The organism is Pelomonas sp. Root1444, assembly GCF_001426885.1.
Classification (GTDB): Bacteria; Pseudomonadota; Gammaproteobacteria; order Burkholderiales; family Burkholderiaceae_C; genus Pelomonas.
This window is the reverse complement of sequence record NZ_LMFP01000028.1, coordinates 148,106-205,776: the sequence shown is the minus strand read 5'-3', so window position 1 is coordinate 205,776 and position 57,671 is coordinate 148,106. Positions and strand designations below refer to the sequence as shown.

36 protein-coding genes (1 of these 36 cut by a window edge) are annotated in these 57,671 nt (G+C 69.2%); 22 read left to right on the top strand and 14 right to left on the bottom strand.

All coding sequences use genetic code 11. The features are described from left to right. On the top strand, positions 1-591 hold the 3' end of the coding sequence (locus ASD35_RS18745) for an efflux RND transporter periplasmic adaptor subunit (protein WP_056876488.1). It extends 903 nt beyond the left edge of the window; the window shows 591 of its 1,494 coding nt (coding positions 904-1,494); its start codon lies off the left edge, out of view; its stop codon occupies positions 589-591. Further along, positions 588-3,725, top strand: a complete 3,138-nt coding sequence (locus ASD35_RS18740; protein ID WP_056876487.1) for an efflux RND transporter permease subunit — start codon at positions 588-590, stop codon at positions 3,723-3,725. The genes ASD35_RS18745 and ASD35_RS18740 overlap by 4 nt, the downstream gene beginning before the upstream one ends. 77 nt (positions 3,726-3,802) lie before the next feature. Here ASD35_RS18740 and ASD35_RS18735 read toward each other — a convergent pair whose 3' ends face one another. The 7 genes from ASD35_RS18735 to ASD35_RS18705 all read right to left on the bottom strand — a co-directional run bounded on the left by ASD35_RS18735 (position 3,803) and on the right by ASD35_RS18705 (position 22,286). Continuing rightward, complete coding sequence (locus ASD35_RS18735; RefSeq protein WP_056876486.1) at positions 3,803-5,710, bottom strand: hypothetical protein; 1,908 nt, start codon at positions 5,708-5,710, stop codon at positions 3,803-3,805. A gap of 16 nt (positions 5,711-5,726) precedes the next feature. After that, positions 5,727-10,604 carry a hypothetical protein gene (locus tag ASD35_RS18730; protein WP_056876485.1) on the bottom strand — a complete coding sequence of 1,626 codons (4,878 nt, stop codon included), beginning with the start codon at positions 10,602-10,604 and terminating at the stop codon, positions 5,727-5,729. Positions 10,605-10,614: 10 nt separating this feature from the next. Then, positions 10,615-14,019: a hypothetical protein gene (locus tag ASD35_RS18725; RefSeq protein ID WP_056876484.1), complete on the bottom strand. Its 3,405-nt coding sequence runs from the start codon at positions 14,017-14,019 to the stop codon at positions 10,615-10,617. A gap of 15 nt (positions 14,020-14,034) precedes the next feature. After that, positions 14,035-17,289: a DUF6603 domain-containing protein gene (locus ASD35_RS18720; RefSeq protein ID WP_056876483.1), complete on the bottom strand. Its 3,255-nt coding sequence runs from the start codon at positions 17,287-17,289 to the stop codon at positions 14,035-14,037. Positions 17,290-17,929: 640 nt separating this feature from the next. Then, entirely contained in the window at positions 17,930-20,350 is a 2,421-nt protein-coding gene (locus ASD35_RS18715) for an FtsX-like permease family protein (protein WP_056876482.1), read from the bottom strand. Between the two features lie 11 nt (positions 20,351-20,361). Further along, a complete protein-coding gene (locus tag ASD35_RS18710) occupies positions 20,362-21,039 on the bottom strand; it encodes an ABC transporter ATP-binding protein (protein WP_056876481.1) in 678 nt (225 codons plus the stop codon). Between the two features lie 11 nt (positions 21,040-21,050). After that, positions 21,051-22,286, bottom strand: a complete 1,236-nt coding sequence (locus ASD35_RS18705; protein ID WP_056876480.1) for an efflux RND transporter periplasmic adaptor subunit — start codon at positions 22,284-22,286, stop codon at positions 21,051-21,053. Between ASD35_RS18705 and ASD35_RS18700 the strand changes: the two genes are divergently transcribed. From ASD35_RS18700 to ASD35_RS18635, 14 genes are all read left to right on the top strand, one after another. Next, entirely contained in the window at positions 22,285-23,673 is a 1,389-nt protein-coding gene (locus ASD35_RS18700; protein WP_200956074.1) for a sigma-54 dependent transcriptional regulator, read from the top strand. The genes ASD35_RS18705 and ASD35_RS18700 overlap by 2 nt on opposite strands. Next, on the top strand, positions 23,663-24,814 hold the full coding sequence (locus tag ASD35_RS18695; RefSeq protein ID WP_056876479.1) for a PAS domain-containing sensor histidine kinase: 1,152 nt from the start codon (positions 23,663-23,665) through the stop codon (positions 24,812-24,814). The genes ASD35_RS18700 and ASD35_RS18695 overlap by 11 nt, the downstream gene beginning before the upstream one ends. A 282-nt stretch (positions 24,815-25,096) precedes the next feature. Continuing rightward, a complete protein-coding gene (locus ASD35_RS18690; RefSeq protein ID WP_056876478.1) occupies positions 25,097-26,227 on the top strand; it encodes a glycoside hydrolase family 43 protein in 1,131 nt (376 codons plus the stop codon). Beyond that, positions 26,224-27,792: an alpha-N-arabinofuranosidase gene (locus tag ASD35_RS18685; protein WP_056876477.1), complete on the top strand. Its 1,569-nt coding sequence runs from the start codon at positions 26,224-26,226 to the stop codon at positions 27,790-27,792. Before ASD35_RS18690 ends, ASD35_RS18685 begins: the two co-directional genes overlap by 4 nt. A 97-nt stretch (positions 27,793-27,889) precedes the next feature. Continuing rightward, positions 27,890-28,948 (top strand): LacI family DNA-binding transcriptional regulator, encoded by a 1,059-nt coding sequence (locus tag ASD35_RS18680; protein WP_056876476.1) that lies wholly within the window; start codon positions 27,890-27,892, stop codon positions 28,946-28,948. Positions 28,949-29,643: 695 nt separating this feature from the next. Continuing rightward, the gene (locus ASD35_RS18675) at positions 29,644-32,547 is read left to right on the top strand and encodes a TonB-dependent receptor (protein WP_056876475.1); all 2,904 of its coding nucleotides are present in this window, start codon (positions 29,644-29,646) and stop codon (positions 32,545-32,547) included. Next, the gene (locus tag ASD35_RS18670) at positions 32,510-33,691 is read left to right on the top strand and encodes a hypothetical protein (RefSeq protein WP_157275664.1); all 1,182 of its coding nucleotides are present in this window, start codon (positions 32,510-32,512) and stop codon (positions 33,689-33,691) included. Before ASD35_RS18675 ends, ASD35_RS18670 begins: the two co-directional genes overlap by 38 nt. Beyond that, on the top strand, positions 33,688-34,902 hold the full coding sequence (locus tag ASD35_RS18665; RefSeq protein ID WP_056876473.1) for an AGE family epimerase/isomerase: 1,215 nt from the start codon (positions 33,688-33,690) through the stop codon (positions 34,900-34,902). The genes ASD35_RS18670 and ASD35_RS18665 overlap by 4 nt, the downstream gene beginning before the upstream one ends. Further along, positions 34,899-35,828, top strand: a complete 930-nt coding sequence (locus ASD35_RS18660; RefSeq protein WP_056876472.1) for a carbohydrate kinase — start codon at positions 34,899-34,901, stop codon at positions 35,826-35,828. Before ASD35_RS18665 ends, ASD35_RS18660 begins: the two co-directional genes overlap by 4 nt. 9 nt (positions 35,829-35,837) lie before the next feature. Continuing rightward, positions 35,838-37,727 carry a glycoside hydrolase family 97 protein gene (locus ASD35_RS18655; protein WP_056876471.1) on the top strand — a complete coding sequence of 630 codons (1,890 nt, stop codon included), beginning with the start codon at positions 35,838-35,840 and terminating at the stop codon, positions 37,725-37,727. A gap of 34 nt (positions 37,728-37,761) precedes the next feature. Beyond that, on the top strand, positions 37,762-39,027 hold the full coding sequence (locus tag ASD35_RS18650; protein ID WP_056876470.1) for an oligosaccharide MFS transporter: 1,266 nt from the start codon (positions 37,762-37,764) through the stop codon (positions 39,025-39,027). Positions 39,028-39,035: 8 nt separating this feature from the next. After that, complete coding sequence (locus tag ASD35_RS18645; RefSeq protein WP_056876469.1) at positions 39,036-40,238, top strand: glycoside hydrolase family 88 protein; 1,203 nt, start codon at positions 39,036-39,038, stop codon at positions 40,236-40,238. Positions 40,239-40,240: 2 nt separating this feature from the next. Further along, positions 40,241-41,893, top strand: coding sequence for a glycoside hydrolase 43 family protein (locus tag ASD35_RS18640; RefSeq protein ID WP_056876468.1), 1,653 nt, complete (start codon positions 40,241-40,243; stop codon positions 41,891-41,893). Between the two features lie 22 nt (positions 41,894-41,915). Further along, positions 41,916-43,370 carry a glycoside hydrolase gene (locus ASD35_RS18635; RefSeq protein ID WP_157275663.1) on the top strand — a complete coding sequence of 485 codons (1,455 nt, stop codon included), beginning with the start codon at positions 41,916-41,918 and terminating at the stop codon, positions 43,368-43,370. A gap of 405 nt (positions 43,371-43,775) precedes the next feature. Here ASD35_RS18635 and ASD35_RS18630 read toward each other — a convergent pair whose 3' ends face one another. After that, complete coding sequence (locus tag ASD35_RS18630) at positions 43,776-44,744, bottom strand: hypothetical protein (RefSeq protein ID WP_157275662.1); 969 nt, start codon at positions 44,742-44,744, stop codon at positions 43,776-43,778. Between ASD35_RS18630 and ASD35_RS28165 the strand changes: the two genes are divergently transcribed. The 6 genes from ASD35_RS28165 (at position 44,634) to ASD35_RS18605 (ending at position 51,331) form a co-directional block, all read left to right on the top strand. Next, the gene (locus ASD35_RS28165) at positions 44,634-45,236 is read left to right on the top strand and encodes a transposase domain-containing protein (protein WP_235538438.1); all 603 of its coding nucleotides are present in this window, start codon (positions 44,634-44,636) and stop codon (positions 45,234-45,236) included. The two genes, ASD35_RS18630 and ASD35_RS28165, sit on opposite strands and share 111 nt — an antisense overlap. Further along, positions 45,130-45,486: a hypothetical protein gene (locus tag ASD35_RS27665; RefSeq protein ID WP_056876465.1), complete on the top strand. Its 357-nt coding sequence runs from the start codon at positions 45,130-45,132 to the stop codon at positions 45,484-45,486. Before ASD35_RS28165 ends, ASD35_RS27665 begins: the two co-directional genes overlap by 107 nt. 256 nt (positions 45,487-45,742) lie before the next feature. Then, positions 45,743-46,486 carry an ABC transporter ATP-binding protein gene (locus ASD35_RS18620; RefSeq protein ID WP_056876464.1) on the top strand — a complete coding sequence of 248 codons (744 nt, stop codon included), beginning with the start codon at positions 45,743-45,745 and terminating at the stop codon, positions 46,484-46,486. Beyond that, complete coding sequence (locus ASD35_RS18615; RefSeq protein ID WP_056876463.1) at positions 46,486-47,913, top strand: DUF3526 domain-containing protein; 1,428 nt, start codon at positions 46,486-46,488, stop codon at positions 47,911-47,913. The genes ASD35_RS18620 and ASD35_RS18615 overlap by 1 nt, the downstream gene beginning before the upstream one ends. Next, the gene (locus ASD35_RS18610) at positions 47,910-49,274 is read left to right on the top strand and encodes a DUF3526 domain-containing protein (protein ID WP_056876462.1); all 1,365 of its coding nucleotides are present in this window, start codon (positions 47,910-47,912) and stop codon (positions 49,272-49,274) included. The genes ASD35_RS18615 and ASD35_RS18610 overlap by 4 nt, the downstream gene beginning before the upstream one ends. 23 nt (positions 49,275-49,297) lie before the next feature. Continuing rightward, complete coding sequence (locus tag ASD35_RS18605) at positions 49,298-51,331, top strand: TonB-dependent receptor (RefSeq protein ID WP_056876461.1); 2,034 nt, start codon at positions 49,298-49,300, stop codon at positions 51,329-51,331. A 36-nt stretch (positions 51,332-51,367) separates the two neighbouring features. Here ASD35_RS18605 and ASD35_RS18600 read toward each other — a convergent pair whose 3' ends face one another. The 6 genes from ASD35_RS18600 to ASD35_RS18575 all read right to left on the bottom strand — a co-directional run bounded on the left by ASD35_RS18600 (position 51,368) and on the right by ASD35_RS18575 (position 57,283). After that, positions 51,368-52,045, bottom strand: a complete 678-nt coding sequence (locus tag ASD35_RS18600) for an aldolase (protein WP_056876460.1) — start codon at positions 52,043-52,045, stop codon at positions 51,368-51,370. After that, entirely contained in the window at positions 52,042-53,313 is a 1,272-nt protein-coding gene (gene otnK, locus ASD35_RS18595) for a 3-oxo-tetronate kinase (protein WP_056876459.1), read from the bottom strand. The genes ASD35_RS18600 and otnK overlap by 4 nt, the downstream gene beginning before the upstream one ends. Before the next feature lie 17 nt (positions 53,314-53,330). Further along, positions 53,331-53,993: an aspartate/glutamate racemase family protein gene (locus ASD35_RS18590; RefSeq protein ID WP_056876458.1), complete on the bottom strand. Its 663-nt coding sequence runs from the start codon at positions 53,991-53,993 to the stop codon at positions 53,331-53,333. A 6-nt stretch (positions 53,994-53,999) separates the two neighbouring features. Continuing rightward, positions 54,000-55,157 carry an MFS transporter gene (locus ASD35_RS18585; RefSeq protein WP_056876457.1) on the bottom strand — a complete coding sequence of 386 codons (1,158 nt, stop codon included), beginning with the start codon at positions 55,155-55,157 and terminating at the stop codon, positions 54,000-54,002. 10 nt (positions 55,158-55,167) lie between these two features. Next, a complete protein-coding gene (locus tag ASD35_RS18580; RefSeq protein ID WP_056876456.1) occupies positions 55,168-56,493 on the bottom strand; it encodes an FAD-binding oxidoreductase in 1,326 nt (441 codons plus the stop codon). A 484-nt stretch (positions 56,494-56,977) separates the two neighbouring features. After that, positions 56,978-57,283 carry a hypothetical protein gene (locus tag ASD35_RS18575; protein ID WP_056876455.1) on the bottom strand — a complete coding sequence of 102 codons (306 nt, stop codon included), beginning with the start codon at positions 57,281-57,283 and terminating at the stop codon, positions 56,978-56,980. Between the last annotated feature and the right edge of the window lie 388 nt (positions 57,284-57,671).

Genomic DNA, 57,671 nt, shown 5'->3' with positions numbered 1-57,671 from the left:
CAGGCGCGATTCGAGGTCGACAACAAGGGCGGCAGGCTGATCCCGGGCATGCTGCTTCGCCTTCAGGTTGCCGGTGCCACCGCCTCCCGCCTGGTCGTGCCGGCCGAAGCCGTCATTCGCACCGGCTCCCGCGCGGTCGCCGTCGTCCGCAAGGGCAACGGTGCTTTCGAGCCGCGCGAGGTGAAGCTGGGCGCTGACCTGGGCGAGCAACTGGAGGTCGTCGGGGGCCTCGCTGAAGGCGACGAGGTGGTGACGAGCGGCCAGTTCCTGGTGGACTCCGAAGCGCGCCTGCGCTCCGTGCTCGGCAGCATGGCGGCCGCACAGCCGGCTTCCGCGCCCACATTGGCTGCAACCCCTTCGGTGACCTACTCGGCCCAAGGCCGGGTGGACGGCGTTGATGCCGACAGCCTGACGCTGTCGCACGGCCCGGTCGCCGAACTGAAGTGGCCGGCGATGACGATGCCCTTCAACAAGCCCAGCCCCACGGCATTTGCGGACACGAAGGTCGGCGACGTGGTGCGCTTCGAGTTCAGGAAGAAGGGCGAGGCCTACGAGCTCGTGTCGGTCCATCCAATGGGAGCTGCCAAGTGATTGCCGCACTCATCCGCTGGTCGGTCGCCAACCGCTTCCTGGTCCTCATCGCAACGGCGTCGCTGGTGGGCGCGGCGCTGTTCTCGGTCGCCAACACACCGGTGGACGCGCTCCCTGACCTCTCGGACACGCAGGTGATTGTGCGCACGACCTATGCGGGCCAGCCCCCCCAGGTGGTGGAGGACCTGGTGACCTATCCGCTGACGACCACGATGCTCAGAGTGCCTGGCGCGAAGACGGTGCGCGGCTACTCGTTCTTCGGCGACTCTTTCGTCTACATCCTCTTCGACGACAAGACCGACCCGTACTGGGCGCGGTCCCGCGTCGTCGAGTACCTGAACCAGGTGCAGGGCAGGCTGCCGGCCGGTGCGACGGCGGCACTGGGGCCGGATGCCACGGGCGTCGGCTGGGTCTATGAGTACGCGCTCGTCGACAGGACCGGCCAAACCGACATCGGCCAGCTGCGGGCGCTCAACGATTGGTTCTTGAAGTTCGAGTTGAAGACAGTGCAGGACGTTGCCGAGGTCGCCAGCATCGGCGGCATGGTCCGGCAGTACCAAGTCGTCCTGGACCCGGACAGGATGCGGCAGCTGGGCGTCACCCAGACGATGGTGACGCAGGCGCTGCGCAAGGCAAACCAGTCGTCGGGCGGCTCGGTCGTGGAGATGGCCGAGGCCGAATACATGGTGCGCTCGCGCGGATTCCTGAAGTCGCTCGACGACTTTCGCGGCATCCCTGTCAGCGTGTCCGGCGCCACGCCGGTCCTGCTGCGGGATGTCGCCTTCGTGCAGGTCGGCCCGGAAATGCGGCGCGGCATCGCGGAGCTGGACGGGGAGGGCGAAGTGGCGGGTGGCGTGGTCGTGATGCGCTCGGGCAAGAACGCACGCACGACCATCGAGGGCGTCAAGGCCAAGCTGGCGCAGCTCAAGCCCAGCCTGCCCCAAGGCGTGGAGGTGGTGGAGACCTACGACCGGTCCAAGCTCATCGACCGCTCCATCGACAACCTGAAGCTGAAGTTGACGGAGGAGTTCATCGCCGTGGCGGCGGTATGCGCCATCTTCCTGTTCCATCTGCGCTCGGCACTCGTCGCGGTGGTCTCGCTGCCCATCGCCGTTGGCATCGCCTTCATCGCGATGCGGTGGCAGGGGCTGAATGCCAACATCCTCAGCCTGGCTGGCATCGCCCTGGCGTGTGGTGCCGCGCTGGACGGCGTGGTCGTGCTGCTGGAGGCCGCGCACAAGCACATCGAGGCTTTCGAGCATGCGCACGGGCGTCGGCCTGACGTCGCCGAACGGTGGGCGTTGGTGACAGACGCCTCGGTGGAGGTCGGGCCGGCGCTCTTCTTCTCGCTGCTGGTCATCACGCTGTCGTTCCTGCCGGTGTTCACGCTGGAAGCGCAGGAGGGCCGGCTGTTCTCGCCGCTGGCTTTCACCAAGACCTACACGATGGCCGCCGCCGCAGCGCTGAGCGTGACCCTGGTGCCCGTGCTGATGGGCCTGCTGGTGCGTGGCCGCATCCCGCGCGAGACGTCCAACCCCCTCAACCGGTTCCTCATGTACAGCTACCGGCCCGCGCTGGAGGCCGTGCTGCGCTTTCCCAGGGCGACGCTGGCGATCGCCGGGGTCGTCCTGGCGCTGACGGTCATCCCGCTGACGCGGGTGGGCGGCGAGTTCATGCCGCCCCTGGACGAAGGAGACCTGCTGTACATGCCGTCGGCGCTGCCGGGCCTGTCGGTGTCCAAGGCGACCGAGTTGCTGCAGCAGACCGACCGCCTCATCAAGACGGTGCCGGAGGTCGAGCGGGTCTTCGGCAAGGCCGGCCGCGCGGACAGCGCCACCGACCCCGCGCCGCTGGAAATGTTCGAGACCACCATCCAGTTCAAGCCGCGCGAGCAATGGCGCCCGGGCATGACGCCGGACAGGCTGGTCGAGGAACTGGACCGCGCCGTCAAGGTGCCGGGGCTGTCCAACATCTGGGTGCCGCCCATCCGCAATCGCATCGACATGCTGGCCACCGGCATCAAGAGCCCTGTCGGCATCAAGGTCGCCGGCAGCGACCTGGCGATCATCGACAAGCTCGCGGCGCACATCGAGTCGGTGGTCAAGGAGGTGCCCGGCGTGTCCTCGGCGCTGGCCGAGCGTTTGACGGGCGGTCGATACATCGACGTCGACATCGACCGGGCTGCGGCTGCCCGCTACGGCATGTCCGTGGCCGACGTGCAGGCCATCGTGGCCACGGCCATCGGCGGCGAGAACGTCGGCGAGGTGGTCAGCGGCCGCGAGCGCTTCCCCATCAACGTCCGCTACCCACGCGAAGCCCGCGATTCGCTGGCGCGGCTGCGCACGCTGCCGTTCGTGACGGACAAGGGCGCGCAGCTGCTGCTGCAGGACGTGGCGCAGGTCCGCATCGAGGACGGCCCGCCGATGCTGCGCAGCGAGAACGCGCGCCTGTCCGGCTGGGTGTATGTCGACGTGCGCGGCCGCGACCTGCGCTCGGTGGTGCGCGACATGCAGTCGGCCGTCGCCAGGCAGGTGGCGGTGCCGGCCGGCTATGCCATCTCCTGGTCAGGGCAGTTCGAATACCTGGCACGCGCCACCGAACGCATGAAGGTCGTGGTGCCGGCGACGCTGGCGGTCATCTTCATGCTGCTGTATCTGCTGTTCCGCAACGCGACCGACGCCGCGCTGGTGATGGCCGCCGTGCCGTTTTCGCTGGTGGGGGGCTTCTGGCTCGTCTGGCTGCTGGGGCATTCGGTGTCGGTGGCGACGGCCGTGGGCTTCATCGCGCTGGCCGGGGTGGCGGCCGAGTTCGGCGTGGTGATGCTGGTCTACCTGGAAAACGCGCTCAAGCGCCGTCTGGCAGCCGGCGAGCCGGACAACGAGCAGACCTTGCTGGCGGCCATCCGGGAAGGCGCCGTGCTCAGAGTTCGTCCGAAGGCCATGACCGTGGCCATCGTGCTCGCGGGGCTCATCCCGATGATGTGGGGCCACGGCACAGGCTCCGAAATCATGGCGCGCATTGCCGCGCCCATGGTCGGCGGCATGGTGACCGCGCCGCTGCTGTCCATGTTGGTGGTGCCGGCCGCTTGGTATTTGCTGCGCCGGCGCAGGGCTCGCGGGGAAGCCGCGGACTGAGGGCGCGGACTGAGGGCGCGGACTGAGGGCGCGGACTGAGGGCGCGGCCTCGCAGTTCGTGTCACATCCCTGGCGGGTCAGCGCAGCGTCTCGCGCTTGATCGCCACGTCGTAGCGCAGCGCGCTGCGCGCCTCGCCGCGGCCGGCGGTCTTGCTGCGGCCTATCCACAGCCAGCTGCGCCCGTCGCTGGAGCGGGCGTACTGGAACTTGCGCTTGAGCGTGGCACCGATGCGCGGCACTTCCTCTTCCTCCAGCAGCAGCGGGTCACCGGCCAGCGGTGCGGTGGGGTCGCTGCGCAGCAGCCAGCCGCGCGGATGGAATGTGGCGGCGACGAGGTTCTCGTCGAGGTCGGCCACGTCGATGAAGTTCGGCTGGGCGCGCAGGTGGGCGAGGAAGGCGGCGTACTCGGGCGAGTCCTCGCCGACGACATCGACGCCGGCCTGCGGATAAAAGCGCTTGAAGCCCGCGCGCGCCAGGCGGATGGAGAGCGGGTCGGCGAGGTTGAGCACCGGGTCGCGCACGGGCAGCAGCGGCGTCCAGTTGGCGGGCACCGGCGTCTGCAGCCGGTAGACGAGGGTGGCGTCGCTGGCCGCGGCGCCGCTGAAGTCGATGCGCTGCTGGAAGGCCAGCGCCTGCGCCTCCTGTGTGCGGTCCAGCGGCTCGCCGGCGGCGCCCTGCACCGTGCGCTCGATGGCCCAGGCGATGTTGGCCATCTCGTCGCGCGCCAGCAGCGTGTGCTCCAGCACGGCGCCTTCCTGCACGCCGTCCAGCGTGTCGGGCAGGAAGAGCGTGTGGTCGATGCGGCTGCCCGGCCCGGCCGAGAGCGCGTAGAGCGTCCACTGCGTGCCGTCGGGGTTGCGCATGGCCTGCGGCGACGAGGCCACGCCGAAGCTGTCGCGCACGTCGAAGCGCGTCACGCGGTGCAGCCAGCCCACCGGCAGCCGCACCGGCACGAGGAACCAGTCGTTGCCGTAGGTGAGGGCGAACTCGGTGACGCACAGGCGCAGCACGTCGGTCACGCCGGCCTCGGCGCCGGCGAAGTTGACGTTGCCGTCCTCGAACTCCCAGTAGCGCTCGGCCGGCATGCCGGGGTAGGTGACCGGTGCGGGCAGGCGAGAGGCGACGGCGAAAGTCTGCTTGATGGGAACCGGCGGCTCGGCCTGTTCGCCGGGGCGGGCGACGAAGTCATCCCAGTCGACGCGGCCGTCGGTGTATTCGTCGGCCTCCAGCCGCGTGGCGCCGGCGCGCAGCGCGAAGGCGTACTCGAGGCGGTTGCGTTGCCAGCTGGCGCCGTCGCCTTCCACGACGAAGGCGTCCAGCCAGCGCAGCCAGCGGGTCAGCACCGCGCGGGCGGCGTCGGCCTCGGCGCCGGCCAGCGGCAGTTCGGGTGGCAAGGCGGCGAGGGAGCCATCGGCATCTCGCAATGGCTGCAGCGCGGCGGCGAGCGCAGCGCCGTCCACGCTGCGGCCGCTGCCCAGCAGCGCCGCCCAGCGGGCGCCAGCGCGGTCGGCGTCGGCATCGGCGGGGGCCTGCAGCGCCAGCGGCCAGTTCGACAGCAGCGCCACACGCAGCGCGGGTGCCGCCATGCGCAGCGCATGCTGGCCGGCCTCGGCACGCAGGCGCGGGTGGGTGCGCCAGACGGCTTCGGCCTCGACGCGCGTCTCGATGGGCGGGCCGCCATCGGCGAGCGGCTGCCAGGCCGTGTCCGGGCTGGCGCCGGGCCGGAAGGCGTCGACCCGCGTGCCGTCGACCGCAAACGACAGGTCGATCGGCGTGCCGGCGTCCTCGCCCTCGAACTCGTTGAACTGCCTTTGCCGCGCCAGCAGCCACAGCGGGTCGGCCACGGGCGCCTGCAGGCCCGCCCGCAGGCCGACGGTGGTGGGTTGCGTCTCCAGCCGCGTGACGCCGGTGATGGACGGCTTCTTCGGCCGCGCCACCACGGAGGCGTGCAGCGAGGCCGACTGGGTGTAGATCTCTTTGCGCATGGCGGCTCTCAGCCTCTTAGATCTTGCCGAGCACGGCGGTGAATGGGGTGCCGGCCGACTGCGAGATCGCCTGCTTCATCGCCTTGCGCCGCAGTTCGAGCAGCCGCACGCTGGGCAGCTCGTCGGTGTAGTCGGCTGGCAGGTGGTTCGCCGGCAGCAGGGCGCCCAGGCCGCTGCCCAGGTCGCGCGGGCGCACGGCGCGCAGCCGGGCGAGGTCGAAGGCCTCGTGCACGCAGTCCAGCACGTCGTCGAAGGTCCAGGCGTCCTGCCGGGCCTGCGGCGGCAGGGCCAGCAGCACGCTCTGCGGGGGGCGGGCGCCAGGGGCGTCGTGATGGAAGGCGATGGCCGCCGTCTGGTACGGGTCGGGCACGAACTCGGGCCAGTCGTCGCAGACGAAGGCGGCCAGCGGCGCCTGCGCGTCCGGCGCGGCGAGCCCGGGCGCGTGCAGCACCAGCGCGAGCTTGGGCGCCACACGGTGGATGTTGCGAAGCCGTGGCGCGCCGGGCTGCTGCAGCCAGGCGTGCAGTTCCTCGGGCGTGGCCTTCGGGTCAAACGGTGCGTCGTCGGCCTCGCGCCAGGCCTCCGGGAGGGCGGCCCACACGCTGTCGCCCGCCAGCGGGAACTGCAGCACCGGCAGGTCACCCTCGCCCAGCGGCGCGACGAGTGCCTCGTGCGCGGACAGCGCGGCGGCCAGCCGATCCACGCCCTCGCGCACGCGCGCCGCCTGGGCCAGCCAGCCGTGTACGCGCCAGGCGTCGCCGGCGGTCAGCGTGGCCTGGGCGGCGAGCGCAGTGCCGAACTCGGGCGCATAGGCGCCGAGGGTGAAGCGCGGCAGCACCGGGAAGTCCTTGCCGTGGATGCGCTGGATGCGCTTGACGGCATGCTGGGCGAGCTGCTGCGGCGTGGGCGCGGCCTGGCCGTCGAGCAGCGGCGGCGGCGCGGCGGCCTCGTCGGCGATGGCGTCGAGCTGCAGCTTCAGCGCCGCCTTGGCCGCCGTGCCGCGGGCCTCGCGCTGCGCGGGGTCGGCGCCGGGTGCGTCGATGGCGTGCACCTGGGCCGGCCAGGCGGCCGGCGCCAGCAGGTCGTCGGCGATGCCGTCGAGCCGGGCCAGCAGCGTGTCGGCATCGTCGCTGGCCAGCAGCGCGTCGCGCGCCGTCGTGAAGGCCGCGACGACCGCATCGGCGCGGGCGACGATCTCCGCCACGTCCACGCCGGGGTAGGCGCCCTGGCCGGGTGCGTCGGCCTGCTCCAGCATGTCGTCGGGCACGACGAGGTCGTGCCGGTTCGCGGCGCGCAGCTTGTCGACCAAGGCCTTCAGCGTCGTGCAGAAGGCCTCGAACGGCGCGAAACCGAGCGCGCCGGCGGTCTCGGGCAGCACCTCGATGGCGCTGATGCTGGCGGTGTCGTCCAACGCGTTGAAGAGGGCCGCCGCGATGGCGCCGCGCAGGCCGGTATCGGCCGGTGCCGCGCCGGCCACCGGCGTGGCGCGCGGCGACGCCTCGCCGCTGGTCATCAGCACCAGCGACAGTGCCGAGCGCGCGAGCGTGGCGGCGCCGACCGTCGGTTGCTCCGCGTCGATGACGAGGTTGCCGGCCACGTCGCGGCGGTGGATGCGCGCGGTGAAGACGTAGCGCGCCGGGTCGCCCAGCCGGGCGGCGAGCCAGCGGTCCAGCGCCGGTTCGGCGGCTGATCGGCGGTCCTGCGGCCAGGCGCTCTCGCCCTCGGGGCAGACGGCCACGACGCGTTGCGTGTAGCTGGCACCGCCGCGCGGCGTGCGGCCCACCTCGGTCTCCACGGGCAGGGCCTGCTTGTCGGCCACCGCCATGGCCGCCGCGGCGCGGGCCGGGTTGCCCTGGGCGATCTGGTAGGCGCCTTCGGCCATCAGCAGATCCGCGACGCTGTCGGCCAGGTCGGCGGCGTCCGCAAGCGCGTCGGACAGGCGCGTCTTGTCGCCGTCGGAAAGGACGGCGCCGGCCGAGGTGAGGTTTTTCAGCTGGTCATCCAGCGCCTTGAACACGGCCACGGCGCCGCTGCCTTCGGCCCACGCCGCCAGCAGCGCGCTGCCGTCGACCACATCGCGCGCGCCGATCGACTCCTGTGCCTCGCCCGACACCGCGGCGTTGCCCGCGTGCCAGGGCCACACCAGCCGCAGCGGCCAGATGAGCCGGCCCAGGCCGGCGTCGCGCAGCGCACGCTCGATGCGGTAGCCGTAAAGCGCGGCGAGCGGCTGGTCGCGCGCCAGGCCTTCGAGCAGGCCTTCGGCGCGCTGGGTGCGGCGCGAGTCCAGCGCGATGTCGAAGGCGCCGGAATCCGCGTTGGACAGGAAGCCGCTGCGCAGCAACGCCGCGCCCGCGGCCTGGGCCTGCGAGGGGCAGAGCAGGTAGCCGTCACTGTCGGGCCGGGTGTCGGGCGACAGGTCCTCGACGAAGGCATAGGCGCCGAGGTGCAGGCCGCGCGGCTGGCGCTTGCGCATTTCGTCGAGCCGGCGGTTGGCGCGGGCCAGCAGCCAGGCGTCCAGCCGGTAGGAGAAGACGTCCAGCGTCGAGCGGAAGGCGATGTTGAGCTCGCCCACGGTGCGGCCGGCCAGCCAGTCCAGCCCGAGCTTGACGATGCCCAGGTTGCGGGTGGGCCGCAGCATCGTGTCGACCTTGTCGAACAGCTCGCGTGCCACGGCGGAGCCCTTGGCCGACGCCAGCACCGGCAGCTGCGTCGCGGTGACGTGGGCGACGTGCGCGCCGAGCGTGTCAGGCCCGGTCAGGCCGCGCACCTGCAGGCCCATCAGCTCGCGGTGGGTGTGGATGGTGAAGAAGGTTTCGTTGCTGGGCAGCGCCTCGACGTGCGGCATCGACGTCAGCGCGGTGGAGATCACGGCGCGCACGGTGAGGGTGTCGGCCAGCAGGTCATCGGCGGCGTCGCCCTGCTCCTTCTGCACGGAGTAGGCGGCCAGCGCCTGCAGCAGCGCAGGGCCGTCCTGCGCGTCGGTCAACGTCTTCTCCGCCAGGGACGGGTGCTGCACGGCCGCGGTGGCGAGCCGCGCGAGGTAGTTCTCGCTGGCGGTGAAGAGGGTGCCGGCCGGGGCCTCCTTGGCGGGCTGCTGCGGGTCGGCCTTCACCCACGGCACGCCGGCCAGCGTGCCGGCGGCGTAGGGCGGGTCGGGCAGGAAGTCGTTGCAGACGCCGGCATGCACCTGCCCCACCTCCCACGGCCCGAGGGCCTTCAGCACGCTCCCGACGACGAGGTCGCGCGCGCCTGCAAAGGCGCCGCTGATGGGCGAGGGCTTCAGGCAGACGTTGACATCCTTGTCGCGGTACTGCGCCGTCTGCGACCACGGCGCGCTTTGCAGCAGCTCCTGCGCGTCCTTGAGGTCGCCCGCCAGCAGGCGCGGCACCTTGGCCACCGCCAGCTCCCACATTGGCCGCAGCACGGCGGTGACCTTGTCGACCGCCGTCTCGGCCTTCGACTCGCCATCGCGCTCGTAGCGCCGGCCGACGATGGGCAGCAGGCCGATGGGTTGCTGGCGCACGCGCAGCACCGGCAGCGCGCCGGTGGGGCGCACGTAGCTGGCGGCGTAGCGGCGCAGGTCGTAGACCGTGCCGGGCGTGAGCAGCGGGTCGCCGTCGTCATCGCGCGGGTTCCACATCTGCAGCAGGTGGTCGCCGAAGGTGCCGCGCCACAGCACGTTGAGCATGTGCAGCGCCGTGCGTTGCTCGGCGAGGTGGGCGTTGGCGATGTCCTCGGCCGGCAGCGCGCCGGGCGCGAGGCCGAAGGCCCAGTGCAGCAGGTCGAGCGCGTCGGTGCCTGCTTCGGGTGCGGGCGGCTCGGCGCCGGCGCGCACGGCCTCGGTGTTGTTGGTGGGCGTGCCCAGCGGCACGAAGCCCAGGCCGGTGGCGTCGCGGTGCGCGGCCAGCAGGCTGGCAAGGTCGTCGGCCGCGTCGTCAGGCGCCTTGGTCCATTCGAAGCCGACGACGACCAGTCGCTCCAGCGTGCCGCGCGCCAGGTCGAAGCGGCCGGTCACGTCGCCCTGCCGCACGACGAGCGCCATGCCGTTGGCCAGTGCGGCCTCGAAGTCGATCATCCAGGCGCGCTCGCCGGCCAGCAGCTTCTCGGGCTGGTCGGTGGCCTGCCAGTCGGGCGTGAGCACGAGCTCGTCGGGCACCGTGTTGCCCCAGGCGCGGAACACCTCGCGCCGGCCGGCGGCATAGCCGATGGCGCAGAAGCGCTCGGGCAGCAGCACGGCGCGGGTGGTTCGGGCGCGGGCGTCGACCGTCTCGGTGGACGGGAACTCCGGCTCGGCCATCTGGCCCGCGGGCGGCATCGGGTTGATGGGCGTGAGGGTGCGCACCAGCCAGCGCGCGCGGCCGCGGCCGTGGGCGGTGGTGAGGTCGCGCAGCAGGCGCTCGGCCTCGGGTTCGTCGTGTGCGAACCGGGCCCGCCAGATCGCCTGCGCAGTGGCGAGTTCGGGGGCGGTGGGCGTGGGCTCGTGCTCGATGGTGTGCAGGTCGTCGGGGTAGATGCGCACGCCCAGCACGCGCTCGCCGCCTCGGTCGAGGTAGCGGGTCTCCAGGCGCAGCGGCAGCAGCGCGATGGGGCGGTCGCCGTCCAGGCTCTGCACCAGCTGCGACGGGTCGCGCTGGGCACGTATGCGTTCGGCCAGGTCGTCGAAGGCGCGGCGCGCGCCGGCGGCGCGTTCGATGAGGGACAGGCGGGCCCGCTGGGCCTCCAGCACGCGGCGCTTCAGGGCCGCGGCATCGCCGCCGCCGCTGCGCTCGGCGCGTTGCAGCGCTTGCTCGGCCTGCGTGATGTCGCGGTCCAGCCGGCGCCGCTCGGCGGCCAGCCCGGCGAGGTTCTCGCGGGCGGCGCGGAAGGGCGCGAGGTCGATGTCGATGCGGGGCATGAATGTCCTCTCAGGGCGCGACCAGCTTGGAGCCGTGCCAATAGCCGCGGAAGGGGCGCTGCATCGCGGCCTGGGCGACCAGCGCCGCATGCGGCGATGCCGGCCAGCCGTTCGCCGCGGATTGGGCGAGGAGCTGCGTCTGCGTCAAGTGAGCCCCACCGGCCACCTGCAGGTCGGCCCAGTCCACGTCCTGCCAGCCCGCGCCCGCCTGGCCGCCGCCCACGCGCTCGTCGAAGCCGAAGCGAGGCTCGGTCATGTGCTCCTCGACGATGAAGAAATACTTGTTCAGTTCGGTGGGCGCGATGCGAAAGCCCACGTAGTCGATGTCGGCGAGCAACTGGCCGCGGATGACGGGGACGCGCAGGTTCTCGCCCGCCACCATGCCACCGGCGCCGCCGGGCTTGGTCTCGTCGCCGGTCTGCCGGTAGGCGTAGATGGTCAGGTTGCGGTAGCGCTTGATCAGCTGGCCGCGGAACAGCAGCACCACCATGGCGGTGGACAGCGGCTGCTCGCCGAGCGGCACTGCATTCCAGCGGTGGATGGGCTCGATGTCGACCTCGTCGTCCAGCCGCTGCCAGAAGTGCTGGAAGGGTGTGCCGCGCTGGTCGGTGGGCAGGCCGCGCCACAGCATCTCGCGCCCCATCTCGTGGTTGGCGCCGAGCATCAGCGCCTCGACGAAGCGGGGGTTGGTCTGCACGGCCATGATGAAGTCGTCCGGCAGCAGGCCCACCCCGGGCAGGAAGACGTCGGGCGCCAGCACCTCCAGCTTGCGCGACAGCGGGAAGGGCAGGCGCGGGTAGGCCATCACGCGGTCGAAGGTGCGCGGGATCACGTAGCGCAGGCGCTCGACGAGGGCGTGATCCAGGCTGTCGGCGACGAAGACGTTGGCGAAGGCACCGCCGGCGAAGGCGACGGACTGTGCGCCCAGGCTCAGGCTGCTGGCCAGGCGCTCGGGCACGGTGCGGTCGGCGTCCAAGCGCTGGCGCGCGGCCCGGGCCTGGGTGGCGAGGGCGAAGTCCACCGGCTGCGGCGTCAGCGCGGCATCGGGCGTGGGGAAGAGCGTCTTCTCATAGGTCTTGAAGGCGGCCGAGTAGCGGGTGAGGGTGGCGACGTCCTTGATGGCCGGCGGCAGCGTGATGGTGTGCAGGCCCGGTTCGCGGGCGGGCGGCACCTGCGTGAACTGGCCGCCCTTGCTCGCGCCGATCTGCACGTCGCCGTCGCCGCGCCCCAGCGTGCCGCGGGGGAGCGTGGCGAACACGGCCTGGTTGCCGTAGAGCTTGAGCGGCTGCAGCGGCACGGTGGCCACGCGCGTCAACGCAACGGTGGCCGCGGCGGCCGCGCGCTGCGGGCGGCTGCCAGGATGCACCAGCAGCGCCGCGCCGGCCGCCTTGATGGCGCCGCTTCGGGCGTCGATGCGCAGCGCCTGGCTGGTGATGGCGCCGTCCTTCACGGCCAGCAGCACGCCCTCGGTGCCGCGCCGGGTGGCGTGGGTGATGGCGCTAACGATGTCGCCGGTGACCGGGGTTTTCGACGTGGCCAGCAGCTCCTCGATGCGGGCCATGTGCGTCTCGGTGACCAGGCCCTCGCGCCAGGCGGCTTGCGTGCCGCGTGGTTTCTTCTTCAAGCCGGCGGCATGGGCGCGCGCGGCGACATTGGCGGCCTGCAGCGCCTTGAGCTGGTGGCCGCTCATGTGCACGTCCAGCCCGAGGTGGGGCTTCATGTCGACGAGTTCGTCCAGCACCCCGGGCAGGGGAACGGCGTCGAACGACTCGCTGCCGAGGATGCCGTCGGGCACGAACTGGCTGAGGTCGATGGCTGCGACGTGCTTGGTCGCATTGGCGAAGCGCTCGACGATGCCGCGCATCTGCACGGCCACGGGCGCTGGCGCCTGGGCGCGCTGCTTCCAGTGCGCCTTGGCAAAGGTGGCGCGGCGCGGGCTGGCCAGCCGCCGCATGGCGCCGTCGAACAGCTCGTGCGGCAACGTCGCGGCCTCGATGCGGCCCCACAGCGAGGCCGCTGGCGCCACGGCCGTGCGCGCCCGGGCCGGCGCGATGAGGGCGAGCAGGCGGTCCGGTGGCAGCTTGGCAAGGTGCCGCGTCTCGATGCGCTTGAAGACGTCACGGGCCAGCCGTGCCATCGAGAAGGCCCGCTCGGCGGCCAGGATGTCGCCGAGCTGCTCCCAGGCCGCCTGCATGAATTCCTCCTGGTGGCAGCGCACAACCTCGGCGCCCCAGCCGGCGGCCAGGCGGTAGCGGGGCTGCAGCGACAGGCCCTCCAGCCAGTGCGTGGACACCCTGGCCGGCTGCGCGACGTGGCGCCTGACGTGGTGTTCACCGTAGAGCGGCGGCGCCAGCGTGGGCTCGTCGGCCGCGGGTTCGGCACCGCTGGCGCTGCGTTCGGCGCCGCTGTTGAGCATGGCGGCGAGCTTGGCGGCCGGCAGCGTTGCGGGTGGCTTGGGTTCGAAGCCGATGGAGACCATCGCGCCTTCGAAGGTGGTGGTGGACGGCGTACTCCCTTCGAACAGCAGGCGGTCGCCGTCGACCAGCGTCTCGCGCTGCCCGATGGCCTTGAGCGTCGCCGCGAAGCCGGCCCCGAGCTGCTGGGGCGTGCGCAGGCGGCGGGCCAGTGTCTCGATGTCGCCGACGGGGCCGGTGGAGAAGGTCCAGTGGAAGTAGACCGGCAGCTCGGTGTCCTGCGGGTTCTGGGTCGACCACGCCGGGCCCAGCGTGTCGCCGTTGACCGGCTGGCCGAGGCCGCGCCGGCAGCCGCCGTCGGTGGCGGGCACGACGCAGGCGAGATAGTCGCGCCGGGGGAGCAGGCGGCGCGGGCAGATGAGCCTCGAGACGTTCAGCGCCGGCTGGTTGGCCAGCTCGGTGGGCAGGCTGGCGGCGGCGCTGTCGGACACGGCCTGCACATGTGCCCACAAAGCGGATTCGCGCAGGTCGGGCAGCTCGCTGGCCACCTGCTCGGCGCTCAGCGTGATGGACGGCAGCGGCGCGCCGGGCTTGAGGGTGGGCAGCAGCTCATTGACGCGCTCCACGACGATGAGCGCCAGCCACGGCCGCAGGCGCTGTGCGGCGTCGGGCGCGGCGGGCGTGAGCAGCCAGGGGAAGTCCGGCGGGTCGAAGTCGATGGCGGCGAGGTAGTTGGGCTCGAAGTCGGTGGCGCCGGCCTTGGGCTCGGTGCGCACGACGAGGCGGTGGTCGATGCCGACGATGTCCGCCGGGCCGTACAGGCGCAGCGGCACGTTGCCGGACACGGCGGTGGCCACGGCGCCGTCGCGTTTGGCCTGCAGCGTGAGGCCGACGCTGATGCGTGGCGCCACGGCCAGCGGGGCCTGCGGCGCGTCGGCGTTGGCATGGGCGCTCGCCAGGCCGCGGCGGGCGAAGGGCATGAAGCGGTAGGGGATGGGCATGGGTGCCTTCCGTGGTCAGGCGTTCAGCTCGGCCAGCTCGGCGACCTGGGCCAGCCCGGCGACCGGCAGGCCCTGCGCCGCCTGCGTCGCCCGCCACACGCTGGTGTGCACGCCCGCGGCCGCGTTGAGTCCGAGCGTGGCCTTGTCGGTCACGGCCACGGGCGGCGGGTTGACCTTGAAGGCGGTCGCGTCCCCTGGCCGCGCCAGCGCCTTGTCGCGCCGCACGGAGCGGCCCGCGGCGCCTTGCTCCAGCACGCGCACGTAGGCGACGGTGCTGAAGAGGCGGTCTACGCGCAGCCGCGCGCCGCGCGGCGCGCCGAGGTCGGCCTCTTCGTAGAGCAGCGGCGCGTCGACGACGGTGCCGGTGGTGAACCTGTCGGCGCCCATCTCGTAGCCGGCGGTGAAGCGCTCGAACGAAGGCTTGGCGAGCTTGTCGTCCTCCGACATCTCCAGGAACTGCGCGGTGGCGAAATGGTCCTGCACCGCGTGCCCGCCGGGCAGCCCGGCGGGCTGCTCACCCTGGCTGACGACAAGGGCGCCGCCGAAGAACTCGTTGGCGCCTTCGATGCGGCTGCCGCTGGCCTTGTCCAGCCGCAGTTCGAAGGGCACGCGCTTCTGGCGGAAGGTCAGCGTGCCCAGCGGGTGGGCCAGCACGTCGACGCCCGGCTGGATCGACGCCAGCGTGACCAGCCCATCGCCGCCGGCCGGCAGCTGGGCTGTCCAGTTGGCGGTGTCGGCAATGTCGCGGGCCAGTTCGTCGGCGATGCGCACGGTGACGGCGGGCGTGGCCACGTCGGTGCCGAAGCTTTCGTCGATGTTGAGCGAGAAGTCGGGCAGCGGCCACGGCGTCTTGACCTTGGCGCGCCCGGCGATGCGCCAGCGGCCCGGGCCGGCGAGCTGGCCGTCCAGGTGCACGGAGGCGAAGTCCAGCCCGAACACTTCCACGGCCAGGTAGGCGTGGATGTCCAGCTCGAAATAGAACTTCGGAGCCAGGTAGCAGATGGCGTCGAAGCCGATGCCACCCTCGATGCTGGCGATGCCGACGTCGGCCCAGGCCCGCAGCGCGGCACCCGCCTGTACGGTGGCCGAGGTGATGGCGAAGTAGCCTTGCAGCGAGATGCCGACGATGCCGATGTCGAAGCTCGCGCCCACGCGGTCGAAGGGCGCGGGCACGTCGGCGGGGATGTCCTTGAAGCGCGGGTGAAAGCCGCCGGCGCTGATGAGGAAGGTGGGCTGGTCGCCGAACGCGGCGCGGAAGGCGAACTGGCCGGTGATGGTGATGAAGGCAACGCGCGAGTGGATGAGCTTGGCGTCGAAGGCGATGCGCAGCGGGTCGAACACGACGCTGCCGACGAAGTCCAGCCGCAGGTAAAGCAGCGCCGCATCAGCCGACAGCAGCGGCGGCAGCGCGACGATGCCCTGGCCCAGCAGCGTGAACTGGTTGGCCTCCACCAGCAGGCCCAGCCGCACGGTGACGAGGCTGGGCGTGCCCCAGCCCAGCTCCAGCATCGGGCCGATGACGAAGCCGCCTGCCTTGACCGGGAACAGCGTGCGCAGCGTCTGGATGAGCTGCGGCGCGTTGGCCACGGGGTTGTCAGGGAAGAGCACGGCGTCGAGCTGGCCGGCGCCCAGCGCCTGGGACAGTGCCGTCGGGCTGGCCGTGTGCTGCACGCCGATCAGGCCGCCCACGCCGGTGAGCGTGAACCCGAAGGAGAGCTGGATGGGCGGGAACTCGCCGAAGATCAGCAGCAGCAGCGAGAAACCGGCCTCGCTCTTGGTGTTGAGCAGCGCGATCGCCTTGACGTCGACGGCCAGCAGCTTGAGTTCCAGCACGCCGGCAAAGCCGTGCTCGTCCACGCCGAGGTAGCCGCCACCCTTGACGATGCCGGCGTCCAGCACGAGGCCGATGCCGCTGGGCGGCTTGAAGGCGATGGCCAGCGGCGTGCCACCGTCGAGGTCGAGCTTGAGCTTGAAACCGAGCCGGTCCACCGACGCCGCGAAGGGGCCGAGCGTGACGCCGAAGCTGGCCGATACCTCGATGCCCAGCTTCGTGAACTTGCCGCCCTCCGGTACCAGGCCCAGGTGGATGAGCTGCAGCTCGAAGGGGCCCGTGGGCAGCGTGGGCACGGGCAAGCTGGCCGACAGCCCGGTGCCGTTGACCAGCCGCAGTGCGCCGGCGGCGTCGGCCTCGGCGACGATGTCCATGCCGACCGTGATGCCGTCCCCAAGGATGAGCTTCAGGAAGCTGTCGCCCGGCGTGATCGTGGCCTCTGTGCCTTTGGCGAAGAAGCGCAGCGCGGGCTGGCCGTTCTTCAGCAGCAGCGCCATGCCCAGCTCGCGCACCTTCAGCGTCACGCCGGCCTGCGCGCTGCCGAGGGTGATGGCGTTGCCGCTGCGCTTGAGTTCCAGCTCCAGCGTGTAGCCCGCGTCGCTGACCTGCACCGGCCCCGGTGGCAGCACCGGCAGCACGGCCTCCACGCCGCCGGTGGCGCGGAGGGCGAACTCGATGTTCGTGCCCCCGAGCGCCTGCGAGCGCGCGAGGTTCAGGGCCAACACGGCCTTGACGGCGCTGGGCGGGCCGGCGTCGAACGCCAGCGTGCCGTTGAGCCCAGGCGGGCCGGGCAGGGTGATGACGGGCATGCCGGCAAAGGCCGGCAGCGCCTGCTGCACGAAACCGCCTGCGTTGGACGGCGCCGTGAACGAGCGGTCCAGCATGCTGCCGAGGACGAGGGCGACGAGGCCCAGTGCTGTCTGCAGGTCCCGGATGTCGGCGGCACTTGCGGCACCGAGGACCTGTGCGAGTTGGTCCGCCTCGTGGCCTGCGGCGGGCGCGGCATCGGCATCGCCACTGAGCAGCAGCAGCATCTTGGCGATGGAGAAGGCGCTGGGATAGCGCGCGTTGGGCTGGGCGCCCACGATGCGGTCGACCTGCTCCATGACCGGCCGCACGACCGCCAGCGCCGCCGCCGGGTTGCCGCCGCCCTCCAGCGCGTCCAGCGCCTGTTTCACATGGCCCAGCGCCACCAGCACCTCGCCGACGACGGTGCAGGCCAGCGCGAGCGAGGCACTGGCGGCGCCGTTGTCGCGGAAGTCCTCGACCTGTGGATTGGCTGGCAGTGCCGCAGCGTTCAGCACGCCGAGCAGCTCCCAGATGACCCGCTCGACCGCCGGCCGTTGCGCCTCAGGGATGGCGGACGCGGCGAGCGCCTGAGCCACGGATTCGCGGTACCAGGCCCAGGCCTGCAGGAAGACCCTGTCGGGAGCTGTCATGACCGCTGCCTTCGCAAGATGCGGGAGGTCGCGACAGTAGGGGGCGGGACGGGGCGCGTATATCCAGACTGTTAGGGGGCCTGCATGCCGTCGGCCGCCGCCTTAGCTTGCGCGGCGCCTGATTTCAAGACAACGATGCACAGCGCGACCGGCCGGGCTTGAGGGATTGGCGGTACCGGGCCGATCCAAGCGCGCTGCGTCGCTGGAGCGCTGAGCCACGCTTCGACGCCTCTATCCTTCGGGCGATGTGGGTTCAAAACCGTTCTAAGCCGATGACGCTCTGGCTGATCATCTTCGTCATGCATGCGGCTGTCCTTACGCTGCTGAACCGTGTGCCCAAACGATTGGCGTCTTCAGAACGGCCATGGGCCGAATTGCGCCTCATCCCTGAACAGTCGGCCACGCGTGGCAACGAGCCCGTTCCTTTGCTCGCGCCGTCCGTGCAGCGGCCAGCCGTTCAACCGCTTCGGCTCGCCCCCCAGGCTTCCTCGTCGGCGGCCGTCCCTCCTTCCTCGCAAGAGGATTCAGTTGCAGCACCCTCAGGCTTGCCAGCCGAAGCAGCGCCGGAAGAGCCTCGGATGCATGAAAACGAGGCCCCGCTCAACTTGAGCCTGGACGCACTGGGCGCGTCCCACACAGCTCAGTCATGACGCAACCCCCAGCTCGGCGCGGCGCGACTGGCGCGCAGCGACTGGCCGAGCACCGTCAGCACCGCGATGCCCATGGCAAGCACCGTCGCGCCAACGAAGTAGAGCGGCGAGAGTTCGATCCGGTCGTCGAAGCCGGCCAGCCACTTGCGCATCGCCACGAAGGCCAGTGGCCATGCGAGCAGGTTGGCGATGAGCACGGGCCGCAGGAACTGGCCAACGAGCAGCCTCGCGATATCGGCGGATGAGGCACCCAGCGTCTTGCGGATGCCGATCTCCTTCACCCGCCGCTGGGTGTTGAACGAGGCGAGGCCCCACAGCCCGACGCAGCCGATCAGGACCGCCAGCGCCGCGCCGATGCCGAACAGGCGGGTGGCGCGATCATCGGCTTCGTAGAACTGCGCCAGCCGCCGGTCCGCGGTCGCGGCCACGAACGGCACCTGCGGCACGAGCCGCAGCCAGACTTGCCGCGCGGCGGCCAATGTCGCCTGCGGATCGCCGGTGAACCGGATCGCGGCGACGGGCTTTGCGGGACCCTCGCGGTAGTACTGGTAGCTGGTCGTGTCGTCGGGTGCCCGCGGTGAGAAGAACCGCAACTGCTCGATGACACCGATGATCGTGCGCGGCATCGCGCCGCCCACGGTCTTGCCGACCGCCTGCTGTGCCGACGCGAAGCCGAGCCGTTTCGCCGTCTCCAGGTTGATGACGATGTTGCGGCCGAGCTTCCACTTCTGCCAATCGCTGGCGTCGTCCGCAGCATGCGCGTCGTCGAACAGCCGGCCCGCGAGCAGGCGTGGCGCGTAGGTCTCGAAGTACCCCGGCCCGACGCTGATCACGCGGATCGTGACGCCCGGCGCCGGGTGGCCCGGCATGTCGATGGCATCGAGCGCGGCATTGCCATCGACGCCCGCGCCCACGTTCGCGCTGCCGACGGCGCGGACCCCGGGCAACTCGCGGAATGCTGCAAGGATCGCGCGGGCCTGCGGTGGGCTGATGCCGATCTCCGCAAGGGAGGGCACCATCAGCAGACCCTCGCGCTGGAAGCCGAGATCGGCGTTGCGCATGTGATGGGTCTGTGCGACGAGCACCGCCGTGCCGATGACGAAGGCGGTCGAGAGCGCGAACTGCAAGACGACCAGCGCCTCGCGGACGCGGGCGCCGGCGCGGCCGCCGCCCGGTGCTCGCGCCGACGCGAGCACCGCCGCCGCGGGAAACCGTGACAGGAGCAAGGCCGGATAGAAACCGGCCGCCAGCGCGATCGGCACCGTGGCCGCCGTCAGCGCCGGCACGACCAGCGAGTAGGGCAGGGTGAGCGACAGCCCGCCGGCGGCATTGACCCACGGCAGGCTCAGTTCCGCGAGGATCAGGCCAGCCAGCGCAGCAACGGCCACCGTCAGCAGTGCTTCACTCAGGAACTGGCCGACCAGTGCACGCCGGTCCGCACCCAGCACCTTGCGCATCGCCACTTCACGCGCGCGCACCCCGGCCCGGGCGGTGGCGAGGTTGACGTAGTTGACGATCGCGATCAGCAGGGCGATCAGCCCGACGATGCCCAGTGCCACCACCGTCGTCTTGCGGCCCGCGCTTTCCGACCCCTGCGGCTGCAGGTGCATGTCGGACAAGGGCAGCAACGGCAAGGACAGGAACCGTGACGGCTGCGGCCCCATGCTGGTGGCACGGCGATCGATCATCGCCGGCAGCGTTTGCGCCAGCGCCAGCCGCTGCGCCGCCGTGTCGAAGCGCAGGAAGGTGGAGACCGAGGCCGTGCCCCACATGTACCACTGCCATTGGCCGGCAGGCGCGCCCTTGGGCAAGGGGATGAGGATAGACAGCCGCAGTTCGCTGTTGGCCGGCAGATCCTCGAAAACACCGGCGATGCGGTACATGGCAGGCCAGTCGATGGAGACGGTCAGCGGCTGACCGACCGGATCCGTGCTGCCGAAATACATGCGCGCCGTCGAGCGGCTGATGAGCGCGCTGGTCGGATCGGTGAGCGCGCTGCCGCTGCCCTTGAGCATCGGCAGGGCGAACACGTCGAAGAACGATGGATCCACCTGCGCCACGTCCTCCTTGATGGCTTCGGCGCCCCGCTGCACGCTGCCGCCATCCTTGCCGCCGCGGATGCGCGTGCCCAGAACGCCCGGGTGGTCCTCACGCAGTTGCTCCAGCAAGCCGCCCATGGTCATCGAGTAAGCGCCGCTGAACGGGCTGCCGGGCAGGTCGATGCGCGTCTGCACGAGGTAGATCTGTTCATGGCCAGGCAGCCACTTCTCGTAGCTGGTTTCGAATCGCACATAGAGCGACAGCACCAGGAACACCGCGATGCCCACGGCCAGCCCGCCGATGTTGAGCGCGGCGTGGAGCTTGTGGCGGGTCAGCGAACGGTAGAGCGACAACAGCGCGAAGCGGTTCATCGGCGCGGTCCTCAGATGGATCGGGCGGCGGAGGCCACGATGCGGCCGTCGAGCATGTCGATGCGGCGCTTCGCCATGTCGGCGTGGCTGGGCGAATGCGTGACCATGACGAGCGTGGCGCCCTCCGCGTTCAAGCCCGCGAGGATGTTCATCACCTGCTCGCCGTTGGCGGTGTCCAGGTTGCCGGTCGGCTCGTCGGCGAGGATCAACTTCGGATTGCCGACGATCGCGCGGGCGATCGCAGCGCGCTGCTGCTGCCCCCCGGACAGTTGGTGTGGAAAGTGGCGCGCGCGGTGGGCGATGCCGACCTTGTCGACCGCCGCCGCCACGCGCGCGCGCCGGTCGCCGGCATCGGCCCGGTAGGCCAGGCCGAGCGCGACATTCTCCTCGATCGTCAGCTCGTCGATGAGGTTGAAGCTTTGGAAGATGAAGCCCAGCGTCGCGGCGCGGAACTTCGCCAGTTCCTTCTCGTCGAGCATGGCGAGGTCGCGATCGCCGAACAGGTAGCGGCCGGCGGTCGGGCGGTCGACCGTGCCCAGCGTGTTGAGCAGCGTCGATTTGCCGCAGCCCGAGGGCCCCATGATGGCGACGAACTCGCCGGCTTCGACGTGGAGATCGATGTCGTGGAGCGCGGTCGTCTCCACCTCGTCGGAGACGTAGCGGCGCTGGATTTTCTCGAGACGGATCATGGCGTGGGCCTTCAGCGGATGTTGAGAACGTCGCCCTTCATGGACGCGGTGTGGGAGGTGACGATGCGGTCGCCCGGTTGGAGGCCGGACAGGATCTCGACCTGCTCCGGATTGCGGCGGCCGGTTTTCACGGCGCGCCGGCGGGCGTGTTCCCCATCGGCGTCGATGACGAAGGCCGACGTGCCGCCTCCGGCGGCCAGCCAGGCACCGACCGGCGCGACCAGGGCCGGCGCGGTGCTGCCGAGCGTGACGCGGATGTCGAGCGTCTGGCCGCGATGCAGGTCGGCGGGCGGCATGCCGTCGACCGCCAGTTCGACACGGAAGCGGCCGTCTTTCACCGCGGGCAGCACCTTCGAGACGGTCAGCGAGAGGCTCTCCGCGCTTGCCCGCTGGCCGACGGCAATGCGGCCGAGGAAGTATTCGTCGACGTCGGCGGTCAGCTTCCACGAGCCCTCGCTGTCCACCTGCCCCGCCGGGTCGCCCGGGCGCAGCGTCTGGCCGGGTTGGATCGTGAAGTTGATCAGCCGCCCGGCGCGAGGCGCGCGGATGGTCAACGTGTCCAGCCCGGCTCGCACCGCGGCCAGGTTGCGCTCCAGCCGCCCGTGCGTGTCATCCAGCCTGGCGCCCTGGGTGGCGGTGATGCGCGCCTCGTGTTCGTTGCCTTCACGCAGCTGGTTGAGCCGCCTCTGCTGGTAGGTCACTTCCTCCGCATAGCTCTTCACCCCCGCCGCGGAGACAAATCCGTCCTCGTGCAGTTGCTGACGGATCGACAGCTCCCGCCGCGCCTTCAGGAGGTCATAGGTGGCCTGCGCGATCTGGCCGGCACGATCCAGCCGGTTGCGTGCGATGCCCAAGCTCTCGCCCGCGACGTGGCCCAACTGGCTGGCGATCTGAGCCTCGCGCGTGAGCACGTCGAGCTGCAGGGCCGGGTTGGAAAGGGTGGCCAGCGCCTGCCCTTCAGCGACCATCGCGCCGTCCTGCACCAGCAGCTTCTCGACGTGCCCGCCGCTCAGCACGCCCACGAGTGTCGTCACCCTCGGGGCGACCGTGGCACGCACCGGCAGGTAGTCGGCGAAGGGCGCCCGGTCCACCACGCCGCTTTCGATGTCTGCAGTGGCGATGTCCGTCGACCCGCTCGCGGGCAGGAAGCGCCAGACCCATGCCGCCGTCAGCACCAGCGCCAGCACCATCAGCGTGGCGCGGCTGCGCCACCACGGGGTCGCGGCACGTTCGACGCGGCTGTCCATGCGCACCCCGGTGCTGGGTGCCGCTGGAGGCATGTTTGCGTGCACGAGCCGTTCGGTCATCATGCAGACAGTGTGGTTGCAGAAGGTCCGAAGGACTAAAAACGTGATGGCGCAACAACTTAGCGACGATCCACCGCAAGCCCTGCGTCCGGCGGTGGACACACTGTCCGGAAGTGGACGGTCGGGAAGGCTGTCAATCCTGCTGGTGGATGACAACCCGGCCGTCGCGGAGGCGATGGAGATCGCATTCCGCATGGCCGGGCATCGACTGGACACGGCGGCGGGGCCGGAGGCGGCGTACTCGCGCCTGGTCGCCGCCCGCTACGACGCGGTGCTGCTCGACATGAACTTCGCCGCGGGCCGGTCGGACGGTGGGGAGGGCTTGGCATGCCTGGAACGGATCGCCGCCGACGACCCGGCGGCGTGCGTGGTCGTCATCACCGCGCACAGCGGCATCCGCATTGCAGTGGCGGCCATGCAGGCCGGCGCACGGGACTTTGTGATGAAGCCTTGGCGCAATGCCGAACTGGTCGCCAAGGTCGAAGCCGCGGTCGGCCGCGCTCGCCCGACGGTGGCGGTGCCCGCCGCTGCGTCACAGGAGCCGGCACGGCTGCTCGGCGAAAGCGCGGCGATGCAGCGGCTGCGCGAACTCGTGCGCCGCTTCGGTCCGACCGGCGCGGGCGTCATCGTCACCGGGCCGGCGGGCAGCGGCCGCACGCTGACCGCACTGGCGCTCCACGCCCACTCCGCCGGCGCCGCAACGCCTCCGCTGCGCATCGACCTCCGCGACGACGCCGCCTGGGACCGGCTCGACGGGGCGGCAGGTACCGTCCTGTTGCGCCATCCCGACCAACTGGATGCAGTGGCCCAAGCGCGCTTGCTCGAGCGCCTGCCCCTTGCGGTCCGATGCATCGCAATCGCTGACAGCGTGGCGCCGCTGACGCCTGCGCTGCAGCGCCGTGTGGCAACGGTCGAGGTCGCCGTACCGCCGCTGGCCGCACGCGGCGAAGACGCCGTCTTGCTCGCCCGGCACTTCGCCCGCGTCGCCGCCCAGCGGTTCGCACGCCCCGGCGCGAGGCTGACGGAAGCGGCCGAGACAGCGGTGCAAGCGGGCGCATGGCCCGACCAGGTGCGGGGTCTCGCGCTGGCGATCGAGCGCGCCGTGCTCCTGACCGAAGGCGGCACGATCACCGCCGCGGCACTCGCGCCTCCCGTGCCCGCACCGGTCACCGAAACGCCATCTGGCGGATTCGGCCTGATCGACGCCGAACGCGCGGTCATCGCGGCGGCATTGCGCGAGCATCGCCACAACGTCACCCATGCCGCCGCTGCGCTTGGCTTGAGCCGCGGCGCGCTGTACCGCCGCATGACACGCCATGGGCTCTAGGCGCGGCCTGCGCGCGGTCGTCCATGCGATCGGGCTTGTCGCATGCGGCGTCGCAGCGGGCACCGCAGTGCACCAGGGGTACTGGGGGCTGCTCGCGGGCGCTGTGCTGGTCGCGGTACGGCTGGGTGCACTGAACTGGTGGCAGGCCGCAAGGCCGCACTCGACACCCGAGCCGGTTGCGGCAGCGTCGGACGCCGTTACGTCGCGCCTGCTGCTGGACGCCGCCCCGACACCGATGCTGGCGATCGACGGAGGTAGCGCCCGCGCGCTCAACCGCGCCGCGCGTCGGTTGTTCGCCACCGACGACCGCATCCTGCCCGTGCCGCCGGAACTGTCGGACCGCGGTGCCCGTCATCTGCGACACCACGCGCGTGGCTGGCGCATCGATCGCGTCATGCTGGGCGACGGCATGGTCGTCGCGCTGATCGACATCGAGCAGGAAGAGCGCGCGGCGGAGGCACGCGCGAGTGCCGAGCTGATCCAGGTCCTCGGCCACGAACTGCTCAACGGCCTGGCGCCGATCGCATCCTTGGCCGAGAGCGGGCTTGCGGCGGTCGGGCAGGCCAGCGTCGACCGGACGCTGCTGCGGGACATCCTCGCCACGCTGGCGCGCCGCGCGGAAGGGCTGCAGCGCTTCGCCGAGGCCTATCGCACGCTGGCCCGGCTGCCCGATCCGCTGCTGCTCCCGGCGGCGGTGCGGCCGATGCTGAACGATCTGGCGCGGCTGTTCGCCAGCCGTTGGCCGGATGTCGGTCTGACCGTCGAGGCCGCGGACGACGTGCGTTGGCCGATGGATCGCGACCAGGTCAGCCAGGCGTTGTGGGCCCTGCTTCAAAACGCCGCAGAGGCGGTGCTGGGCCGCAACGACGGCCACGTGACGCTGACGGCTCGCATGGCCGATGCCGGCCTCACCATGGAGATCAGCGACAACGGCCCGGGCATCCCACCCGAAGCCGCCGCGCGCATCTTTCGCCCGTTCCACACCACCAAGCCCGAGGGCACGGGCATTGGACTCAGCCTCGCCCGCCAGATCGCACAGGCCCATGGCGGCACGCTGACGCTCGGCAGCGGCGCCGCTCTCACGACGTTCCGGCTGGTGCTTCCCGGGACCGACAGCGGACACACTCAACCGGCGGGTTGAGCAACCGGACGTCCGCGGCCGCAGCCACCTTTAAATTTGCATATATCAACGTCCAACTTTCATACGTGCTTCCGGTCCTGACGGGGTAGCCTGTCGACAGTTTTCGAGCTCCGGGCTTGAATCGGTGACATGGTGGGCGGTCTGGCTTCCCCTTACGGCTCCGGACGGATAACCCGGCAAGCCAGATCGCGCAGAAGTCGCTTTTTTTTCTATTGATATGGCACCGATACCATATTCACGACGGTTGGTTTGTTCAGGCCGTCAAATCATTAAAAGGAAATCATGAGGCGGTTGCTCCAGTCCCTTTTAGCGTTGCCACTGCTGGCAGCTGCCGCCTTGTGTGCCCAGGCGCAGGTGCCGCCACTGGAGGTCGCTCATCCGGCCAAGGTGCTGAGCCTCATCGACAAGCTGCCGGCGCGGCCCGAACGGGCGTCGGTGGAGGGGAAGCCTCTGACCGCCTACCTGCTCGTCTACTTCAAGGACGAGACGCACGATATCTACTTCGCCACCTCGGGCGATGGCTACACCTTCACCGACGTGAACGGCGGCCAGCCGGTCTTCCTGGGTCGGGTGCTGGCCGAGCAGAAGGGCGTGCGCGACCCGCACCTGATGCGCGGGCCGGATGGCGCCTTCTACATGGCGATGACGGACCTGCACATCTTCGCCAAGCCCGCGGGCCTGCGCGAGACCGAGTGGGAACGGCCCGGCGAGGACTACGGCTGGGGCAACAACCGCAATCTCATCTTCATGAAGTCCTGGGACCTGCTGCACTGGACGCACCACCGCGTGCCGGTGGCCCAGCTGTTCCCGCAGGGCGGCGACCTCGGCGTCGTCTGGGCACCCGAAACCATCTGGGACGCCAAGGCGGGCAAGCCGATGGTCTATTACACGACCCGCGTGAAGAAGGGCGCCGACCACCTCGTCTACGCCTATGCCGACGCCGATTTCACGACGCTGACCACGCCGCCCGAGCCGCTGTTCACCTACCCGGTGAAGGGCAAGAGTGCCATCGACGGCGACATCACGCGCATCGGCGACCGCTTCCACATGTTCTACGTCGCGCATGACACGCCGGGCCACCTGCGCCAGGCGGTGTCGGACCGCATCAACGGCGGCTACGTCTTCAACCCGCAGAAGATCGACCCCGAGACCGTGGGCACCGAAGCACCCAACCTGTGGCGCCGCCACGGCAGCGACACCTGGGTGCTGATGTACGACGTGTTCGGCGCCAAGCCGCGCAACAACATGGGTTTCTCGGAGACCACGGACTTCGTGAACTTCAAGAACCTGGGCCGTTTCAACGAGCCGGGTTCGCCGATGAAGGCGACCAACTTCGTCGGCGCAAAGCATGGCGCCGTCATCGCCATCGCGCCGGAAGAGGCGCAGCGGTTGCAAACCTACTTCGCCCCATGAAAGCGCTCCTCGCCTGCCTGCTGTCGCTGGGCGCTGCCTTCGCCCAGGCGGACGGCAGCTGTCTGGACGCGCGCTCGCCCGGCCCCGTCATCCACAAGGAGGTCTACGGCCAATTCGTGGAGCACCTGGGCCGCGGCGTCTACGAGGGCATCTGGGTGGGGCCGCAATCACCCATTCCCAACACGCGCGGCATCCGCAATGACGTCGTCGCCGCGCTGCGCCGGATCAAGGTTCCCGTCGTGCGCTGGCCGGGCGGCTGCTTCGCTGACGACTACCACTGGCGCCATGGCGTCGGCCCGCAGCGCCAGCCCAGCATCAATTCCAGCTGGAGCAACGCCATCGAGCCCAACACCTTCGGCACGCACGAGTTCATGGACTTCATCGAGCAGATCGGTACCCAGCCTTATGTCGGCGTGAACATGGGCTCGGGCAGCGTCGAGGAAGCGCAGGGCTGGATGCAATACATGACGGCGCCGGCCACCACGGCGCCCGGCGCCGAGCGCGCACGCAACGGCCGCTCCGAGCCATGGGCAGTCCCGTTCGTCGGCGTCGGCAACGAGAGCTGGGGCTGCGGCGGCCACATGTACGCCGAGGAGTACGCCAACCGCTACCGGCAGTTCCAGGGCTACCTCAAGTCGTACGCCGGCCCCGGTGTGCGCAAGATTGCCACCGGCCCGGACACCGACGACTACGAATGGACCGACACCGTCATGCGGCTGGCGACGAGGTTTCGCCCGAACGCGACCTCGCCCATCCTCTACAGCCCGCCCAAGCCGCTGCTGGACGGCCTGTCGCTGCACTTCTACACGCTGCCCAGCAACCGCTGGGGCGGCGTGCACCCCGCGCGCGGCTTCGATGAGGCCGCGTGGATCTCGACGATGAAGCGCGCGTTGCTGATGGACGAACTCGTCGGCAAGCACAGCGCCATCATGGACAAATACGACCCGGCCAAGGAGGTCGCGCTCGTCGTCGACGAATGGGGAACCTGGTACGACAAGGAACCCGACGGCCCTGGTGGCCTGTGGCAGCAGAACACCCTGCGCGACGCATTGGTGGCCGCGGTCACGCTGAACGTTTTCCACGCCCACGCCGAGCGCGTGCGCATGGCCAACGTGGCGCAGATGGTCAACGTGCTGCAGGCCATGATCCTGACCGACGGCCCGCGCATGCTGGTCACGCCGACCTACCATGTGTTCGACCTCTACCAAGTGCACCAGGACGCCCGCCGGCTGCCGCTGACGCTCGACGTCCCGCGCTACCGCCACGGTGAGCTGGATGTGCCGGCCGTGACGGGCACGGCCAGCGTCGACGCGGCCGGCCGAACGCATGTGTCGCTTGCCAACCTGGACCCCACCCGGCCCCACCGCCTGACGCTGGAGGTGCTGGGGCTGAAGCCCGGCGCCGTGAAGGGCCGGGTCTTGACGGCACCGGCGATGGACAGCTTCAACAGCTTCGATGCGCCTGACACCGTCGCGCCGCGTGACTTCCACGGTGCACGGTGGACCGGCTCGGCACTGACGGTCGACTTGCCGGCGCGGTCGGTGGTTGGTTTGGAGCTTCATTGAGGGGCGCTGCCGGGGCATTACATTGGCTGGTTTTCGGAAGTTCGAATATTCCAATCCCGATGCCAACAATTTATCGAACCGTGCTCGTGCGACACATATGAGAAAACCCAGCAAGCTCATCGAAGTGGCGCGGCTGGCGGGTGTTGCGCACATCACCGCTTCGCGTGCCATTCGCGGCGAGGGCTATGTTTCGGAAGACACGCGCGCCCGTGTCATGGAAGCCGCCGCGCAGCTGAACTACACGCCCGACATTGTCGCCCGGCGCATGCGCACCAAAGGAAGCCGGCTGATCGGCATCTTTGTGCACAACATCGGATCGCTCTTCATTCATGAAATCACCAAGGTCATCAGCGAAAAGGCGGATGCGCTGGGCTATGACATCCTGGTTTTCAATGCCGAGCGATTCGAAGGCGCGGACCGCGTTGGCACGCGCGACATGCTGGCCAAGTTTTGTGCCGGGCTGATATTGCCGATGCCGAGCATGGACGATAGCTATTTGAGCGAACTCGAGCAGCGTCAGCAGGCTTGCGTCTTTCTGAATTTCGATGCGCGTCCCGTTAAATTGCCCGTAGTTGCGCTGGAAAACCGCAAGGGCGCGCTGATGGCGATGCAGCACCTCCTGTCGCTGGGGCATCGACGGATCGCCTTCATTGCCGGCACCAAATACACCGGTCAAAGTGCTGAGCGCGAGGCCGCTTATGTCGAGGCACTCGTTGCCGCGGGTCTGGAGGTAGACCCGAAATTGATTGTTCATGGCGCGTTCATCCAAACCGGCGGCTTCGCTGCGACCGAGCAATTGCTGGATTTGCCGCAACCGCCTACCGCGATATTCGCCGCCAATGACGAAATGGCCATGGGAGCCATCGACGCCATTCGCGCCCGGGGTTTCCGCGTGCCGCACGATCTGTCCGTGATCGGCTTCGACGATCTGCCCACCGCGCGACATGTGCACCCGCCACTGACGACCATCAAACAGCCCATCGCGGAAATGAGCGCGCGCGCGATGACGGAATTGATCGCATTGATAGAAGGCAAAAGCCGGCATGCGCCGGGGACGAGAATCCTCTTTGCGCCGGAACTCGTCGTCCGCCAATCCACCGGGCCGGTCAAAACCAAGGGGGAGGGCGAATCGGCGTCGAGCACGGCGGTTGCATAAAGCGGCTCAACGCAACGGCAGACTTGCCGTTGCGGACGACCGTGCCTAAATGGCTGCAGGATTGAATCTGGATGGATTTTTTGACGTAGGTGTTCACCCGCAGGTCGTGGAATCCACGGTTGACACCTAAATCCGGTACGGCTATCTTCTCACAGTGTCAGGCGGACATGGCCTGACAACCAGCCAGCAAATTTTTTTGAAGCAGTATGGTATCGGTGCCATATCGCTTCTAGGGTTGGGGGAAAGGCGGAACGAGCTTCCGTAACGGCATCGGCGACAAATAACGCTGAGCTATTCTTTTGTTGCCATGTGGTATCGGTGTCATACCGCGCAGGCGACGGACTAATAATGGAGACAAAGGATGATCACACCAAGGTATGTCGCGTTTGAGCGCGGCGAGCGGGCGCATGCGTTCACCGCGTGGTTAAAAAATGCCGAGTGTTGGCGCTCGCCGCTATAAACCAAAGTTACTCCGGGGAGTTGTGAAGCAACTCCTTTAGCCCCCCGGCCACCGGTTGGGCGCTTTTTATGCCGGGCATTGCGGAGGAGCCACAAGCTCTCGCCCTCAAGAACCCTTTCACGCAGTAAATCAGAAACGTTTGATCGCGCAGCGCTCCGCATGGCAAGCCAGAACGCCTCGGCCCCAGGCGGCGCCGCATCAAACCCACAACAGACAGACCTCAAGGAAACCCATCATGAAGAAGCTCGTGGCCCTGCCGCTGCAGATTTCGCTGCTCGCCCTTGCCATCGGCCAGGCCTATGCCCAGTCCGACAAGCTGGAAACCGTCGTCGTTACCGGCATCCGCGCGAGTGCGCAGTCGTCGGTGGCGGTGAAGAAGAACGCCATGGAGGTTGTCGACGCCATCACGGCCGAGGACATCGGCAAGCTGCCCGACTCCAACGTCGCCGAAACGCTGACCCGCATCCCCGGCGTGCAGGGCTACCGCTATGGCGGCGAGGGCGCGTCGCCCGTTGGCGTGGGCTCGGGCCTGACCATCCGCGGCCTGGCCAACCAGACGGCTTCGCAGGTGGATGGCCGCGCCTACTTCACCGCCGGCGCCCGTGAGTTCAACGTCGAAGGCGCCATCCCCGCGATGGTGGCCGGCATCGATGTGTTCAAGAACCCGTCGGCTGAACACATCGAGGGCGGCATCGGCGGCCTGGTCAACATCCGCACCCGCAAGCCCAGCGATTTCCGCAAGCCCACCTACAGCTTCGCCGTCAACGGCCGCTACAACGACCTGGCCAACAAGCTCGACCCGGAAGTCTCCGGCTTGGCCGCCAACAGCTGGAACCTGGGCGGCGGCGAGCGCATCGGCGCCATGATCGCGGGTGTCTACCAGAAGAGCACCGGCCGCTCCGACAACAACCCCGCCAACGGCGGCATCAACCTCAAGCGCGTGGTGCGCGCCGACAGCGCCGAGTACGCGACGCTCGCGGCCGCCAACACCGGCAACAGCACGGATAGGGCCCTGCAGAAGTACGTCGGTCGCAGCGACGTCTCCCTGTTGACCGGCGTCGGCGCGACGCTGCCCACCACCTCAGGCCAGGACGCCAACCTGGTCGCCGCACCGGGCCTGACGACCAACGTCTTCCAAGAGACCATCATGCGCACGCGCAAGGGCCTCAACCTGGCGGCGGACTACCGCAAGAGCGACACGCTGCGCTTCTACGTCGACGCCAACTACAACTACTACCTCTACCACCAGAACTACCGCGGCCTGAACTCGATCGACGGCGGCGTGGGCAACGGCGGCAACGGCAATGTGCAGAACCTGCAGACGGCGGCCTTCAACCTCACCGAAGGCCTGGCCAACCGCAACCTGAACGGCGGCAGCGACGACGTGCTGCTGACCAAGCGGGTGCTGAGCGGCAACTTCCTCGACTCCACGGCCACCACCACCGGCGGCGACGAAAACCATCCCTACAAGACCTGGATCGCCGCCACCGGTGTGGAGTGGAAGCCCACCCCGGCGCTGTCGCTCAAGGGCGACTTCAGCTACATCAAGGCCGACCAGAGCGTGGACAACCGCTCGGTGCAACTCGTCTCGGCCCCCGGCCTGACTTGGACCACCACGCGCATCGCCGACGGCGAGCCGCACCAGCTCACCTTCTCGAACGGCCCGAGCTTTGCTGACCCGGCCACCTGGGTGTTCAACAACTACGGCAACGGCAACCGCCAGACCTGGAACGACAAGGGCTATGCCGCCGCGCTGAATGGCGAGTACGAGCTGGACAGCGGCTTCTTCACGACGATCAAGTTCGGTGCGCGCGCCGCCAACCAGCAGGACCTGAACAGGAGCTTTTCCTACAGCGGCAAGAACCTGACCACCGACGGTGCCGGCCGCACCCTTGCCAACCAGATCCTGGTGAGCACCATGCCGGGCGTCTTGCAGGCCGCGCCGAGCAACTTCATGGGCTACACGACCGGCTACTCGGGTGGCTACCTCGTCTACTCGCCCGACGCGCTGCTGGGCGACCAGGTGCGCACGGCCTTCGGCAACGCCGGCATCCCCGCCGACAACGCGCTGCCCGAGAACGCCGTCAACCGCCGCAAGTTCGACGAGCACACCTATGCGGCCTACGCGGTGGGCGAGTTCTCGGCGCTGGACAACCGCATTCGCGGCAGCGTCGGCCTGCGCCTGGTGCGCACGCAGACCGAGATCCAGGCTCGCCAGGCGGGCGCATCGGTGGTCGACGTGGTGAAGAACACCTCCTACACCAATGCGCTGCCTTCGCTCAACGTCATCGGCGAGATCAGCAAGGACTTCCTGGCCCGCTTCGGCTATGGCCGCGGCATGACCCGCCCGGCCATCGGCGACCTGAGCCCGGGCGGCACGCTCAACACGACCAACGGCACCGTGGGCCTGGGCAACCCCGACCTGCGTCCGCAGGTGGCCGACAGCCTCGACCTGAGCCTGGAGCGCTACTTCACGCCCACCAACTACGTGGCGCTGGGCCTGTTCGACAAGCAGATCAAGGACGCGCCCAACGCCATCCTGAGCTGCCAGACGCTCGGCCAGGCGTACAGCGGCACGATCAACAACGGCTGCAGCAACGGCCAGTGGGCGGTGACCCAGGCGGTCAACTCGCTGAAGGGCTATGCACGCGGTGCCGAGCTGTCGGGCCAGTACTTCTTCGACGCCAACGCCGGCTGGCTGCAGCACTTCGGCATGTCGGCGTCCTATACCTATGTGACGACGTCTATCCCCGTCAACTTCGGCTCCGCGGCGGCGCCACGCATCGTCGATGCCAGCCAGGCCTTCGTGTCCAAGCGCAACTACACGCTGGCGGGCATGTATGAGGACAGCACGATGTCGGCCCGGCTGACCTACACCTGGCGCTCCGACCAGGTGCTGTTCGGCGTGTCGGCCAACCCTGTCGATGGCCGCTACATCGGCGCGTACGGCATCCTCGACGCGGCGTTCAACTACAACCTGAACAAGAACCTCGCGCTGACGGTCAACGCCATGAACCTGACGAACCGCGGCCTGAACCGCTATGTCGGCGAACCCGGCGCGTACGCCACCGGCCTGGAACGCCAGCACTACGACAACGGCCGTGCCTTCCTGGTGGGCCTGCGCTACAAGTTCGACTGACGCCCCTTCGGCCGCCTCCGGCGGCCCGGATGCTGCGTGTTGCGGCGTCCGGGCGGCGGGCTGCAACCGGCGCGCACCACCCCATATGCAACCTATCCATCCACCGGCAGAGGCGACGGACCCGCTTTCGTGGCGAATCCAATGGGATTTCGGCAGCGCAAGCGTTCAGGCACTGGGCGCCATGCTGGGGCCGGTGGAATTTCGTCTCGACGACGCTCGGCATCTGCAGGTCATGCATGTCGCGCCCTGGGCCGACACGTCTGAAGCGCGGGGGCTGCCCGGCATCCTGCGTCGGCTCCGGGGCGAGTGGCCCTGCGTGCCTTTCGGGCGCACCGATGCGCCGACGGACTTGCCGTTGAACTGGCAGGTGATCGCGCCCGACGATGCGTGGCCGCACGGCTTTGGCGCCAACCACCCTTGGCATTGCGAACACGCCGACTCGCAGCGTGTCGACCTCGCCATCGACTATCCCGACCCGTCGCCCGTGGCGCGCCTGGAGCGGCGCGTTCAAGCCGTTGCCGGCATGGCCGCCCTCGACGTGGAACTGGTGGTCCATCCGCGGCGCAGCGTGCGGCTGCCCGCGGGCCTGCACCCCACCTTCCGCCTGCCCGGGCGGGCAGGGCGGTTGCAGGTCGAACTGGGCGCGCACGAAGGCATCTTTGCGTATCCCAGCCGAAGCACGGGCGGCGCCAGCCATCTGCTGCCCGACCAGCGCAGCGAGCACCTGGCCGCGATGCAGGGCGTGAACGGGCCGGTGGACCTCAGCCGCCTGCCGCTGCAGCAGGATGCCGAAGAGCTGCTGCAGGTGCGCGGATTGAAAGCAAGTGTGGGCGAAGCGCCGCTGCGCCTGCGCTATCTGGACGATGACGCCACCGTGGCGCTGTCGTGGGACACCGCCGACTTCCCCGACCTGATGCTGTGGATCAGCAACCGCGGCCGGCAGCACCCGCCGTGGCAGGGGAGGCATGTAGCGCTCGGCGCCGAGCCTGTCAACAGCTTCTTCGACCTCGGCCGTGTCGCCCGCGCGCCTGAAGGTCATGCGCTGGCGGCCCGCCTCGGCATCCGCCTGGAAGCAGGCCGCCCGTGGAAGACGCGCTACCGCATTGCTGCGAACAGCAACTCGTCGAACCAGGACCGAGCGTGACCCCTTCCTTTCGCAGCAGAGCCTTCCTGTTGAAGCACGTCGACCAGACGATGCACTTCTATCACCCGCGCTGCGTCGATCCGGTCGGTGGCTTCTTTCACTTCTTCCGTGACGACGGGCACGTGTACGACGCCCAGACGCGGCACCTGGTCAGCAGCGCGCGCTTCGTCTTCAACTATGCGATGGCCTACCGGCACTTCGGCCGCCCCGAGTACCTCGACGCGGTCCACCATGGGCTGCGTTTCCTCCGCCAGGTGCATCGCGACCCGGCGACCGGTGGCTACACCTGGCTTTTGAAATGGGCCGGGGGCAGCAAGCAAGTCCTGGACGGCGACAACCATTGCTATGGACTGGCCTTCGTCCTGCTCGCCTACGCGCATGCATTGGCTGCCGGCGTCGAGGAGGCGCGCGGCCACCTGGCCGAGACCTTCGAGTTGATGGAACGCCGCTTCTGGCAGCCCGCCGGCGGCCTCTACGCCGACCAGGCGACGGCCGACTGGCTGACGCTGTCCAACTACCGCGGCCAGAACGCCAACATGCACGCCTGCGAGGCGCTGATCGCGGCCTATGAGGCGACCGGCGAGCTCCGCTATCTGCAGCGCGCGGAGCTGGTCGCGCACCACATCACCGTCCGCCAGGCCGGCCTTGCGGGCGGCCGCATCTGGGAGCACTACACCCAGGACTGGCAGGTCGACTGGGCCTACAACCTGGACGACAAGGCCAACCTGTTCCGCCCCTGGGGCTACCAGCCCGGCCACTTCACGGAGTGGTGCAAGCTGCTGCTCATCCTCGACCGTCACGCCGCCAGCCTTGCCCAGCCCGCGCACTGGCTGCTGCCCCGCGCCACCGCCTTGTTCGATGACGCCATGGCGCAAGCCTGGGACCCGGCTCACGGCGGCATTGCCTACGGCTTCGATCCCCAAGGCGTCGTCTGCGACGGCGACAAGTACTTCTGGGTGCAAGCCGAGTCCCTCGCCGCTGCGGCGCTGCTGGCGGCGCGCACGGGCGATGCCCGGTACTGGGACTGGTACGACCGCATCTGGGCCTACAGCTGGGCCCACATGGTGGACCACCGGCACGGCGCCTGGTACCGCATCCTGAGCCGCGACAACCGCAAGCTCAGCGACGAGAAAAGCCCCGCCGGCAAGACCGACTATCACACCATGGGCGCCTGCTACGAGGTGCTCAACGTGCTGGGAGCAGCGGCATGAACGGCGCGCTGCCCGAGTTCGTGTCGGTGGGTGAGGCCTTGACCGACATGATCCAGAAGCGCCCGGACGTCTGGTGCAGCCGCATCGGCGGTGCGGGCTTCAACGTCGCGCGCGCCATGGCGCGGCTGGGTGTCGCGAGCGCCTTCGCCGGTGCCGTGTCCACCGACGTGCTCGGCCGCGCGCTCTGCGAGGGCGCGCGGCTCGCGGCGCTCGACATGCGCTTCATCCAGCGGCGTGACAAGGCGCCGTTGCTGGCCATGGTCCACGAGACCTCGCCGCCCGACTACTTCTTCATCGGCGACGACAGTGCCGACCTGCACTTCGCACCCGAGGCGCTCCCTGCCGGCTGGGAGCGCGAGGTGCGCCACGTGCACTTTGGCGGCATCAGCCTGGCGCGCCAGCCGCTGGCGGAGCGGCTCATCCAGATGGCGATCCGGCTCAAGTCCCAGGGCGCGGCCATCAGCTACGACCCGAACTACCGCAAGCCGATGGATGGGCGCTACGACGCGACGCTGCGGACGATGTCGGGGCTGGCCGATGTCATCAAGGTGTCTGATGAAGACCTCGAAGGGCTGTTCCGGACCCGAGACACGGCCGCTGCCTTCACACGGCTGCGCGCGCTGAACCCGCGCGCGAGCGTGCTGCTGACCCGCGGTGCCGACGGGGCCGAGTTCCACTGCGGCGACGGCGCCTGGCGCGCCACGGCCCCCATCATCACGGTGGCCGACACCATCGGCGCGGGAGACGCGAGCATCAGCGCCTTGCTGTTCTCCCTCATGCGCCAGCCCGGTGCCGACGGCAGCCAGCGTCTGCGGATGGCCGTGGCCGCCGGCGCTGCCGCCTGCATGCAGCCGGGCGCCGCGCCGCCGACGATCGAGCAGGTGACGGCCCTCGTACCGGCCGTCGACGTCACGACCCTTGCCTGAGCGAGTCCCATGCGCCCACTCTTCTTCGTCCTCATCTCGTGGCTGTGCAGCCTGACGCTGGCGCGTGCCGGCGGCTTGGAGGAGACGCTGACCTCGCCCGACGGCCGCGTCGCCGTCACGCTGCAGCAAAGGGCCGATGCCGCTGGCAAGCGGGCGCTGTACTACAGCGTCCGCTACGAAGGCGGGACCGTCATCCGCGAGTCGCTGCTGGAGCTGCAGTTGGACAACCACCTGTCCGAGAGCGCGATGGCGCTACCCGTCGACCGCCGGCCGCGCTGGTTCGAGAACCTCCAGGTCGTCGGCACGCGCCGCAGCGCACACGACTCGACGTGGAAGCCCGTGACCGGCGAACGGGCGGAGGTCCGCGACCACTACCGGGCACTCAGCGTCGACCTGGTGAAAGACGACAACCCCATCTACCAGGTGACGGTCGAGGTGCGGGCCTATGACGCCGGCGTGGCGTTGCGCTTCGCCTTTCCCGAGAACCCCAAGGGCAGCTACTACCGCATCCTCAGCGAGGACACCGAGTTCGCGCTGCCTGCCGGCACGCGCGCCTGGTTCCACGGCTGGGCCCAGGCACCCTACCGCCTGCTGCCGCTGCGCGACTGGCCCGACCAGTCCGAGCGCCCGCTGACGCTGGAGCTGCCGAACGGCCTGCATGTGGCGCTGCTCGAGGCGCAGATGGTCGACTACGCGCGCACGAAGTTCAAGCTGAGCACCGCCCGGCCCGACACGCTGGTGACGGCCATGCACGACCCGGCCGACCTCATCTCGCCGTTCGCCACGCCGTGGCGCGGCATCATGGTCGCGCGCGCGCCCGGCAGGCTGATCGAGAACAACGACTTCATCCTGAACCTGAACCCGCCCTCGCGGATCGCCGACACGTCGTGGATCAAGCCGGGCAAGATCATGCGGGTGATGACGCAGACGACGGCCGCGGCCAAGGCGAACATCGACTTTGCCGCCCGTCACCAGTTGCAGTACATCCTCTTCGACTGGAAGTGGTACGGCCCGGCGTTCTCGTTCAGCTCGGACGCCACCCGCGTCGCCATCCCCGACTTCGACCTCCCGGGCATCATCGAGTACGCCAAGGCGCGCGGCATCGGCGTCTGGCTGTACGTGAACCAGCAGGCCTTGCTGGCCCAGTCGGACACGCTGTTCCAGACCTACCGCGACTGGGGCGTCAAGGGCGTCAAGTTCGGCTTCGTCCAGGTGGGCTCGCACCGCTGGACGACCTGGCTGGACAAGACCATCCAGCAGGCCGCCGCGGCACGCATCATGGTCAACGTGCATGACGACTGGCGCCCGACGGGCGAGCAGCGCACCTGGCCCCATCTGCTGACCGCCGAAGGCATCCGCGGCAACGAGGAGATGCCGGACGCGACCCACAACACCGTGCTGCCGTTCGTGCGCTTCCTGGCCGGCGCGGCGGACTACACGATCTGCTACTACGACCCGCGCATCAAGACGACGCATGCCCACCAACTGGCGCTCGCGGTCATCTACTACAGCCCCTTGCAGACGCTGTACTGGTACGACAAGCCGGAAATGTCGCAGGACGAGCCCGAACTGGCCTTCTGGGATCGCATCCCGACGGTGTGGGACGAGACGCGCGTGGTGCAAGGCCGGCCCGGCGAAAGCGTGACCATCGCCCGGCGCAAGGGTGACGAGTGGTTCGTGGGCAGCATCACCAACAACGACGCCCGCAGCATCAAGCTGCCGCTGTCCTTCCTGCCCCGGGGCCGGCGCTTCATCGCCACGGTCTATGCGGACGACGCCACCGTGCCGACACGCACCCGGGTGGGCGTCCGCACGCTGAAGGTCGTCGCCGACGATGTGTTGGCCTTGAACCTGCCGGCGTCCGGCGGCCAGGCGATCTGGCTCAGCCCGGAACGTTGATGCCGGTCGTCTTCCGTACCCCTCATTGCGAGCCATGACCCCCAAGCAGTCCCACTACCGCTTCCTGAGCACGTTCGTCTACGTGTACTTCTTCGCCCAGGCGATGAGCGTGTCGCTGCTCGCCTTGTGGCTGCGCTCGACGCTGGAGTTATCGGGTACCGAGACCGGCATCGTGTTCGCGGCCAACGCCTTCGCGGCGATGTGCTCGCAACCGGTGTACGGCTACCTGTCCGACAAGCTGGGCATGCGCCGGCACATCCTGTGGGTGGTGGGCGTGCTGTGCATGACGTCCGGGCTGTTCCTGGTCTATGTCTACGGCCCGCTGCTCAAGACCAACGTACTGGCGGGCGCGGCCGTGGGCGGCATCTATCTGGGCATCACCTTCCTGGCCGGCAGCTACGCCATCGAGTCCTACGTCGACCGCATCGGCCGCGCCTACGGCTTCGAGTACAGCCGCGTGCGCCTGTGGGGCTCGCTGGGCTTCGCGTCGGCCGCCTTCATGAGCGGCCGCCTCTACAACCTCGACCCGCACTACAACTTCATGCTGGCCTCGGTCGCCGGCCTGGTGCTGGTGGCCATGCTGGCTTTCTGGCGCCTGCCGGCGCACGGCGCGACCGACACCCGCGAGCAGGCGCTGCGCTTGCGCGATGCGCTGGCGCTGCTGCGGGACAAGGCCTTCTGGCGATTCATGGTGTTCGTGCTGACGGTCACCAACATCTACCTCGTCTACGACCAGCAGTTCCCCAGCTACTTCGCGGCCCAGTTCCCGGACAAGGCAACCGGCGCTGCCATGTTCGGCTACCTGAACTCGCTGCAGATCTTCTTCGAGGCCGCCGGCCTGTTCCTGTCGCCGCTGCTGGTGCGGCGCATCGGCGCGAAGAACGGCCTGCTGCTGGCCGGAACCATCATGGTCCTGCGCATCTTCGGCTCGGGCGTGGCCGTCGGTCCGGTCTCCATCTCGGCCATGAAGATGCTGCACTCGGTCGAACTGCCGATCCTGGTGGTCTCGGTGTTCCGCTACATCGCCTGTCACTTCGACAACCGGCTCGCGTCGACGGTCTACATGGTCGGCGTGAGCTTCGGCCACTCCCTCGGCCTGGCGCTGCTGTCACCCATCGTGGGCAGGAGCTACGACCTGATCGGCTTCCCCAGCTCCTACCTGCTGCTGTCGGCCGTCGGCGCCGGCTTCCTCGTCCTGTCGGCTTTCAGCCTGTCTCCGACCCCTGCGGAAACAGGATCGCCGCCTCACCCTGACGACTCGCCCGAACAGACGGGCGACGTCGCGAAAGCATCCAGCTGATCCCACCCATGCGAGAGACCCTGCACCCGGCCAAGCCGGAGTTCCTCCACATCGAACGCCTGCCGAAAGCCTGGCTTGAGCAACCCTCCAAGACAAGGGTCGAGCGTGCCATCGCCGCGGCGGTCGCGGCCGTCGCACGAAACCTCGACCACTTCGGTGACACCTTCCCCGAGCCGTCCAGCCAGGGCGGCATTTACCCCGCGATGGGCAACACCGAGTGGACCAATGGCTTCTGGACCGGCCAGCTCTGGCTGGCCTATGAACTCAGCGGTGGCGACAAGTTCCGGGAGGCGGCGGAGCGCCACGTGGCCAGCTTCTTCGACCGCCAGCGCGACCGCATCTCCACCAACCATCACGACCTGGGTTTCCTGTACAGCCTGTCCTGCGTCGCCGGCTACAAGCTGACCGGCAGCCGCGTGGCAAAGGACGCGGCCCTCGGCGCCGCACAGCTGTTGATGGAGCGCTTCCACACCGGCGCCGGCATCATCCAGGCCTGGGGCGACCTGAACGATCCGGCGCAACGCGGCCGCATGATCATCGACTGCAACCTCAACCTGCCGCTGCTGTACTGGGCGGCGGACGTCACCGGTGACCTGCGCTACCGGGCGGCGGCGGACCGGCACATCGAACAGGCCGCGCGGCACATCGTCCGCGCCGACGGCTCGACCTATCACACCTACTTCTTCGACGCCGACACCGGCCGGCCTCGCGGTGGCAACACGCACCAGGGCGTGGCGGACAGTTCCTGCTGGTCGCGCGGCCAGGCCTGGGGTATCGCCGGCTTCCCGCTGGTCGCCCGGCACAAGGATGACCCGCGCCTCATCGAGCTTGGCCAGGTGCTGGCCAACTACTTCCTCAACCGCCTGCCGTCGGACGGCATCTGCTACTGGGACCTGATCTTCACCGACGGCCCGGAGGAGCGGGACAGCTCCGCGGCCGCCATTGCCGCCTGCGGGCTGCTCGAGCTGGCCAGCCAGATGCCGCTGCTGGACCCGCAACGGTCGATCTATGAGCATGCGGCCACCGGGATGATCCTGACGCTGGCCGCGAGCTATTTCGCCAAGGATGCGGCGCCCGGTGCCGGCCTGCTGGTGCATGCCGTCTATCACAAGCCCAACCGCATCGGCGTGGACGAGTCCTGCGTCTGGGGCGACTACTTCTACCTCGAAGCGCTCGCCCGACTGACGCGAATCTGGAAGCCCTACTGGTGATCATGCGCAAGACCTTGTCATTGCTTCGTCGTGCCCTGCAGGGGCTGCTGGTTGCTACGGCGATCGGGACCGTGGTGCAGGCCCAGGGGCTGCAGCCGGGCGCGCCCTGGGTTGCCGACCTCGGCGACGGGCGTTATCGCAACCCGGTGCTGCACACCGACTATTCCGACCCCGACGTCGTCCGCGTGGGCGCGCGCTTCTACATGACGGCATCGAGCTTCACCAACGTGCCGGGGCTGCCGCTGCTGGAGTCGCCCGACCTGGTGAACTGGACGCTGGTCGGCCATGCGCTGCCGGAGCTCGTGCCGCGCGAAACCTTCAGCAAGCCGCAGTACGGCAAAGGCGTCTGGGCGCCGGCCATCAGGCACCACAACGGCAAGTTCTTCATCTTCTATCCGGACCCGGACTTCGGCATCTACGTCGTCGAGGCCGAGAACTTCCGCGGGCCCTGGAGCACGCCGCGCCTGCTGATCGCCGGCAAGGGCCTGATCGACCCCGCGCCGTTCTGGGACGACGACGGCAAGGCCTACCTCGCCTACGCCTGGGCCTTCAGCAGGGCAGGGAAGAACAACCTCGTCACGCTGCAACGCATGGAGCCGAACGCCGCGCGCATGCTGGACGAGCCTGCCGTTGACATCATCAACGGCGCCAACTTTCCCGGTTATCACACCGTGGAGGGCCCGAAGCTCTACAAGGCCCATGGCTACTACTACGTCTTCGCACCGGCGGGTGGTGTCGAGATGGGCTGGCAGGCGGTGTTCAGGTCCAGGTCACTGACGGGGCCGTACGAAGTCCGCAATGTCATGGACCAGGGCGACACGCCGGTCAACGGGCCGCACCAGGGCGCGTGGGTTTCAGCGCCCGATGGCAAGGACTGGTTCGTGCACTTCCAGGACAAGGGGCCGTACGGGCGCGTCGTGCACCTGCAGCCGATGACCTGGAAGGACGGCTGGCCCCTGATCGGCCAACCCGGCCGGCGCGCTGGCACGGGCGAGCCTGTCATGACCTTCAAGAAGCCGGTGCAGGGGCACGGCGCCGCCGCGCCCGCCCACAGTGATGACTTCAAGTCGCCCACCCTGGCGCCGCAATGGACGTGGAGCGCCAATCCTCAACCCGGCTGGTATGCGCTCGACCCCAAGGCCGGGCAGTTGCGGCTGTTCACCGTTGCATCGCCGGAGGCCGACGGCTTTGTCCGCGCCTCGCCGGCCATCCTGGCCCAGCGCGCACCTGCTTCGCGCTTTCTCGTCACGACCCGGCTGCGGCTGGACAACCCCAATGAGGGCGACCGCGCCGGGTTGATCGTCAATGCCATCCAGTACACCTGGCTGGGGCTGCGGCGCAGGGCAGGGGTGAACGAGCTGGTGCAGGCGGTCTGCGGCCCCTTCGGGCCGCGCTGCCAGGAGCAGGCGACGGTGGTGCTGTCACCGGCGCCGCAGGAACTGACGCTGCGCCTGTACATCAACGAAGGCGCCTTCGTGAACTTCGCCTACAGCGTCGACCACAAGACCTTCATCAAGGCGGGGCCGGCATTCCCGGTCACGCGCGGCGGTTGGGTAGGTGCGCAGGTCGGGCTTTTCGCGGTGGGCGACAAGCCCGGTTCCTGGCTGGACGTCCAGAGTTTCGAGCTGACGGCGCCCGGCGCCGGTCCTTACTAACCGGCAGTCGAGGAAGAACACGATGCCTTTCATGCGAATTCTTGTCGGCCTTTTCATCGGCCTGCTGGGGCCATTCGCGCCCGCCCACGCCGAGCGCAACGAAGTGCAGGTGCACCCGTTCCCGAACCCCATCCGCTACACCCATCACAACGATGATTTCACCGTGCGCGTGCGCGTCCCCGGTGGCGGCTGGAAGGATTTGTACGAATACAAGGTCAAAGTCGATCTGGACAACCCCAGCGACGCCTCGATGGTGCACTTCAATTTCGATGGCACGGTCGAGCTGGCAATTCAGAAGAACAACGGCATGTTCTCGAAAGTCGCCGTCAGGCCCGAGTCGAAAGGACTCAAGCCTGTCGTCAAGGACGGGATTGCCTACGTCACCCTGCAGCGCCCTGAGAACCTCAGTATCGAATTCGATGATGACCGGCGGCACAACCTGCATGTGTTCAGTCACGCCATCCGCCGGGATATGCCTGTGACCGCCGAGCAATCCTCCAACGACATTGCCGCGGGTCAAACGCCAGATCTCAGCCAGAAAACCGTGTTTTTCGGCCCCGGGGTTCACAGCGGAGAATTCCGGCTGCGCTCGGGCAGTACCGTCTATATCCACGGCTCGGCCATCCTGAAGAACCCTCTCATCCTGGACGGCGTGGAGAATGTGAAAGTCGTCAGCGACGGATTGTTCGACAGCGTGGAGATGACGACGATACGCAATGCCCGGCATATCGAAATCGACGGACCGATCTTCATCAACCAGCCGCACGGCACGCTGCGATGCGTCAATTCGCAAGACCTCACCGAGCGCAACATCCGCACTATCGGCGCTGGAAAATGGTCGGACGGCCTGGGGCACTTTGCGTGCGAGCGGGTGACGATCACCGACAGTTTCATCCGCACCTCGGACGACTGCCTGACGTTCTACAACCATCGCTGGGACATCTGGGGAGATACCCGGGACATCGACGTGAGCAGGACCACCTTGTGGGCCGACATTGCGCATGCCGTGATGATCGGTATCCACGGCAACACGCCTTCGCCGGCGCACCCCAAGGCGGAAGTGCTGGAGCGGCTGCGCTTTTCCAACCTCGACATCCTGGATCATGACGAAGATGACCCCGAGTATGAAGGTGCGCTCGGCATCATGGCAGGAGACGATAACGTGGTGCGCGACGTGATATTCGAGAATATTCGCGTCGAGCGCATCGAAGAGGGCAAGCTGTTCAGTTTGAAGATTGCCTATACCGCGAAGTACAACACCAGCCCGGGGCAGAGCGTTGAAAACATCACCTTGCGCAACATCCACTATTCAGGCAAAGGTTCACCGAGCGCATCTTTGATCGCCGGGCGGAATGCCGAACGCAAGGTCAGGAACGTCGTGATCGACAACGTGACCGTGGGCGGAAAAAAACTGACGCGGCCGGAGATGGGCACCCTCGAAATCAACGAGTTCGTCGAGGACGTGCAGTTCCGTTGAGGGCTGTCTGACGCTGTGCGGACATCTGCAAGTTGAGCGAGCGAAGCGCGCGGCGGCAAGCCTTTGGAGTACGGTCTGGCGCTGCCGGGATAGAGCGCTGCTGGAAAGCGTTCTATCTCCGGCAGCTACGGAGAATGTTCTACGGATTGCTGCGGCCTGATTGAATGCCGGAAGGACGGCTCTTCGTGAGGAAGATGATCTAACCCCTTGAATTTGTTCATGTCCGCCCATTCCGCGACTCATCTATACGTTTTAAAAAAGTGCATTAGACCGTGTTGCGCGCAGCCAGTTGCACGAAGACCATTCGCGTGACAGCCAGATGCAGTAACGATAGGTGCCTCCAAACCAGCTTGTAGCAGTGGTGGGACAGGCAAAACCAGGCACCCGCGCACGTCGCCTTCGGCCCTATGCGGAGACCGCCACGGCCCTGAATCGTGAGATCTCGCCGTAAGCCAAAACGCGGGGGTTTTTTGTGGCGACGGGGAAGCGGCTCACCACGAAATGCTTGATCGCCGTCAGGCCTAATTCCGCCAACAGCAGGTGCTCCCGGCCGCGCTCCTTTTCGAGGGCCTTCCGGTAGGCCTCGTCGAGAGAGCGGTTGTAACGAAAGAATCTCCGCACGTCCGCCTCGATCCGATTCAAGTCGACGAGGTTGTTCTTGCACTGGACGTTGTAAATGACGCCGTCGAGCGTCGCAACGACGTCGAACTCAGCGCGCCCGACTCGCTTGATCTCCGTCACGTGGAAACCGTGAGCCCGCAGCGCCGCTTTGACCGAATTTTCAAAAATGAATCCGGAGCGGATCTGGTATCGACGGACGCGGTTCAGACAGACGTTCTTCCAGTGATTTGCGAATCGACTGAGCAGGGTGATCGAGGTGACCAGGTCGCCGCCGACGCGGGTGAACGGCGCGTAGGTGCTGGTGTTCTCGACGTAGTCGGCGCCGTCAACGATGAGCGCCTTCTTGATGGCGTCGGGGAGCTCCTGGTCGGAACACAGCTCGTCGAAGCCCCTGGCCGTCAGCCGAACGAAATACTCGTCAACAACGAGAGGGATCAAGCTGCGGATGAAGTTGGCCAGCTGACCGTACGTCGTCTCCTGGAGGTTGAACTCGGCGTACGCGGCGGCAATGTGGACGAGGTTGTTCTCCAGCTCGGCCTTGGAGAAGATCAGCCGTCGTACCGACGCGCCGCCGGAAGAACTTGACGAAATTCGTCCGGCTTGCTGAAGCCGAGCAACTCGCCAATGGCGACCGACGTCGACGTGCCATGCACGAGCAGGCGGTGCGCTTCCAGCGCGACGCGCCGGTCCACCGTTTCCTTGGCCGAATGCCTCCAGCACGTCGTTGCAGACTCGCGTCAACGTGCTCGTCAAGACGCCCAATCTTTCCGCGAGCAAAGGCCACGGACGACCGGTTGTAGACCAGTCTATCCAGTTCGCGCCGGACGAGGTCCCGTCCCAGGTTCAAAACCCCGACAAGAGTCCGTTTGTCGATACCTTCACGTCGATCGATCCGGCGAAAGCCAAGGCCAAGGCTTTTGCCGACACGTGGCGGAAGGCACAGACCGAACTACTGCTGGTAGCGCGACATTCTCAACAACGCACAGTTCGGTTTCGGTGCAGTCGGTGCGCCTGAACGGGCACGACCCCTGGGCCTACCTGCGCGACGTGTTGGCGCGGCTGCCGACGCTGCCCAAGCATCCGCTCAAACGAGAATCGATCTCATTACAATCAGTTCCGTCTGCGACCAAGCCAAGCCTTGGACGCCTACCCCCTGCTTCCCGTGCGCCGTTTCAACAGCTCCGTCACCCGCTGGCTGCTCGCCGTCTTTGCGATGAGCGTCCTGTTGGCGTGGCCGCTCCATGAAACCCAGCATGCTGCCGCGCAGCCTGTTGCCGGTGCAATGTCCGATGAGGATATGGGCGGGGGTGAGGGTGGGCTGTCAGGCGGCTGCCTGTGGTGCGTCTTTCACGCCGACCACCTGGCCCCGTCGGGCGTGCCGCCCATGCTGCGCCTGCACGCCGAGGTCTCGCCGCCGCCGGCGACCCTCATCGCTGGCCTGCCCGCCGGGCCTTGTGCGCTGGCGGCCGCACCGCGCGGCCCGCCGCTGGCCTGACGACCACCGCGTCGTCAGGCGCAACCAACGTCTCGCTGCCTGCCGCCTGCGCCTGTTCGCGGCAGTTGCCGGCGTTCGACTTCAGCCTGTTGCGCTCGTCACCCTGACGCTCCCGTACGAGGCGTGACCGCCTCTTCCCCGCCTCTTCCTCGCTGTGGCGCCGCCCTGGGCCGCGCCTGCGCGTCCGTTCGGCGTTGCGACCGGCGCGGGTGGCCGACCGTGCCCCGCGCCGTCCTGCCAGCAAGCGATCCAAGACATGAGCCTGATTTCGACCAACCCTTCCCAACCCATCCTGCTCGCACAGGGCGTGACGGCCGGATATGCCGACCGCACCATCCTGCGCGGACTCGACCTCGCCGTCCTGCCCGGCCAGATCTATGCGCTGCTCGGTGCCAACGGCGCCGGCAAATCGACCGCGCTGAGCCTCTTCCTCGGCTTCCTGCGGCCGCGGTCCGGCACCCTGCGCGTGGCCGGCATCGACCCCGCCGCCGAGCCCGCCAAGGCGCGTTCGCAACTGGCCTACATCCCCGAGAACGTCGCGCTCTACGGGCACCTGAGCGCACGCGAGAACGTGGCCTACCTGCTGCACCTCGCCGGCCGCAAGGAGAGCGATGCCGCCATTGGCGCCGCCCTGCAGGCCGCCGGCCTGGCCCCTGCAGCCCATGACCAGCGGGTGGCCGGCTTTTCCAAGGGCATGCGGCAGAAGGTCTCCATCGCGCTGGCTTTGGCGCGCAGGGTGCCGGCGCTGCTGCTGGACGAACCGACCTCCGGCCTGGACCCGCAGGCCACGGCGGACTTCCATGCGCTGCTCGATGCGCTGCGCAGGCAGGGGGTCGCCGTGCTGATGGTCACCCACGACCTGCTGGGCGCGGTCGATACCGCGGACTGCATCGGCTTTCTCGACCAGGGCCGCATGGCTGAGGAGGTGCGCACGGCAGGGACGGAACGCTTCGACGTGCAGGCTCTGCACCGGCGCTATGCGCGACTGGAGGCGGCGTGATGAGGTCCGCCTTGCGGATCGCACGCGAGGAGTGGCGCCGCCTGCGCCGCGAGCGCGCCGCCTGGGCGGCGTTTGTTGTGTTGATGGCGTTGTGGGCGACGTCCGCCTTCACGGCCTGGAGCCAGCAGCGGGACATCGATGCCGACCGCAGCCGCCGCCAGGCGCAGGTCGACCATGAGTTCGAGGCCCAGCCCGACCGGCATCCGCACCGCATGGTCCATTACGGGCACTTCGTGTTCCGGCCGGTCCATCCGCTGGCGGCGTTCGACCCCGGCGTCGAGGCCTACACCGGCCACACGCTCTTCCTCGAGGGGCACCGCCAGAACAGCGCCAACTTCGGCGACGTGCGCCAGTCGTCGCTGCTGCTGCGCTTCGGCGCACTGACGCCGGCCATGGTGCTGCAGGTGCTGGCGCCGCTGGTGCTGGTCTTCCTCGGGCATGCCGTGGTGGCCCGCGAGCGGGAGTCCGGCACGTTGCGTCTGCTGCTGGCGCAGGGCGTCACACCAGGGCAGCTCGTGCTGGGCAAGCTGCTGGGTCTCGTCGGGCTGGCGGCACTGCTGCTGGCACCGGCGATGGCGGGGCTGTTGGCCGTTGCCGTCGCGGGTTCGGCGCCTGCGGGCGCGACCGCGGTGCTGGCGGCCGGCCATGCCTTGTGGATGCTGATCTGGGCCGTGGGAGTTGCTGCGGTGTCGGCACTGTGCGCGCGGGCGCAGACCGCGCTGGCGGCGCTGCTCGTCGCCTGGGCGTTCGGTGTCGTCGCGCTGCCTCGCCTGGCGACGGAGCTCGCCGCCGCCAGCCTGCCGCTGCCGACGCGGCTGGAGACCGACATCCGCATCGCGCGCGACCTCGCGCAGATCGGCGACAGCCACGACCCCGACGACCCGTACTTCAACGGCTTCCGCCAGCAGGTGCTGGCGCAATACGGCGTCAGCCGCGTCGAGGACCTGCCGGTGAACTACAAGGGGCTGCTCGGCATGGAAGGCGAGCGGCTGACCGCCCGCCTGTTCGAGCAGTACGCTACGGCGGCGTTCGACCTGCAGCAGGCCCAGGTGCAGCAGCTGGACCTCTGGGCGCTGCTCGGGCCGGTCATCGCGCTGCAGCGCCTGTCGATGGCGCTGTCGGGTACCGACCTGCACAGCTATCGCCGCTTCATGGAAGCCGCCGAGCGCCACCGGTACCAGTTCGTGCAGGCGCTCAACCGGCTGCAGGCGGACAAGCTCAGCTACGCCGGCGACCGCTCCAGCCGCGACAGCCGCATCGGCCATGAGCACTGGCAGGGCATTGCCGAGTTCCGGCTCGAACCCGAACCGCCGCGCGAGGCCCTGCGGCGCGCGCTGCCCGCGGCGGGCGTGCTGCTGGGCTGGGTGGTCGCCGCGCTGGCGCTGCTCGGCTGGGCCGCCCGCCGGCTGGCGAGGAGCGCCCCATGAGCTGGCTGCCCCATGAACTTCGATTGCTGGCGCGGACGCCTGTCGCAGCGCTGGCCCTGGGCCTGCTGTTGCTGCTGTCGTCGCTGGCGGTGGCGTCCGGCACCTGGGAGATCGGGCGGCAGCGCGACACCCTGGCGCGCCTGGCCGCGTTGCAGCAGGGCGAGCTGGCCGCGCTGGCCGGCAAGCCGCAGGTAGCACAGGACGCAGGCTCGGCGGCCTACTACAGCTTCCACCGCACCTGGGACCCACCGGACAGCGCCGCCTTCCTGGCGCTCGGCATGCGGGACAGCGCGCCTTTCGTGTTGCGCGTGCGGGCGCTGGCCCTGCAGTCGCAGCTGCACGAGGGCGAGAACTTCAACCCGGCGCTGGCCGCGATGGGCCGTTTCGACCTGGCCTTCGTGCTGATCTACCTCGCCCCGCTGGTGCTCATCGCGCTGCTGCATGACCTCGTCAGCGCCGAGCGGAGCGCCGGCCGCCTGGGCATGCTGGCGTCGTTGCCTCAGGGCGGCCATCGCCTGTGGCAGCGCCGCGCCGTGCTCAGGGCCGGCCTGGCGTTCGCCTGCGTGGCGCTGCCGGTGCTGGCGGGCGGGCTGTTCAACGGCATGCAGGCCGCGGCGCTTGCGGCGGTGATGGGGGTCATCGCGGCCTACCTGGCGTTCTGGGCGGGTCTGTCCGTCATCGTCGCCTGCGGCGGGCGCAGTTCGGCGGCCCATGCCACCGCGCTAATGGGCGCCTGGGTGCTGTCGACGCTGGTGCTGCCGGCCCTGGCCAACATCGCGCTGGCGCGCAGCATTCCGGTCCACCAAGGTGTGGACCTGACGCTGGCCCAGCGCCAGGCCGTGCATGCAGCCTGGGACCGCCCGCCCGGCGAGACGATGGAGCGCTTCCTCCGCAGCCATCCGCAATGGCGCGACACCGCCCCTCTGCCGGCCGGCTTCCACTGGAAATGGTACTTCGCCTTCCAGCAGCTGGGCGACGAAAGTGTGGCCGAGTCGGTGGCCGACTACCGCGCCAGCCTGCTGGCCCGGCAGCGCTGGACCGAGCGCCTGGGCTGGCTGCTGCCGGGCGTCGGCGCACAGGCCGCGCTGCACCGCGTCGCCGGCACCGACCTGGCCGCCCAACTGGGCTACCAGGACGCCATCACGGCCTTCCACGACCGGCTGCGCGCCTTCTTCTACCGCTACCTCTTCAACGAGCAGGCCTTCGGCGCCGCGGACTTCGCCGCCCAGCCACGCTTCGAGCCGCCACCCCGGGCCTTGGCGATTCCCGGCGGGCAGCTCGCCGGCCTGGCGCTGATGGCGCTGGCCGCCGTCTGCATCGGCTTGCGCCGCAGCCAGGGCGAGAGTCTTCCGGTGCGCTGAATCACTCCACACCCCCATTGACCATGAACACACAACCCAAACCCGCCATCCTCTGCATCGCCTGCCTGTTGGCGTTGTCGACGGCTCGCGCCCAAGACAAGCCTCGGGAATCCGGCGTCGGCTTCGAACTTTCGCGCGTGGTGGTCACGGTGCCGGCCGTCGGCTCGCTCAGCGCCAAGGCCCTGCTCACCTCGGTCGACAGCTTCGGCGGCGACGAGCTGCAAGCGTCGGTCGTTGGCAGCAACTGGGAGCTGTTCGCGCGCCTGCCCGGCATCAACCTGACCAACTTCAACCAGGGCAACACCTCGGGCAAGCCCGCCATGCGCGGTTTCAACGGCGAAGGCGAGGTGAACGCCGTCAAGCTGCTGGTCGACGGCGTGCCGTCCAACAGCAACGACGGCGCCATGCCCTTCATCGACCTCGTCACGCCGCTCGGCCTGCAGGCCATCACGGCGGTGCGCGGCACCAACGATGCGCGCTATGGCCTGCACAACATCGCCGGCAACCTGGAGATGCTGACGCGCGAGGGTGGCAACGCCACGGACCTGCGCATCGGCGCCGGGCCCTGGGGCAAGGCCGACGCCCAGCTCGCGGTGGACCGCGAGGCCGGCGGCTTCACTCAGAACTACTCGCTCGGCGTGCGCCATGCCGACGGCTGGCGTGACCATGCCAAGGCCGACCGCATGAGCTTGGCCGGCAAATGGGGCTACACGCCGCAGGGGCAGGACCTGCGCTTCGGCCTGGCCCTGCGCGCCCACCGCGCCGAGGCCGAGGAGCCGGGCTACCTGAGCCAGGCCGATGCCGCGGTCGACCCGCGGCGGTCCTACGCCACCTCAGCCTCCGACGGCGGCAAGCGCAAGCTCGGCCAGGCCAGCTTCAGCATCGAGGGCGGGCGGCGCAGCACGCTCTCTTGGCGCACGCTGGTCTACGTCAATCGCTTCGAAGACCAACGCTGGGTGCGCTTCTCGGCCGGCGTCTCGCAGCAGGAACGCGACAGCGACGAGACCCACCGCGGCGTGCGCACCATCGTCAGCTGGCGGCCGCAGGTGCCGGGTCTTGCCGACTTCGCACTCGAAGGTGGCGCCGACACCGAACGCCAGCAGAACACCAGCCGGCGCTACACCACCGTCGAGCGCGTGCGCAGCGCACAGACGCGCGACCACGTCTGGCGGTTCGATACGACCGGCGTCTTCGTGCAAGCGGTGCTGAAGCCGACGCCGACACTCAAGCTCGTGCCCGGCTACCGGGTGGACCGCATCGGCGGTCACTTCAGTGACCAGCGGGCCGGCACGCAGGTCCCCATCAACGACTACGGCAGCATAGGGCAACCCAAGCTGAGCGCCGTCTGGACGCCGACGCCGGGCTTCAGTACCTACGCCAACTGGGGCCGCACCTTCCAGGTCGGCCTCGGCGCCGCCAGTTTCAAGATCCCGCCGCGTACCGCCGATCTCGCCCCGTCGCTCAACGACGGCATGGAGCTTGGCATGACGCTGCGCATGGGCCAGCTGGCCGATGTCCGCATCGCCACCTGGCGCCAGACGGCGACCAACGAGGTCTATCGCGAGGCGAACAACCCGAGCGGCGACTCCGTCAACATCGGCGCCACCCGGCGCCGGGGCACCGACCTGCAGCTGCGCCTGCGTCCGACGCCGGGCATCGACACCTTCGCGACGCTGGCCCTGCAGGAAGCGCGCATCACCGTGCCCAATCCGGCCGCCCCCGGGACCTTGGGCAAGGAGGTCGACCACACGCCGCGCCGGCTCTTCAATGCCGGCATCGACTGGCAGGCCAGCCCCGACCTCAAGCTGACCGCCTGGCTGCAGGGGCAGGGCAGCTACTGGCTGGAGCGCACGAATGCGCTGACGGGCAAGTACGGCGCCTATCGCACGCTCAACCTCGGCGCCAGCTGGGCCGTGACGCCGGTGCTGCAGGTCGAAGCCCAGCTGCTCAATGCCGGTAACGGGCGACGCGAGTACGTGTGGTGGGACGGCAGCCAGACGCTGCATTCGCCCGGCGAACCGCGTTCGTTGAACGTCGCGCTGCGGCTGTCCCTGTAGGGTTGCAGGACCGCGGCGTGAGCTTCGGGACTGGCGCTACCAGGACGCGTCGAAGGTGTCGCGCAGCTCTTGCACCTGCGCGTCTCCGAGCGGCTCGACCTCGTCCTGCGCGAGCAGCGCCAGCCGTGCGGTCTCCTCCAGCTCCTCCAGCACCGCCGCGGCGCTGGCGGGATCGTCGTGCCAGACGTTGGGCCCGAGGCGGCTGAGCATGACGGCGCGCAGCTGGATGCCGCGCGCGGCATAGGCGGCGATGCGCTCGGCCACCCGCTCGGCGACGGCGGGATCGCCGGGCCGGTGGTAGGGCAGCAGCGGCACGCGGCCCACCTTCATGACGAAGTAGGGCGTCAATGCCGGCAGCAGCTCGGCGTCGTGGGACTGTGGCCGGCCGCGAAGCGTGAGCGCCACTGTGTGGGTGCTGTGCGTGTGCAGCACCGACCGCGCCGGGTGGCCGGTGGCTTGCGTCGCCGCATAGATGGCGCGGTGCAGTGTGATCGTCTTGCTCGCGCGGTCGCCGGCGAGCTGGCGGCCTTCGGCATCCAGCCGGGCCAGCCGCTGCGGCTCGAGCCGGCCGAGGCAGGCGTCGGTCGGCGTGATGAGGAAGCCGCCGTCGTCCAGCCGCACGCTGATGTTGCCGGCCGTGGCGTGCACATAGCCGCGCGCGTACAGGCTCTCGCCGATCATGCAGATGGCCTCCCGGGCCTGCGTCTCGTTCATGCCAGGCATTCGAAGGCCTCGTGGAAGAACGCGGACCCGCCGAAGTTGCCCGACTTCAGCGCCAGGTGCAGCCCGCGGGGTGCGAACGGCGAACTCGCATGGCACCAGGGCACGCCGGGCGCGATCTGCGGGCCGATACGCAGGCGGTCGATGCGCAGCGCCTGCACGCAGGCGCCCGAGGTCTCGCCGCCGGCCACCACGAGCTGCCCCACGCCTTCGCGCACGAGGCCGCGCGCCACCGCGGCCAGCGCCTGCTCCACAAGGGCACCGGCGGCGTCGACGCCGAGCTTCTGCTGCGCCGCCTTCACGGCGGCCGGCTCGGCCGTGGCGTAGACCAGCACCGGCCCCTGGGCTAGGCGCGGCCGCGCCCAGTCCAGCGCCTGCGTGACGACGTCGACGCCGTTCGCTAGCTGCAGCGGATCGACCGCGAACCCGGCGCCACCGGCATCGAGGAAGGACCGCACCTGGCCATTGGTCGCCACCGAGCAGCTGCCCGACACAATGGCCCGTGAGCCCTGTGCCGCGGGCAACTGCGCCGCCGCGGCGCTGCGCTCGTGCATGCCGAAGTTGCGCGGTAGCCCCATCGCGATGCCCGAGCCGGCGGTCAGCAGCGGCAGGTCGGCCCAGGCGGGGCCCATGGCCACCAGCTCCGCGTTGGACGTCGCGTCCACGACGGCGATCTCCACGCCCTGGGCGCGGAGCTGCGCGATGCGGTCACGAACGGCCTGCGCGCCGCGGGCCACGCTGGCGTGGTCGATCAGGCCCACCCTGCGCGTCGTCTGCGCCTGCAACACGCGCACGAGGTTGGCATCGCTCATCGGCGTGAGCGGATGGTGGCGCATGCCCGACTCGTGCAGCAACGCGTCGCCGACGAACAGGTGGCCCTGGAACACCGTGCGGCCGTTGTCGGGGAAGGCGGGGCAGGCGATGGTGAAGCCGCAGCCGAGCGCGGTCATCAAGGCGTCCGTGACGGGGCCGATGTTGCCCGCCGGCGTGGAGTCGAAGGTCGAGCAGTACTTGAAGTAGACCTGGGCCACGCCCCGTTCGCGCAGCCAGGCCAGCGCGTGCAGCGACTGCGCCACCGCCTGCGCCGGTGCGATGGTGCGGCTCTTCAGTGCGACGACGATGGCGTCGGCCTCCTCCTCGAATGCGCTATCGGGCACGCCGACGGTCTGCACGACGCGCATGCCGCCGCGCACGAGGTGGTTGGCGAGGTCGGTGGCGCCCGTGAAGTCGTCGGCGATGCAGCCCAAGACGGGTTTGTTCATGGGGGCTCCCGCTGTGATCAGGCCGCCGCGGCCACGCGCGCCACGACGTCGCGGACCATCCACTCCGGGCTGGCGAGCGCTGTCTTGCCGGTGGCTTCGGCGAGCGGCCCGGCCAGGTGGGCGAGCGAGGCCTGGGCCAGCACCAGCCGGTCGGCGCGCGCCGCGAGGGCCAGCGCCGACTCCGTCACCAGCGCATCGTGCGTTTCGCGCTTACCCGCCGACAGCGCGTCGAACGCGCCTTCCACCAGCACGCATTCCGCCTCCACCCGCGCGCCGGACGCCGCGGCATGTTCGGCCAGCAGCGAACGGCTGGGTTCCAGCGTCGAGCGCGTCGTGTACAGCAGGCCGACACGGCCGTCGCTGCGGGCCGCCTCGGCGTACATCGCGTCGTCGATCTTCACGATGGGCACCGGCACGAGCCGGCGTGCTACATCAATGGCTGGAGAGGTGGAGGAGCAGGTGAAGACGATCAGGTCCGCACCCGCATCGGCCGCCAGCGTGGCCAGTGTAACGATGCGCCGCGTGATGGCGGGCGACGGTCCGTCCCGCAGCAGGTCGTGCAGCACGCTCTCGTCGAGCAGGTGGAAGCAGCGCTGCTGCGGCAGTTCGGCCTGGAAGCGCGGCCGAAAGCGCTCGACGAGCAGGGCCACGGTGTGGATGAAGGCGATGGAACGGATCATGGGTTCTCAGTGGTCTTTCAGGGGAAGCGCGAGACGCGCGCCGGCAGCCGCCATCACGCCGGCGGCCCAGAACACGCCGGCCGCGCCGACCAGCGAGCCGGCCGCGCCCGACAGCATGGGAATGCCGACGCTGGAGGCGTTGTTCACGATCACGCGCATCGCCACCGCCTCGCCGTAGCGGTGCTGCGGCGCGAGCCGGTGCAGCAGGCTCATGACCATGGGCTGGGTGCTGCCGAGGCTCAAGCCCAGCAGCGCGGAGCACAGGCCCATGGCGAGCGGCGTCTGCACGAGCGGGTAGACGGCGAACAGCAGCGCGGTGGCGGCCATCGCGGCGAGCAGGACGGCCCATTCGCGCAACTGCGCGGCCACGAGCGGCGTCAGCAGCCGGACGGCGGCGGCCCCGATGCCGAAGGCGCCCAGGATGCTGCCGATCACCGAGGCCGGGACGCCGCGCTCATGACCGAGCACGGGCACGAGGAAGGTGTGCACGTCCCAGCAGCAGGACAGCAGGCCGGTCACGAGCAGCAGCCGGCGCAGGCCGGCATGGCGCCAGAGGTCCCGGACGCTGCGCCCGCTGGTGGGCACTTCGTGCGGCGGGGCCGCAGGATCGACCGCTCCCCGCACCGCCAGCCAGGCCAGCAGCGGCAGCAGCGCCAGCCCCACGAAGGCGGCGCGGAATCCGGCGCCGTCGATGAGCAACCCGGCCATCAGCGGGCCCAGGACGTTCGACAAGGCCAGGCCAATCGCCAGCCACGCGAACGCCTCGCGCAGCGTGGCCGGATCGCCCGCGACCCGCGGCGCATGGCGCTGGACCGCAATGACGGCGACGCCGCCCGCGCCGCCGGTGAGGAGGGCGCTGACGCACAGCACCGGGAACACCGGCCATGCAGCGGCCATCGCGCAGGCCGCCATGGCCACCACCACGGCCATCGCGAGAGGCCGCTTCAACCCGCTGCGCTCGCAATAGCGGCCAGCGGGAAGGGCGAGAAACACCTGGGCGAGCGCGAACAGCGCGATCAACCCGCCCACGGCCGCTTCGCCATGCCCCTGCCGCAGCGACTGCAGTGGCGCGGCCATCCGCAGGCCGGTCACGCTGGCATTGACGAACAGCAGGGCGAGCACCAGCCTCGCCAGCTCGCCGGCTGGACGTTGGAACGAGGCCATCCCGTGGCCTTTAGAAGTCGGCGACCTGGCCCCAGGCCGACTTCGCGAAGCGCGCCGGGTGGTAGGGCTTGGGATCGAAGAGGGTCGGCGCGCCCGTCGTCAGGTCGGCGATCAGGTGGCCTGCGCCGGGGCCGATGCCGAAGCCGTGGCCCGAGAAGCCCGCGGCCAGGATGAAGCCGGGGATCTCCGGCACCTCGCCGATGCCGGGCACGCCATCCGGCGTGTTGTCGACGAAGCCAGCCCAGGCGTTGGCGATGCCCGCCTGGCCCAGCGCCGGCAGCAGTTCGGCCGCACGGTGGAAGGTCTGCTTCACCGCCGCGGCATCCGGCCGGGGGGCGAGCACGCGCACCCGTTCCATGGGCGTGGGCGCATCCAGCCGCCACCGTGCCAGCGTCTCGTGGCCGCCGCGTATGCCTTCCAGGCCGCCCGGAAAAACATTGCGCCAGCGCTTGGCGAACATCGGCAGGAACTGCGGCGCAAAGCGCAGCAGCTGCGCGGTGGGATCCACCCGCCCACGTCCGCTGATGGCGAGGTTGTAGCTGCCGTCGCTGCGCCGGGTGACGGACACGCGCGCGGTGTGCAGCGCTGCCGGCAGGCGCTCGGCCACGGAGGACACGCGCACGATGGTCTGGCGAACCGTGGCCTGTGGAAACCTGATGCCCAATTGGCGCAGGAAGGACGAAGCCCACGCGCCACCGGCATAGACGGCCGTGCGGGTCTTGATGGTGCCGGCCTCCGTGACCACGCCGCTGAGTCGTCCGCCCTCGCGCTCGATGCCGCGCACGGCGCAGTTCTGGTGGACGGTGCCGCCGAGCTTCATGAACGCCGCGGCCACGGCCGGCGCCGCCTTCGACGGGTCGGCCGTGCCATCGCTGGGCGAGAACACGCCACCCTTCCACCCGCGGCCGGTGGCCCGGCCCCGCTCGCTGGCCTCGCGGGCGCTCAGCATGTGCGTCGTCACGCCGGCCGTCTTCGCGAACTCGCCCCACTTGGCCCAGCGGGCGATCTCGCCCTCGTCGTCGCTGAGGTAGAGCAGGCCGCAGCGGCTGAAGCCGGTGTCTTCACCCGTGTCCGCCGCGAACTGTTGCCACAGATCGAGGCTGCGGGTGGCCATGGGCAACTCGCGCGCATCGCGGTTCTGCTGGCGGCACCAGCCCCAGTTGCGGCTCGATTGCTTGGCACCGATGCGCCCCTTCTCGACCAGCGCGACCGACAAGCCGCGACGCGCCATGTAGTAGGCCGTGAAGACGCCGATGATCCCGCCGCCGATGACGACGGCATCGGCTTGGGTTGGCAGTGGGGAGGAGGAATCGATGAGGCGCAGGGGCTGTGGCATGGACGGGTCCCGGTCGTTCGTTCAGGCGGGCGTGAGTGGCTTGGCGCAGGTGCGGCATCGCCATCGCGGATGGCCACAGCTTAGGGGCGGTCGCGAAGAGGGTGGTGCCGTTGCTGGGGCGCAAATCCGCAGCTTCGTCCGCGATGGGCGTACCGGCCGAAACATGCTGCGGTGGCCCTCCGGCAACAAGGATGGCGACCCCAGTCCTGTATCGGCGGCCCAATGAGCCCAATCGGCTCCGGCCGCCTCCCAAACGGCTGCGAGCGCTGTCGCGCGGATCATAGGCAGGACGGCGCGCCAGTGAACTAGGGTTTGAGCTGAACTCACGTGCCAGCAGGGTCAGGGCTTCATCTCCGGGTTCAACTGCGCGAAAGTGAAGCTGTAGCCGTCCGATTGGGTCGTGAAGACCTTGGTATTCGTCACCGACAGCGATCCGCGCCGGGCGACGGCTGACGCAGTACCTCGCCCAGGCACTGATCGACGCTTAGCCTTTCATTTGGCGGCGCAGCCAGGCGCGGAACAGCTGGTTCTCCGTCAGGTGGCCACGGATGGAGGCGTCCACCAGACTTTCTGCGAGGTAGGTGTCGAAGAGAACGCGCTTGATGCGGAAGCGGCACGGGAAGACGTCGCTGCCAGCGCCGACCACCGACACGTGCACCGTACCGACGTACTCGTCGACGTGGCCGCCGTAGGTGACCTCGCGGTCGGCCTCGGCCGTGTAAGTGACCTCGATGGGAAACCAAGCGGCCTGGATGAGGGTGACGGGGATGGTGCTTTCGACGCAGAGCATGCGTGGCTCCTAAGTGGTGAAGCGGCCAGTCTGCAGGGCCCGATGTGCGCGGCCGAGGGCTGTTCTCCGGATTTCAACTTGACCCCTGGGCCATCACTGACGGGTCCTGACGAACGCGTCTCCGCGCTTGGCCGCGCATTGGTAGCCGGCGTCAGCGAACGCGACGACTTCTTCACCGTGCAGCAGTCCTGCGGTAAGCGCGCAGCGAAGTCATGTTGACGCCACATGCCCGGCGGGTTAGCTGCGGGTTCGCTACGAATCGGGCGTACCGGACACTCATCGTTCTTTGAACGTGGCCTCGAACTCGGCCGGCGGGACGTAGCCCAGTGGCTCCATCAATCGGTGGTGGTTGAACCAAGCCACCCATTGCAGGGTCGCCAGTTCCACA

Excerpts from the sequence above, each read along its gene's own strand:
- ASD35_RS18735 (WP_056876486.1), bottom strand. The coding sequence starts at position 5,710 with ATGCGCAAAGAGATCTACACCCAGTCGGCCTCGCTGCACGCCTCCGTG.
- ASD35_RS18730 (WP_056876485.1), bottom strand. The coding sequence starts at position 10,604 with ATGCCCCGCATCGACATCGACCTCGCGCCCTTCCGCGCCGCCCGCGAG.
- ASD35_RS18725 (WP_056876484.1), bottom strand. The coding sequence starts at position 14,019 with ATGCCCATCCCCTACCGCTTCATGCCCTTCGCCCGCCGCGGCCTGGCG.
- ASD35_RS18720 (WP_056876483.1), bottom strand. The coding sequence starts at position 17,289 with ATGACAGCTCCCGACAGGGTCTTCCTGCAGGCCTGGGCCTGGTACCGC.
- ASD35_RS18715 (WP_056876482.1), bottom strand. The coding sequence starts at position 20,350 with ATGAACCGCTTCGCGCTGTTGTCGCTCTACCGTTCGCTGACCCGCCAC.
- ASD35_RS18710 (WP_056876481.1), bottom strand. The coding sequence starts at position 21,039 with ATGATCCGTCTCGAGAAAATCCAGCGCCGCTACGTCTCCGACGAGGTG.
- ASD35_RS18700 (WP_200956074.1), top strand. The coding sequence starts at position 22,285 with ATGCGCACCCCGGTGCTGGGTGCCGCTGGAGGCATGTTTGCGTGCACG.
- ASD35_RS18705 (WP_056876480.1), bottom strand. The coding sequence starts at position 22,286 with ATGGACAGCCGCGTCGAACGTGCCGCGACCCCGTGGTGGCGCAGCCGC.
- ASD35_RS18695 (WP_056876479.1), top strand. The coding sequence starts at position 23,663 with ATGGGCTCTAGGCGCGGCCTGCGCGCGGTCGTCCATGCGATCGGGCTT.
- ASD35_RS18690 (WP_056876478.1), top strand. The coding sequence starts at position 25,097 with ATGAGGCGGTTGCTCCAGTCCCTTTTAGCGTTGCCACTGCTGGCAGCT.
- ASD35_RS18685 (WP_056876477.1), top strand. The coding sequence starts at position 26,224 with ATGAAAGCGCTCCTCGCCTGCCTGCTGTCGCTGGGCGCTGCCTTCGCC.
- ASD35_RS18680 (WP_056876476.1), top strand. The coding sequence starts at position 27,890 with ATGAGAAAACCCAGCAAGCTCATCGAAGTGGCGCGGCTGGCGGGTGTT.
- ASD35_RS18675 (WP_056876475.1), top strand. The coding sequence starts at position 29,644 with ATGAAGAAGCTCGTGGCCCTGCCGCTGCAGATTTCGCTGCTCGCCCTT.
- ASD35_RS18660 (WP_056876472.1), top strand. The coding sequence starts at position 34,899 with ATGAACGGCGCGCTGCCCGAGTTCGTGTCGGTGGGTGAGGCCTTGACC.
- ASD35_RS18655 (WP_056876471.1), top strand. The coding sequence starts at position 35,838 with ATGCGCCCACTCTTCTTCGTCCTCATCTCGTGGCTGTGCAGCCTGACG.
- ASD35_RS18650 (WP_056876470.1), top strand. The coding sequence starts at position 37,762 with ATGACCCCCAAGCAGTCCCACTACCGCTTCCTGAGCACGTTCGTCTAC.
- ASD35_RS18645 (WP_056876469.1), top strand. The coding sequence starts at position 39,036 with ATGCGAGAGACCCTGCACCCGGCCAAGCCGGAGTTCCTCCACATCGAA.
- ASD35_RS18640 (WP_056876468.1), top strand. The coding sequence starts at position 40,241 with ATGCGCAAGACCTTGTCATTGCTTCGTCGTGCCCTGCAGGGGCTGCTG.
- ASD35_RS18635 (WP_157275663.1), top strand. The coding sequence starts at position 41,916 with ATGCCTTTCATGCGAATTCTTGTCGGCCTTTTCATCGGCCTGCTGGGG.
- ASD35_RS18620 (WP_056876464.1), top strand. The coding sequence starts at position 45,743 with ATGAGCCTGATTTCGACCAACCCTTCCCAACCCATCCTGCTCGCACAG.
- ASD35_RS18615 (WP_056876463.1), top strand. The coding sequence starts at position 46,486 with ATGAGGTCCGCCTTGCGGATCGCACGCGAGGAGTGGCGCCGCCTGCGC.
- ASD35_RS18610 (WP_056876462.1), top strand. The coding sequence starts at position 47,910 with ATGAGCTGGCTGCCCCATGAACTTCGATTGCTGGCGCGGACGCCTGTC.
- ASD35_RS18605 (WP_056876461.1), top strand. The coding sequence starts at position 49,298 with ATGAACACACAACCCAAACCCGCCATCCTCTGCATCGCCTGCCTGTTG.
- ASD35_RS18600 (WP_056876460.1), bottom strand. The coding sequence starts at position 52,045 with ATGAACGAGACGCAGGCCCGGGAGGCCATCTGCATGATCGGCGAGAGC.
- otnK (WP_056876459.1), bottom strand. The coding sequence starts at position 53,313 with ATGAACAAACCCGTCTTGGGCTGCATCGCCGACGACTTCACGGGCGCC.
- ASD35_RS18590 (WP_056876458.1), bottom strand. The coding sequence starts at position 53,993 with ATGATCCGTTCCATCGCCTTCATCCACACCGTGGCCCTGCTCGTCGAG.
- ASD35_RS18585 (WP_056876457.1), bottom strand. The coding sequence starts at position 55,157 with ATGGCCTCGTTCCAACGTCCAGCCGGCGAGCTGGCGAGGCTGGTGCTC.
- ASD35_RS18580 (WP_056876456.1), bottom strand. The coding sequence starts at position 56,493 with ATGCCACAGCCCCTGCGCCTCATCGATTCCTCCTCCCCACTGCCAACC.
- ASD35_RS18575 (WP_056876455.1), bottom strand. The coding sequence starts at position 57,283 with ATGCTCTGCGTCGAAAGCACCATCCCCGTCACCCTCATCCAGGCCGCT.